The following is a 53308-nucleotide window of genomic DNA, read 5'->3' as shown; positions in this document are numbered from 1 at the left end:
AAGTCACTCAACAAGATATTCGCAATTGGTTTGCTCATTGTTGCTACTGTACCTCATGAGTCCGGGAACCGCTATAATAGTTTTCTTAGCTCTCTAGTTGGTTCGCCAAGGGTCTTTTCATAAAAATAGAGACTTCTCCATAGAATTCACCTGCTAAACCTTCTAAAGTATGACTAATATCTTCCCAATCACCACACTTACTGGTCCACTGGCCTGTTGTTAATTGACGAGCCATGTGAGTTGGCTCCCCGTCTTCATCAACATAGATTGCGACCTTTTCAAGATTGGGTTCTAAATCGCTGTTGGAGCAAATTTCGTATCCTAATTGCTCAAACGCCTTAATAAAAGATTGTAAAGATTTAATTCGGGGTTCTAAAGGCCAATAATATGGCTTTTGATCTATCGGCCACCAAGGACGATCTGTAACCCCTGCAGCCCAAGCAATGCAGTTGTATGCTGGAGTAGGCTGGCTCGTGATTTCATATCCGGTTTTTCTCAGATTAGGCCAGGTCAATTCGAGCTTGATAGAACTCATCGAGACGTTATTGAATATATCCTTGACTTCTACCCCAATTCAACCAAGCCTCAACCGCTTGCTCAAAATTATCATCTGCAGTCACTGGATCGACTTTGGTGATCGCGCTCAGAGCAGAGAACCAGTGGCTGGGTTCTTTCTGGAGTTCTTCAAGGATCCAGGGCAACACTTTGTCTCCCATCCCGATGATCTCTTGATAAGCAGGATGTTTGATTTTTTTGGTAATTGAAGAGAGCATTTCTGTGGCTTCTTTCCACTCTAATTTCAGCCTTTCAAATGTTTCTCGATCAGAAACTTGAGCCGGTTGCTTAACCTTAAAACCAGTCGATACGGTCACCACTGGCCAAGATGTAGATGATTTTTGAGTGACTTGAGTTAAACTTGGCGGAGTTACTGGGCCACCAACATAATCTTGTACCAGTTGACTTAATTGGGATATTGCCATCTCCAGCACTTCAGGAGGTAAAGTATTTAGCAAAAAGAACAAATTTAAAAAAACTAAGTTTTTTTGGTACACCTCCTCGGTTTTAAAATTGATAGTCATTGAGGTATAATATTGCTCTTTTTGTGGTCTATTTTCTACCTCAAAATGCCGTTTAACCGCCAGACGGGTTGGAACTCGTCCATAGTCAGGAAGCGTTGTGGTCAATCGGTTGGGGAGCCATTGCGTCATGAAGTTTTTTCGTGATACTCCAACGGAATATTCTTCCTGATAGTGCATTGTATTGGTCGAGACGTTTCCAGACATCATTTCCCTTCTGTATATTATTCGGTAGAGTAAAGAATTCCGTTTCTATTAAGTAGCCTTCCTCTTCAATATTTTTTTCTTCATTCTCCAGGTGGACTAAGCCATGCTTTAATACAATTTCTCCTTGGTCTTGCATTCGTAATTTTATAATATTTATGAAGTCAATAATTGATCCCTTAAATTCTTGAATTTGTAATTCATTAGCCAGGTGGGGTTGGATTAATTCCGTCCATTCTTCGTTAATATTTAATTCAGACTGAATAATTAAATCTACATATTTTAATCTGGCTTGAGAATAAAAATTTGGGCTATAAATTTCCTCAAATATACCTATCAAATTTTTCAACCTATTTTTGAAATTTTCATATCTGCTGTATTTTCTAGTAGCTAACCCTATAAAATCTTTATGTAAAAAAACTCTCCAAGTTAAGTCTTCAGATGTGAATTGATAAATCAAGTCACTCGTAAGCGGATTACTAAACCTTATTAACAAGTTTTGAAGTTCCGGAGATAAATCAAGATTTTGAACAATTTCATAAATTGGATATTGGGAGCGAATCCTGTCTTGAAATTCAGCAGGCTCTTGAGTACCTATTTTTAAGATAGTGGGAAAACTTAATTGGCAGCTCACTTCTGCCAGAGGATTCAATTGATAAATGACTCTAGGTGATTCTGGTATATTCATAGAAAGGTATAAAGTTTTTTAATTTTTAAAAAGAATACAAATTGGGAAACAATGTCCCTAGCTTACACCAAAACAAGTCTTCTAGCGGCTCTATTTTAACAGAATTTAACATTAGAGGTGAATAACACTAGATGCGCTCAAGTTTGAGGGGATAAACACTAGATATAGCGTAGGCATTTGGATACTGGGACCCTACTCCCTAATTTAATGGACCCTCGGCTTTCGTTAGAAATGATTTCCACTGGCAGCAGATCGCTTTGAGATTCCCTGCTAACGCAGAAAATACTCATCCGTGGGGTCCCTCTCAGGAAGATGCGATCGCCTTTTCCGTTCGGTCAGTTATTGATTGCAATGGGAAACGGGAAAACCACTTGCACCGGATCTCAAGTTTACGCCCTGCTGGAAGCCAAGGACGCTCAATCGCTTACAATACGACTGAGGTGAATGATTTGTTCAGAGTGGGAGTGCCAGAACCTTTCTCAATTTGAAACCAGCCTCAAACCAGCAAACGGCGATCGGGCGCTTGATACGGAATCCGGTTGTGATAGACTCCCGCAAGCTGAACCCTGGGGCTACACGGACAAAGCCCGGGCACGCGGGCTCAAGAGAAAACCGATTTTTACCAACCGGATTTGGTATGAGATAGTGCAGGAGGGGAATCTGTTTTCACCCAACCCTCTGCGACAATCCTGGGAACGTCGCTCAGATATAGATTGAATGGGAAGGGAGATAATGTCAGAATATTTTAATGTTAATGGAGTTCAAGGAAGATGACTTTTTATAAAAAGTCGATTACGATTGATGAATCAAGACAGGTAATTTTGTCTGATTTGCCCTTTTCAGCTAGACAAAAACTCCAGGTAATTATTGTTGTCGATGAGTCAGAGGGTAGTTTGGATGAAAATGCCACAATCGAGGCGGTGATGCAACAATATCGTCAGCAAGGTAAGTTGCGCCCCTGTGGGCTATGTGCCAGGGAATTTATTGTGCCTGATGATTTTAATAAGCCTTTACCCGATGAAGTTATTGATTTATTTTATCCCCAATGAAATTACTGCTAGACACTCATCTATTCCTCTGGTTTATCAATTAGGATCATCCCTTGAGCCAGAAGTTTAGGGAGCCTATTGAAAATTCTGAGTAGGAAATTTTTGTGAGTGTCGTTTAGTTGATGCTTGGCAATAATATTGGGAACATCAGACACAGAGAATGTCTGGAACAACCCATTATCTATTCAATCAACCGAAAAAAAGCGGGCAGCGAGAATCGAACTCGCATCAATAGCTTGGAAGGCTATGGTTTTACCACTAAACTATGCCCGCAGTTGGCAGCGTTAGCTACATGATCCAATATAGCATGACTTTCTCAGATTGCAACATATTTTTTTAATAAAGGCTGAGATTTCCTCGGGGAGAGGGTTTCGGGTGTGGCGATCGGGTGGATAGCTTCAGAAAACCCTGACTCGATGCGGTGAGGTTGCTCCACAGTGGAGTGAGGAGCGTGTCACTATAGAGGGGTAAGCATTCAGGATTATTCCAGGATCATGGATACGGATCCTCTTTATACGCGCTTTCCTAAAGTTGAGATCCCTCGACGGGGGGCTGCTTTTGTGATTGATTATTGGATTGTGTGGTTGTTGAGTTCCCTGGGGGCCGATCGCACGGTGGAGGGGATGTCATGGGGTCAATCTTTCTGGTTCCTCCTCCTGTGGGTGCTCCTGCGGGTGTTCCTTCCCGGGCGCAATCACGGCCAAAGTGTGGGACGCTGGGCGCTCGATATTACCCTGGTTGGGTTGCGATTTGGGCGCACCCCGTTATTGCTGGATTTATTTAAGCGGGAGGCAGTCGCCGGTGTCGGTGCCGTGTTAGTGGCGATCGGGTTGAGTCACCTGAACCCCGGGCATGGTATGGGGATGCTCTTACTCGTTCCCTTGGCGATCGACTGTAGCGCGGTTTCCTCGGACCCCTTTCGCCGCCAAGCGTTTCACGATCGCATTGCCAATACGATGATTATCGGGACCCTGCGGGGATTTTCCCTCGATATCAAATTAAAACGGGCCTATCGCAAACTCCGACGAGCCTACCAAGAATTTAAGCAAAATCGCAGCAGTCGCTCGTTTGAGGACACTCGCCAATATCGAGGCGATCGCGATGAAGTTCAAGACACTCGCCCATATCGAGGCGATCGCGATAACTTTGATGACTTTCAGGATTAGATTTAGCCGGACTGGGGAGAGCAAATCCCCGTGGGTTAACGATTGTTAACCGGGATTGGGATTGATAAGAAAACTTAATTTAGGGAAAATCGCCGAAATAGACAATTCTATGAGATAATCATAAATCGTGTCTAAATCTGTCCTTATTGGGAGCGGGGAGACCTAATGGCTAAAGGTGTCCGAATCATTATTACCTTGGAATGTACCGAGTGCCGGACTAATCCGGACAAGCGCTCTGCTGGAGTGTCTCGGTACACCACTCAGAAAAACCGTCGAAATACTACCGCACGCTTAGAACTTAAAAAATTCTGCCGGTACTGTAACAAACCGACGGTCCATAAAGAAATCAAATAGATGAGGCGTTGATCCTCAAGGCAACAACTGGGGCTTTGAGGTGGCGTCTCAAAATTTGTTAAGAGTCCCTGACTTGTCCATTCAAAAAACTGTACAGAGATTGAACTGCTATGGCATACTACCGTCGGCGTGTTTCGCCAATTAAACCGGATGAACCCATCGACTACAAAAATGTAGAACTGCTGCAAAAATTCATCACCGAGCGCGGAAAGATTCTGCCTCGGCGGATTACAGGCTTAACCGCCAAGCAGCAGCGGGAACTCACTCAAGCAATTAAGCGCGCCAGAATTGTCGCCTTGTTGCCATTTGTGAACCAAGAAGGATAAAAATAGTGGCACTGAAGGCTTTTAGATTTTAGGTGCGATCTGATATCTAAAGTCTAAAACCTAAACGCTGGGGTATCGATCGTGGAAAAGGGAACGCTGCTCGAATATCGGCTGAACGGGGACCGACGTCTAGCCGTAGCCGACCGTCCGGATGGCAAAAAGAACTGGGTTGTGGTGGATGAACATGGTCAAGCCAATAGCATTCCACCCAGACAAATCGCCTACGAAATCGGTGGAGGTTCCTATAAACCCTCCGATATCCCGAACTTCCGCAAGGAAGTAGAGAAATATCTCGACCCGGATAGTTTAGAGGTGGCGTGGGAAATCCTGGTTGAGGAAAACCGGGGGGTTGACCCCGGGGAAATGGCGATGTTGCTCTTTTCAGAAAATGAGCCGCCTAATCGCTATGCCTCTTACTTATTGCTGTCTGAGGATAAACTCTATTTCAAGCAAAAAGGGGACCGTTATGAGCCGCGATCGGCCACGCAGGTTGCGGAACTCAAACACCAACAGGAAGTAGAAACCCAACGACAGCAAGAGTGGGGCAATTTTGTAGCACGGGTGCAGCAACGACTCGCCGGGAATCTGGTGGAGTGGGAGAATAGCGATCGCATCCGCATCGAAGCCCTAGAAAAATATGCAGCCTTGGCAGAAGAAGCGCGAGAACGCAATCAAGCCAAGGAAACTCTCTCATCTCTAGGCCGGACCGACACGCCCCAAGCTGCCTTTAAGCTTTTGGTAGAGTTAAAGGTATGGTCTGAACACGAAAATCTGTTTTTACGGCGAACTCAGATCCCAACTCATTTTTCTACCAAGGTACTGGAAGTGGCCCAACGGTGTTTGAATTTTCCGCCTCCTGATCTGGATGCGAACAACCGCCTAGATTTGACCCATCTCAAGGTCTATACCATCGATGATGAAAGCACCCTAGAAATCGATGACGGGGTGAGTTTGGAATACCTGGAAGATGGCCGTCAACGGCTATGGATTCATATTGCGGACCCGACACGCTTGCTGTCTCCGGGAGATGAATTGGATTTAGAGGCCCGTCGGCGCAGCACTACGGTTTATCTGCCGACGGGGATGGTGCCCATGTTTCCTCATGAACTGGCAACGGGTCCCATGAGTTTGGTGCAGTCGCAACTCTGCGCGGCCCTGAGTTTTGCGGTGATTTTAGAGGAGAGTGGCGCGGTAGCGGAATATAGCATCCATGTCTCGACGATTAAGCCGACTTATCGGTTGACTTACGATGATGTGGATGAGATGTTGCAATTGGGGTTGCAAGCGGAACCGGAAATTAGCGCGATCGCCGCTTGGTCCAAACGTCGCCATGCTTGGCGGGTCTCCCAAGGGGCCATTACTATTTCCATGCCGGATTCCTCCATCAAGGTAGATGAAAATGAGGAAATCACCGTTCAACTCCTGGAAGATTGTCCGTCTCGGCAATTGGTGGCGGAAATGATGATTTTGGCCGGGGAATTGGGTGCACGCTACGCCCAAACCCACAATATTCCGGTCCCATTTCGCGGTCAACCTCAGCCGGAATTGCCTCCAGAAGAGGAATTGCTGAGTTTACCTCCGGGTCCGGTGCGATCGAGTGCGATTCGGCGTTGTATGCCAAAAAGCGAGATGGCAACGACTCCCTCCCGTCATGCCAGTTTAGGGTTGGATGCTTATATCCAAGTCACCTCTCCAATTCGTCGCTATAGCGATTTATTGGCCCATTTCCAGATTAAAGCGCACCTGCGGGGGGACCCGCTGCCTTTGGCGGTGTTAGAGGTGCAGGAAATTGTCCAGAGTATCGGGATGGCAGTGCGCGAGGCATCGTTGGTAGAACGCCAAACCAATCGTTATTGGATTTTGGAATATCTGCGTCGTCACTCCGGAGAAGTTTGGCAGGCGGTGGTGTTGCGCTGGTTGCGTGAGGATGAAAATCTCGGGTTGATTCTGTTGGAAGATATTGGCATCGAGTTGGCATGGCGTTTCCCTCGGGCGGTTTCCCTGGGCGATCGGCTGGATCTGCAAGTTGCTTATGCAGACCCCCGTGAGGATCAGATCCATTTCCAAGAGATGGTCTATCAAACGGCGCAATTGTAACAACTTTCTCTCTGAATCCATATCCAATGGGTTCAGGGTGTTTTAGGTGATTGTTGCTGATTGTTAACTGATGATTTAAGCAATACTAGAGTTAAATGAGGTGAGGATGAACCCTTCTAATTTTCAATCCGCCTATCCGTTGCCTCCGACAAAGGAGGAAGTTAAATTAGCGCAGGAAAGTAGCCGACTTTTGGCAGGTTACACCGATGCAGAGAAACCGCAAATTATCATTCAGACTGATGAAATGAATAGTCAGGCGATCGCAATTCCTAAGTCTGCTTTTCTGATGTTAGTTGAAATTTTAGAACAGATGGCTCAGGGGAAAGCCGTTAGCCTAGTTTCCTTACCCGCAGAACTCACGACTCAAGAAGCTGCCAATATTTTAGAGGTGTCCCATCCTTATTTGGTGGAATTACTCGAATCGGGAGAAATACCCTCCCAAATAGTGGAAACAAAGCAACAGGTGCGTTACGAAGATGTGTTGCACTACAAAAGCAAGATTGATGAGAAACGGCGGCAAACTTTGGATGAGTAAGCGTTAAATATTGGCTATGAGTAAATGGCCTCAAATTCTTGGAGTGTCAAGTTTTACGGCAGTTTATAATGCCAATGTCCTTATATCCAGCACCCCAATGAAAATCTGAGTCTGCCGATTCAGTCATGGCTGGATTGTAGCAAAACTCATATCCAAAATCATCCAGCCTCCCGTGCCATTATTCATGACATGGCTTCAACTATGCTATGAATAATGGGAATTTTAATTATTCTAACCTTAAAATATTTTGAGAATAATCTGCGACTAGCCGTTTAATCTGGAGCCATTTCACCCCTAACAGAATGTCTGGAATTTCATCTCCCCCCAACGCTCTAATTATTAATTCCTCTCTATCAAAAAGAATGATACCTTGATAAATTCTAAAAGTTATAATTCCTCCTGCCGTTTGCATTCGCTTTTGACTCCGGGTTTGCACCCAACCCAAATCCAGAGCCATTTCATTATTGAGTAATAACCAATCGGTGAATCCTGTATCTAACAGTGCTGGCACGGAGATTAACGCTTCATCTGCCGTAATTAATCCAATTTCAAAAATCAACTCCCCCTTGCGGTTGAATCTCCCATCAATCATGCTCGTCCACAAGCTCCGGTCTCATTAATGCAGAGAATCAGGCAGTCTGCCTCGGGATGTTTTTCCCGAGCTTTTCTCTCTGCCTCTATCTCATCAGCATCAATGAAATAGTCCTCACTTTCTGGCTCAATGACCATAAACCAATTGTAATAATCCTCACTCAAAACGGGTTTCAATTTTTCAAAGATGGCTTGGCATTTGGCCTCAAATTTGGCCCTCGATTCTGCAAGTTTAGATTGGTCGTCTATGTTGAGAGGATGTTTGCGCAATAGCCGATTGGGACTGGTATTATTCCCTTCTGAGCGGGGGTTGATCATGGGTTGGGTTCAGCAGAATGATGAAATAATTATAGCCAGTCTTACGTGCCGTTTGACACTGGACCCTCACCCCTCTCCCTTTGGCCTGCCAACGGGAGAGGGGAAGGGGGTGAGGGTCACATTCCTGCAAGAACCGCTATATAACAATTACTGATGACAAGGCACAGGTGATGGGTAACCACTTAAGAAGATGGGACAAAAGTCAAGTCTGGAAAAGCCGAGAGGTCTAGATCTGGAGAACCCTTGGTGTTGCAGAAAGTTTGGTCAACCAGATTGGCACTCTGGCTAAAAGTTTTCTGGTCCTGATAGTGGGGGTTGTGACAGTTTATGAATTTGGCTCTAGGCGATCGCCTAATTGAGAAAAGATGGCGCATAATCTTGATAAGCGCTATGAGGGCCTACCCATGTCTGCTGACTTTGAGCTACCGATCGAACTTGAAGTAAAACTCCGACTCCGTGAACCCGGTCTCTTGGCAAAGCTCGATGCTTTAGTGAGTTTGGGTTTGGTCTCTGATGCACAGGTAAAAGTTTTGTGCCGAACCTATCTGAGCGAACCGTTACCGGAACCCCAGGTGATTGCATCACCGATCGCTCAGAAGGTGGAGGAGGATGAGCGGGAGCCTAAGCCTCTACTCCCTCCAGTATTATCTCCTGTATCCCCGACTAACGCCACGACTCCGGCTCAATTGCCTCCGGTATTATCTCCTGTTGCCGCGACGAAAACCCCAACTCCGCGTCAACCTCAATGGATTCAGTCTCTGATGGCGGAACTGAGTGTCCGCTGGTTACTGTTCCTTGGAGTATTTATGGTGGTGCTCTCCTCTGGGGTCCTGGCAGCAACCCAATGGGAGCGATTTCCCCCCGCCGGTCAGTATTTGGTCTTATTTGCCTATACGATGATTTTTTGGGGGGTGAGTGTTTGGGCGCAACGGCAGTCTCAATTACGGCTGACGGCTCAAACCTTGCAATGGGTGAGTCTGTTGCTGCTGCCGGTGAATTTCTGGACGATGGATGGGTTTGGTTTGTGGGAGTCGCCCTTGGGATGGGTGACGATCGCCGTTGCTACACCCGTCCTCAGTTTCATCGCTTGGCAGGTGCTTCCCCGGGTATTGGGCACTGCGCGCCCATCGCGACGGACTCTGTTTCACCTGGCAGTTTACCCCGTCCTCTGTTATCTCCATTGGGGATGGTCATTCCCGGGATTGCCGACGATCGCCGTTTATCTAGGAACCATCGCCACCGCTTTAGCAACCGTGTATCCCGGGACGAAAAAATCAGGGGTTAACTCCGAATCCCCCTCACCCTCTACTCTTCAGCCTTTTAATTCTTTTAAAATTCTCCTGTTTTCTTATGCCTTAGCCATTCTCTTTGGACGGGCAATTTTTGGAGTCGGGGTGCCGATCGCTCAGTTAGGATTGGCGATCGCCATTGGGGGTTGGATCATCTTGGAATCCGATCTCACAAAAGACTCTACCCCCGTTAGAGAACCTCTATCCCCGGTATCCCCTCAACCCGGAGTGGTAATTCTCCCCACTCCAGTAAGTGCGAATCCCCCTCAACTCTTCGGTTATCTGGGGGGATGGTTGATGTTTGCCGGTTGGTTGGTGTCTGTGGGACAGCAACCCTGGCAGGCGATCGCCATTAGTGGTCTAGCCTTATGGTGGCTGGGTCGTCGTCTCCCCCGATTTTTCCACTTGTTTGATACGATTGCTATTTTTACAATCACCTTACAAGGCTATTGGTTAATTCGCGATATTATTCCCCCGGCAGTTCGCACCAGCGCGATCGCCACGGGGACTCAACTAGCTCAGGCACAACAGAGTCCCTGGGCATTGCTGGGCTTAACCTTCTTTCCCTATCTACTCTTTGTTGTCTGGCTAACCGACTGGTTGTATCGTCGCACACCGGCTCAATTAGAGCAAGGAGCCAAAGTTTCAGCCCAAGCCGGGGATATTTGGGCATTGGGATTTGGGGTACTTCTCACGCTGTTGAGTGTGCCTGCCTCTTCCATGCGATCGCTGAATTTATTAGCTTCTACCCTCACTCTGGCCGTGGTAACCGATCGCCGTTTAAACTGGCGAACTCATGGCCCAACTTCGTCTCGCGCCATCCGTCCGGGAGAGTTTGGGCCGTTTGATTTTTTAGTTTATTTAAGTCATGTGAGTGGATTGCTGGCACTCTTTTCCTGTGTCCATTGGGGATTTCCCCGTTTACCTATCTTCGTTTGGGGGTTCCTTTTATTAGCCCTCGCCCTGGCAGAATGGGCAGTTTCTCTCACCTTAGAATTAAGGCCGGATTTGGCTTTGAATCTGCGGATTTCGGCTTGGCTTGAAAGTTGTTGGCCCGTTGGGTTAGGACTGGCTAGTTTAAGTTATGTATTCTGGGTGGGAAATTATGATGGGTTATCCACCATTGATGCCGCACACTGGGGAATTCTCTGGTTTGCGACTCCCTTGGCATTGACAGCGATCGCCCATTTTTCCCCCGATCGCCGCAGGGTTGCAACGGGATTGAGTATCACTACGTTAATTTTGGCTCAGGTATTAGTGTTGTTGACCCCAGCAACGTTGTTATTGGGATTGGGAATCGGCACCTTGTTGATGGTGGTGAATACCAGGCTATTGAGATATACCGCTGTGGCGGCGATCGCCATTGGGTTTGCATTATCTTTTGTGGTTCACTTATTAAACATGGGGGTATTTGGATTACTGCCCATTTCCCCAGAGGGGTGGTTTGTTGTGAGTGCGATCGCTGTCGTCACCTTGTGCATCAGTTATGCCGTGACGAGACAACGGTCCAGTTCCCTGGCTCAAATTTATACGAAAGCCTATCAAGGATGGGGGATTGGTCTGGGGGGTCTCACATTAGCGGTGATTTCTACTCATGCCTCTAATCTGTATTTCGGGGCATTTATGGAATCCTCAGTGCCGATTTTAATCGCGACCATTTTGATAGCTGGAACCCTCACTTATCGGATGTGGTTATCTCCGGCGGCTTGGACATTTTATGCCTTGGGTTGGAGTGTTGAATTAATCGCCGCTGAAACGTTGATATTTTTCGGGCGATCGCTGATCAGTTTGGCGATCGCCAACCTCATCCTCGGACTGGTTGCTGCCTTAGCCGGTGAGTGGTGGATTCGTCGCACTGGCAGACCCCTTCGCACCAGTTGGAAAGTGATTCCGTTAATTTATGGGGTATTGGGACAGGCATTACGCTGGGGAACTTTGACCAGTTGGAGTGGATTTACCACCTTGGCATTAGTAGTAATTGCCTTGACCATTGGACGGCGCAGCCGGGAAGCGAAACCCCTGGTTTATTTAGCCTTAATTGGCATTTCTGTTTCCGCTTATGAGTTTCTCTATTATCAAATTTCTGGGTTACCCGATCCTGCTAAATTCATTGCCATTGCTACTTTGGGTGCGGCGATTGTTTATAACTATCGATGGCTGGAACCTTGGTTAACGGATTACCTGAATTTGACCAAACAGGAAGTCGAATTTTTTGCCCACACTCATTGGGGTTTGAGTAGTTTTATCTGGTTGAGTGCCGTGGTGGTGTTCTCCCAAAGTGCGACGGCTGCCAGTTCCCTGGGGTCAATCGACCTGATTTGCGTGGGAACGGGGGTGTTTTTAACCAATTATGCCCTGCTTCAGGGCCGGTTTCCAGAATTCAAGGAGGGTGAACCCGATCCTCGCGATCGCCCCGAAGCGCTTCAAACCGCTGAAACTTGGGTGTATATCAGTATGGCTGAATCCGCAGCAGTGGGCTTTTATGTGTTTGGATATCTTCCCAGCAATTTACAGGGAATGTTCATTATCTGGGGAGGTGCGATCGCCTGTGTTGCGGCTTACTTCTTAGATGTTTTCCCCTGGGACCGTTGGGGATGGCCCCTGAGACCCTGGCGGTTGATGGCGAGACTCCTCCCCGGATTCGCGATTATCACCACGGGAATGAGGTTTTTGGGGGACAGCACTCAAGAATGGTCTGTTTCTGCACTCATCGTTGCTGCTTTTTATGTATTCCTGAGCTATTTCCATAATCAAATTCGGTTGACTTATTGGAGTGCTATCCTACTCAATTGGGTGATTCTGCGGGGCCTTTTGGATGCAATGGTCACTGAGCCGATCGCTTATATTATTCCTATGGCTGCCGCTATCTTATACTTTGCCCAGGTTGAACCCAGCCTCCAACCCCGCGATCGCAAAGGAATCCGTCACGGGATCAGGGTATTGGCGATCGCCAGTATTAGCTTGATCTCCTTAATGACCAATCACTGGCTCATTTCAGGCATCATCAATTTCTTGATTGCTGTGGCTGGGTTAAGCTTGAGAATCCGTGCTTTTCTTTATGTGGGAACTGTCACCTTGTTACTCAATGCCACCTATCAGCTAATCATTCTCAACGCCCTCTATCCATTTTTGCGCTGGGTAATTGGATTATTCGTGGGAATTGGTTGTATTTGGATTGCCGCAACGGTGGAAACTCGTCGAGAACAACTGGTTACCCTCCTCCAAAATTGGCGGGTAGAGTTAGAGTCTTGGGATTAATACCCAATCCGGTGTTCTTCGCTAAACCCGCACCCTCAAGGGTGGGTCTATACGGACAAAGCCCGCCTGTGCGGGCTAATACCGACTCATTTTCAGCCCTGATTGATCTCCCGATTTTAATGATTGTTGATTGTTGCTAACCTCATGATTAAATCCATTGATGGCGCTCACCCGCCTTTAGAATTTATTCCCCCCAATTTTAATCCGGTGATGTTGCAGGTGGCGAAATTCGTAATGCCTTTATGGAGAAAATTTCGGACTCCGATTACGCAGATTCAAACGGAAAATGTCGAGCAGTTGCTGGAACTGTATCAGCAGTTCCAAGGGGAAAAAGTCCGCTTTATGATGGCTTTTCGCCATCCGAGTACATACGACCCATTTCCCATTGCTCACTTAATTTGGCAGGAAGTTCCGCAAGTGGCGCGGTCCAAAAATATTGCCCTCGCTTCTCCGATGCATTTTCATTTTATGTACGATCGCGGCATTCCATTATGGGCGGGAAAATGGTTAGAATATCTCTTACCCAAACTAGGAGGCACTCCCATTGTCCGAGGAAAAATAGACCGCCAGGGGTTGCGATCGGCGCGGGAACTATTTGCTAAAGGGCAATTTCCTCTGGCTGCTTCTCCGGAAGGGGGGACGAACGGACATAATGAAATTATTAGTCCGTTGGAACCGGGGATTGCTCAGTTAGCATTCTGGTGTATGGAGGATGTACAAAAAGAAAATCGAGGCGATCGCGTGGCAATTTTACCGATTGGGATTCGCTACAAATATGAAAAAGAAGAATGGGATGCAGTGGCAGCCTTACTGACTCAAATGGAGTTAGATTGTGGCTTATCTTCCCTCCCCATTCCTGGAGAACCTGCGGGTAATATTTCTCCCCCCTCTCTCTCCTCACTTTACCCGCGTTTAATTCGATTGGGACAACATTTATTATCGTTAATGGAAGATTTTTATCGCCGCTTTTACCATCGCACCTTACCCGATACCGCAGGAGATCCCCAGGATTTAACCACTCGCCTTCCTGCCTTGCTGGATATGGCATTACAGGTAGCTGAGGAGTATTTTAAACTGCCGTCTAAGGGAACGGTCATTGACCGCTGTAGACGGTTAGAACAAGCGGGATGGGATCGGATTTATCGAGAAGATATAGAGAATATTGAGGCGTTGTCTCCTTTGGAACGCGGACTCGCCGATCGCGTGGCGGAAGAAGCCAATTTGCGAATGTGGCACATGAGATTGGTGGAATGTTTCGTGGCAGTCACGGGACAGTATGTGCGAGAAAAACCCACCTTTGAGCGGTTTGCAGAAACGACCCTCTTGGTGTGGGATACCATTGCGCGGATTAAAGGAGAACGTCCCTCTTCTCGTCCGGAATTAGGCAAACAGTCGGTCCAGCTAACAATCGGTGAACCGATTTGGGTGAGCGATCGCTGGGATGCCTACAAAACCAGTCGGCGATCGGCGATCGCGGACTTAACCCAAGATTTGCGATCGGCTTTAGAACAAACCATTGCCGGTTGAGTAAAAACCCGACACTCTGCATCGAGTGTCGGGTTTTTGCAGACCTAATTATACCAAATTTGGTCGCCAAAAGTCAATCTTCTGTTGCAGCCTGGGACGGCAGGCTTTGTCCGTATAGACCCACCCTTGAGGGTGTGGATTTTTACAGTGAAAAATTACCGGCGAATCAGATGTTCCCGAGGGGCAATGCCCGGATTGATCATACAGGATAACTCTTCTTTTGATAATTGGCTGATTTCATGGTTCAATTCTTCATCGGTGAAGCTATAGCCTCGTTCTTGAGCCAATTTTCTGATAGCTTCTGGATTTTTAGCCGCTTGCATTTGTTGTTGAAGTGCTAAATCTTCTTTAACTGCTTTGAAAAGGGCTGCTGCGTTTTTCTGTGTCATAAATCTAAACTCCTGGTAAATCAATTCTTAAAAGGTTGTCGCCCGGGAAAGCATCTATTCCCTGAAATCAGGGTGGGTAAAAGAGGGTAGAAAAGACCTATACATTCAGATAGGTATGTTTACCCTCCTGACTTTAGATGTCGGCTGAACGACTGATGTAGTGACAGCATAGACGATTTAAACTAAAAATTCATGATTCCTTGACAAAAATTAAAGATTTTCGAGAGAATTTAACATAACTTAAATATTGGCTGTGATAAAATACCAAATTTTTTGAAACCCTCCCCGGATTCTGACTCATCCTGAGCACAACTGCTGATAGACTCCCAGGACCCACCAGGGATGAGTAGGAAAACCGGGATCAACCCTGTTAAGAGGGAGACCAAAGAATTTATAGTGGAGGGGCAGAAAATCATAAAAATTAAGATTGTGAAAGCGATTACTCTCCTCGGATCCACTGGTTCAATCGGGACTCAGACATTAGATATCGTGGAACACCACCCCGATCGGTTTCGGATTGTCGGGTTAGCAGCTAGGGGGAATGTGGAACTGTTGGCGCAGCAAATTCGCCAGTTTCGCCCGGAAATCGTCGCCATCTGTCAGGAAGACAAGCTGCCGGAACTACTCGCGGCGATCGCCGACTTGGACCCGAAGCCGATGATCCTGGCAGGAGAACAGGGTGTGGTGGAAGTGGCGCGTTACGGGGATGCGGAAGCAGTTGTTACAGGAATTGTCGGCTGTGCGGGGTTACTGCCGACGATCGCCGCGATCGAAGCGGGTAAAGATATCGCCTTGGCGAACAAGGAAACCTTGATTGCTGGGGGACCTGTGGTCAATCCCCTGATTGAAAAGCATGGGGTGAAGTTACTCCCGGCAGACTCGGAACATTCGGCAATTTTTCAATGTTTGCAAGGGGTCCCGCCTGGGGGGTTACGTCGGATTATTTTAACGGCTTCCGGAGGGGCCTTCCGGGATTGGCCGGTGGAGAAATTAGCCACGGTGAAAGTGGCGGATGCGCTGAAGCATCCCAACTGGTCAATGGGTCGCAAAATTACCGTTGATTCAGCTACCTTAATGAACAAAGGATTAGAAGTCATTGAGGCGCACTACTTATTTGGAATGGATTATGATGATATTGATATTGTGATTCATCCTCAGAGTATTATTCACTCTTTAATTGAGTTACAGGATACTTCGGTTTTAGCGCAATTGGGGTGGCCCGATATGCGTCTGCCATTGCTTTATGCCTTGTCTTGGCCGGAGCGAATTTATACGGAGTGGGAACGGTTAGATTTAGTGAAAGCCGGAGATTTGACCTTCCGATCACCCGATCATGACAAGTATCCCTGTATGCAATTAGCTTATGCTGCCGGTCGTTCTGGGGGTTCTATGCCTGCGGTTTTAAATGCAGCCAATGAGCAGGCAGTGGAGTTATTTTTAGAGGAAAAAATTGAGTTTTTGGATATTCCCCGGGTGATTGAACGGGTCTGCGATCGCCATCAGGCGGATAACTGTGCCCAACCCGGTTTAGAAGAGATTCTCGCTGCCGATCGCTGGGCTAGACAAGCGGTTTTAGAGGCAAGTGCTACCCTGAAAGGTGAGGCTAAATCCTTTACCCCAGGGATTAAGCCCTTGGGGAGTGCAACTCCGGCAACCGCTGGATAGTCCCGTCTCCACCGGAAAAAGCCCCACCCGGTCCGGGTGAGGGCTGGATTTTCAATCCGGTAAAGGATAAAAGAGCGAGTAAACTCATAACTTATGCGTAGCCATTTTTTTCTGGAATCCAAGTAAACCATGAAGAACCTTTATCCGAACATTACTCTGTTAGGACTCCTCGCGGTTTTAGGGGGAATTTCTCCGGTTTTGGGGACAACCTTACCCCAAGGAATAATCGCCCAAAATAATGCTCAGAATTGGCTGAGTTCCGCGCAGCAAAAAGCCAGTCAGGGGGATTTCCAGGGGGCGCTTCAGGATTATGCTCAGGCGATCGCCCTGAATCCCAATAGTCCAGAAGCCTATATTAGGCGGGGGAATTTGCTGTCGCGCACAGGAGATCAAGCCGGGGCGATCGCAGATTATACCCAAGTGTTACGGTTAAATGGCAATAACATTGATGCCTATATTGGACGTGCCAGTGCCCATTCCATGATGCAAAATTATGATGCAGCCCTGGAGGATTATAATGCGGCCTTGGGGTTAAATCCCAATTATGGTGAGGCTTATATTGGTCGCGGTGGGGTGTATGCCTTCCGGGAAGAGTATAAAAAAGCGATGGATGATTTTAATCAAGCCTTGCGGCTGAATCCCGCTGAAGCCGCTGCTTATTATAATCGCGGGGGAGTTCAGTTATTGCAGCAAAACAACCAAGAGGCGATCGCGGATTTTCAACAAGCCGCTGAACTGTTTCGCTCTCAAGGTAACATGGCTTTAGCCCAGCGTTCAGAAGCCATTGCCCGTCAAATTCAACAAGGTAATTAACCTCTCACAATTTTCAGTTAATGTCAACTGATTTACTGATTCTTATTGCGGCAGTCGTTGTTTCCTGGCTAATTTTTACTTGGCTGGTCACTGTCCTCAAAGCCACGGTCAAAACTGCTATTTTAATGGCCCTGTTAGTGTTAGGATTGCAGGTCATTTTTGGCATCGGCATGACTGATTTATGGGGTCCGGTTCAAGGCTTTCTCTCTCCAATCTGGGAAAAAGGAGAAAAACTGTTAGCCCCCTTTTTCGGAAAATAAAATCTGGGGGGTTTACACCCTTACCCGGTTCTCCGGTTGAGAGGGATAATCAGGGGGCGGTATTAATGACAACTCTACCACTTCAGTGATTCCCTCTCCCGCTTATTTCTACAGGGTAAGATCCACAGAGTGACGAGAGTCATTTCCCGGTAAAGCCTGGGGTTACCCCACAATTTGAAGATGATCCGGTTCCACTCTCATGACGAGGGTAACATCATTTAACTCCCTTCGTCGCTTCCTTCCCTCTCATTCAGGGCAAGCATCTACAGGTCATCCTGTCCGACTCCTTCCGGATTTAATTTTCCCCTATTGACGCCTTTAATTGTTATGATTAATTTAGTTTGTCCTACACTTGATCTATTTATTTATCATCTCCAGGAAGGAGGGGTTGGGGCTGCAACTTACCCCCAAGACTTTAGGGCAAATATTGTAGAACAAGGTAGTGGAACTGACCCCAAAGCTATTAAATTTTTAGAAGTTACCCATTTCGATAAATCTGCTGTTGAATTTGAGGGGCAGTTAAAAACCGACAACCGGATCAAGGGTTCCGTTGGTCGATTTGCCCTGGATGAAAATTACGGATTAGCTTTAAATATATCCGTTGATGGCAAGTTTAATGGTCAGGAAGTAGTCCAATGCCTGGAGGTGATGTTGACCCTGATTCCAGAACAGGGTCACCTACCGGGTAAATTAGGTCAAACTTGGATGGTATCTGGTTGGGTGGAAAATCCAGAGAAGGACGATCGCGAGATTTTAGCCAATGATGTTTACCAAACCTTAATAGAGGAAGGATGGCAATATCAAGAAAAAGGTCAATTTTTAGGGGGGACAGTCTTTGAATTTTGGCGTTCTTCCCCGCAACGTTGGGAAAAAATGGAAGCCGCGAGTCATCTGATCCTGATTCTATATCCCAATCAAAAAGCAATGGAAACTGGGGCGGACTTTCATCAGGATTGGAAAGGCTTATTTTGCTACCGGAATAAAATCCTTTGGGCTTACGGTCAAAGCCGGGAATTGAAGGAACAAATGGTCGAGGAATTTAATGAGATGTCTGCGTCCATTAAAGGATTATATAATTTAGACCTCTGTGAACTAAAGTTAGCTTTGCAAAATAATTCCTTAGCCTTATCAAACTTTGTTAACAATATTAATAGTATTGAAGTCAGACAGCATGAAATTGACCTAAACTTACATCAATATGAAAAATCCGTTCAATCCATTGCTAAAAAAGCAGGAAACGTTTTTCAGGTAAGTAACGATTTCAAGTTTTTACAAGAGTTTAGTGCCATTGTCAAGGCTAAATATCAAAAGCAACTTGAACAAGATTATGCCAGTTTGCGCCCCTATTTGAATATCCTAGAACATCTGCGTGGGACGATCGCCTCCATTGTGGAGATTTCCCAAGCGCAAAGCGATCGCGATTTCCAAACTTTTGCTTGTCTGGTGGGGACGGGAATTGGGACGGCGGGCGTGGTTGCTTCCTCCTCCCCCTCTTGGGTGATTCCCCTCAAACAGTCGGCCCTGATCGCTGCGACGGTGGATCACTTACAAGTTCCGGAACCCTGGACCAATTTTAGCCTCGCTTTGTCCTTGAGTGCGATCGCCGGATTACTGGGATGTCTCCTGGCATCGGTTTGCATCACTTGGTTTTGTCCCAAACGCCTCTCGAATAAAAGCGATCGCCTGCGGTAAGTTGGGCTAATTCCTCTCATCGCCAAACTCGCATTTACCCTCGTATTTACCAATCATCCCGTCTGCGGCGATCGACTTGCCAATCGTCCTCCAGTTCCTCTCCTAAATAACGAACCAACGGTGCTCGTTCTGGAGAGTCTTGCCGATCGCGAGTTACGGGAATTTTATCATAATCCCGGTCATCATTTCGGCCATAATCCGGTTCATACCCTTCTGGATCATCCTCATAATGGTCATCATCCTCGGACTCAAATGCCTCTTTTAAGGGGTCAACCACCCTCGCGATCGCATCTTTGACAAAAACCTTGACAAACTCCTCCTTTTTCGTCAATTGAAATTGTCGCTGCACCACTTCCGTGATTCCGCCATCCCCCCAATCTTGATCCTGACGGAAATATTCAATAAAACTTTTTCCGGCAATTCGGGTTAAATAAGCCGCCGTTACCCCTTGAATAGCTTTCCCCACCACAAATGTCCCTAAATTTAACTGTAAGGCTGCCGTTACTAACTTAATCGCCCCTTCCACAATCCCTAAACTCGCCAGAGTTTTGCCCAAAGATAAGGCTAATTCCCGTCCCCGATCCAGATTAATTTCACAGCCGTATATTTTGCCAATTTCTACCACCATTTGGGCATTGACAGCGGCAGTTGCCAGCACATCAATCACCGGAACAGGAGTACAAGCAATCACCCCAGCGCCAATCCATTGAAAGCGATCGACCACTTTTTCGGCTTGGCGGCGACGCTGAGAATCAATTAACCGTCGCGCTTCTTCCCCAAGGCGTTGAGATTGTAATAAAATATTATCCGCTACTAAATCCTCCCCTTCTGCCCGCAAAATTGCCGCCATCCGACGAATTAAGGGCATGATATCCGGGTCTGCTTGGAAAACGCCACCATTGTCTAAGGGAACAGCTTTGGGATTAGCGGCGATCGCCACCACATCCATTGCTGAGATAAATCCCGTCACTCGTTCCCGAAGTTTAGCTAAAATATATTCTCGTTCTTCGTCGGGATAGAGGTCTATTTTATTTAAAACCACAATGGACCGTTTGCCAATTTGGGCTAAAACTTCCAAGGGTTGATGTTCCGATCGCGTTAAATCATTATCAACCACGAATAATAATAAATCCGCTTCCGTTGCCAGCGATCGCGCCAATTTTTCCCGTTCAGTTCCGGCAACTCCTGCCTCTAAAATTCCGGGAGTATCCGTAATCACAATTTCCCGTTCCAGTCCTTGCAGTTGCAACCGATAGGTTTCTCCCACCTCCGTTGTCCCCATTGGTGCATCCACTCGTCCCACCATCCGCCCTAACAAGGCATTAATCAGAGAAGTTTTCCCCGAGGATCCGGTGCCAAAAATCACCACCTGAATGTTCCCTCGGGAGAGATTTTGTTCCAACTCACGCGATCGCTGCAATAAGGCTTTTTTGGTAACTTCATCCTGGATGCGATCGACCTGTTGCCGGACTACCTGTAGGGTTTGTCCTGCCGCATCTGACTTTCGTTCTGGGATTTTGACCCGACGTTTCCCCCGACCCCGACGGGACGAAGAACCCCCGGCAAACAGTTGCAGATAGTAAATAAACGCCCCAATCAGGACGATCAGGAGGGCGATCACCAGCAACAGCAGCAAGGTAGCCAGCAGAGGGGCTGTAAAGCTAATCTGCACATAAAGCTGGTAAATGGAACTCACCAGCCATAGGACCATCCCCAAGATGAGGATGATTCCGGCGAATAGGGTTAACAGACGGGTTAAACGCATGAGAGTTTGTGATGGGATGGAGTCTGCTTCGATCTTAATGCGTGGCTTGGTGGATGTGGCGGCTTCGGGGAGATCCAGTGGGGCGATCGACCCTGGGGTCTTGAGGGCAGGATTAGGAGTGATTCTCGGAGTGTTCGGGGTTATCCAGGAGACTTTCGGCCTCTTTTTGGTGACAGCGATCGAGGTAAATTTGGGCGACAGTATCTCCGGGGTGGATACTCAGACAGCGTTCAAACAGAACTTGTGCTTCCCGAAAATGATTCAAATAAAAGCATAAAATCCCTTGTTCAAAATCCGGTCTTGTTTTCAACTTTCCTTCGCGACTTTCTGGCAAGTCGGCATCAAAGACTTCATAGACAGTAACTTCTTGGGATTTACCTTTAACGGTGACCCGATCAATCAAGCGAATGTGATAATCATTGGGATTTTCTAAGCCCAAAAAGGTTTCTTGGGTGATTAATAACGAAACTCCATAAGCTTTCGTGAGGGTTTCAATGCGGGAGGCTAAATTTACCGCATCCCCAATCACCGTCCCATCAATTCGGTTTTGTCCGCCTACGGTTCCTAACATTAAAGAGCCGGTATTGATGCCAATCCCTATTTTAATGGTAGGGCGTCCCGGTCTACCTCGGGTGCTGTTATATTCGGTTAATTTTTCTAACATGGATATCCCGGCTTTGACGGCATTATCAGGTTCTCCCCCAAATAAGGCCATAATTGCATCGCCAATATATTTATCAATAAACCCATTATTTTCAATAATGGAGGGTTCCAGGCGGGACAGGACTCCATTGATAAATTTAAAGTTTTCCTCCGGGGTCATGCTCTCGGAGAGGGTGGTAAAGTTGCGAATATCGGAAAATAAGACGGACATTTCTTGTTCTACGGCATCACCCACTTTGACTTCCACAAGGCTTTCATAGCCTAAGAAGGAGAGGAATTGATTGGGGACAAAGCGTTCGGCAACTTCGGTTAAGCGTTCTTCTGCATCTAGGGAGCGTTCTAAATCTTCATTGAGTTCACAGAGTTTTTGAACGAAGGCTTGCCGTTCGGATTCGGCTTGTTTGCGATCGCTAATATTTTGAAAAGCCACAATGGCAAACGCTACATTGCCTTCTTCGTCATAAATTGGGGTTCCCCAAGCTTCAATGGGAATGATTTTATCCCCTTGATGGATTTCAATATCATTCGCCGTGGTATATTCCCCTTTTAAGGCGCGATTCACGGGTAAATTCGCTAAGGGATAGAGGTTATCTGTCCCGGCTTCATAGTTGTACTCAAGGGGTTTTTTGCCATTATTTTGTTCCGCTGCAATCACCCCTGGGCCTAGGATTTCTGTAGCTTTTTTATTGATAAAATAGGTTTGGCCTCGGGCATCAACGATGGAAATACCCACTGGCACTGCTTCTAAAAATTCAGTGAGTTTCCGATCGCGATCGCGAAGCAATTTTCGACTGTGATACTCTGTTACCACAATGGCGGACCCAACTAAGGCGACCAGGGGAGTCACAACCGGAATCCACCAACTGTACAAAAAAGCCACGAATCCAAAAGCGACTGTACTGAATCCCCCGAACAAAACATTAACGATCAGCAGCGGGGACCAAATTCTCTTTTGTTCAGCCGCACTACTCCCACGCCACCGCCATGCGATCGCCGCACCGACGCTGGACCACACCATAACCCATAAAACCTCAACCCGATTTGACCAAACCTGTAAAAAAGGTCGTCCTTCTAAGGCTCCACTGAGCATTTGAGAGATTGTATTCGCATGGATCACAATTCCCGGGGTCCGTTCGGAGTTGATTAACAGATTGCGGTTCCGATGAAACCCGCTGATATAAGGGGTAAAGAAAAAATCATTCAGACTGGGTGCTGTGGCCCCAATCAGCACAATTCGATCGCGCATCAGATCCGGTGGAATCCGGTTTTCTAAAACATCCGTCATGGAAATCTGTCCGAACTGTTCCAGGGGCCCTCGGTAGTTGAGCAACATCTGATACCCTCCGGCATTGGCGCGAACATATCCCCCATCATTGCGACTAAAAGGGACAAATACGGCTTTTCCCAATCCTAAATGCATTCGCTCAGGATTGAGCATTTCTAAGTGGATATCTTGTTTTTCCAAATAAAGCAAGCTCAGGATTGCGGGAAAACTCAGCTGGGTTTCGTCGGATTTATTTTTGTGAGACAATAAAGTTCGGCGGATTTTGCCATCCTCATCTAAGACCACATCCGCAATCCCCACTTGCTCTAACTTTTTTAAGGTAGGTTGCGCTGCGACACTAGCACCAATCACTTTCTCCACTCCGATTAGGTTATCGGTGGACTCTATCACCTGTACCAGTTCGTGATGTCCCGGTTCCACGGGAAGATCTCGATACAGATCCAACCCAATAGCAGCAGGTTCTTGGGCTTTGATGGTTTGAATTAAGTGGGCTAAGTCGCGATCGGGCATGGGCCATTGTCCCACATGGCGGATGTCCGACTCATCAATGGTGACGATGACAATGCGTTCCTCGGGTGCTTCTTTCGGACGCCACCGAAAAAAGCGATCGAGCATTCCCAACTCCTGAGTCTCAAGCCATCCGAGGGAGTTGATAGCGATCGCGATCCCGGCTACCACAGGTGCAGTAATCAATGGAGCACGCCATTGCCATACTTTTCGTTTTAAGCTCACTCTGAGCTTGTGGCACATAGATTTCGCTGAACCCAGAATTGATTTCGATCGCCAACAGAAAAGAGGTCCTCATCTCTAGGTATCATGCCCTAGTTCCTCCCCCACTTTACATTCTAAGGATAACCCAAGGTTTTCCCTGTCCTCATCTATCTCTATCTTCTCGATATCTTTCCTGGTTCCCCAAATTGTGGTATTCCAGGCACTCAAGTCGGTTTAGGAACACATAAATCCCCAGTAGGTGAAATTCTCGGGTGCTATCTGAACTTTCTGAAGGGATGGAAAAACCCGGTTTTTTACAAAACCGGGTTTCTATGGAACTCATTATTACAGTAAGAGTGTTGTGGGATTTTGGGGCTCCCTTCGGAGTGTTAAGGTTCCAAAATCGGCTCGTTAGCAACGTTTTCCAGTCCTACGGAGCTTAAAAAGTCTACCCACTCTTGATTGTAGGTTTGGGGCTGCGATCGCCGTAGATCCGCTAAGGTACTCACCGCATCATACCAAATCCCCTCGGCTCCGTAGGAAGTGGCCGCTTCAATCGAGTCCACGCCTTCATAACTATTCAGCTTTGCCGTAGGTTCCACTCGCTGTAACCAACCCTCAACCCGGGGACTATCTGCTCGCACCGGAGGTTCGCAGGCGACTACAAAGGACCACTGATAGGTTGTCCCAATTTCTAGGGCCGGAGCATTTTCCGGAAGGGTGAGGCGGACGATACCTCCTTCCTGGGGAATGCTGACCTGGGTTTGGTAATAATACTCCTCAGTTTGGTCTTTTAGGATAAAATAGCCATTCTCTGCCTTGGTTTCGGGAACATAGACAAACAACGTGGGGCGCTCTGATACCGTTAACCCTTCCTTACTATCGGGCAGAATGGGCATCAACGAAGGACCTTCCACCATCCCATCCTGGGGGCAGAATCCTCCTTGACGAGAGGCTCCTCCGGCGGAATCGTTCAGACGTTCCCGGGTAGGGGGTTCAAAGGTCACTCTGGCTAGGATTTGAGGACCGGACAAGGGGGACGAGACTTGCGCTCGACTCGGTAAAGCGGCCAGAAAAGCTAAGTTGAGAGATAGGGCGATAGAACAGAGTGCCCAGGAACCCTGGTAATTTTTACGGGCCATGATTTTGCTACCTTTTAATGATTCGATGGGGGGACTCAGGGTCAGCGCCTCTCTAAGATTTCTAATTTTAGGGATCAAGGTTGCCCATTAGGAACGAACCGCTCTCTAAAATAATTTGGCTTAATCTGCACTGGATGTTCTCAGGGAGTGAGAAATTCTGCTGATTGACTCGATTGGCTTGCCCTGTCTAGTTATCTACAAATTACCACCATGAAGTGGCTGAATGAATCCCGACGGATTCGGCTCCCAAATTTAGCACCCGATAGGCTTTTATACGTTTACTATAACAAGCTAAATTACCTCTGTCTATAGGCGATCGCCCCCTTTGCAAAATTTTTGATTAAACTCGGCGTCAAAACGGTACTACAGAGGTCCGGGACAATCCGACTCCACAGCTTGAAGGCAAGATCGGACACGGAAAAGAGGCCTTTTATGGCTCAGTGCGCCCCCTTCCTTAATTCCGGTTTCTAGTTCATCAAAATTTTACAATCCCAGGGAGTAAATTCTCTCGGCCAGAGAATTACAAAACTTAAGCAAATTTTCTGATTTCACCATCCAGATCAGCGCAATTTAGGAATTGCTTTAACTCCATTCTGTAGCGAGTCTTGCAACAGTCTGACCCTAAAATTCAGGAGTGGGAGCCTCTTGCTCCCTTGCTACAGTAAGCACCAAGCTACTCCCACCCCTTTGCTATCGAATTCCTACAAGACTCGCAATAGATCCCAGTGCTGTGCCAGTTCAGACTTCAATCAATCCCCTTGATCCGGGGTGTATGATATTGCTCACCCGTGATCATTTCCCCCAGTCAGCAGGCCCATTTTTCCCTTAATTTCAATTATTTACCCTCTTGTTCTCCTCCCCTTCTGTGTGATGACAAACGTCACCGGATTGTCACCCTTTAGAGCCAATTTCCAACCAGTACAAAGGGTGCCCAATAAAAGGGATGCTCATATTTCGGGTCTTGTAATAAGGTTAACTGACTCTGACGCAGGGCTTGAGCTTTACTCATGGGCAATTGTCCAGATTGGGGGATTCCGTCGGTCGTTGCCACGCCCACCAAATTGCGGTAAAATTCCGTGACTAACAGGGCGGTAGATTGGTCATTCACCGCCCACAGGGTGGCTAAGGTAGACCTTGCACCAGAGCGCACCGCGACCCCCGCCAAGCCTAAACCAGCCTGTTTATCTCCGGCAGCGGTTTGACAGGCACTCAGCACCAGTAATTCAATGGGATTTGCTAACCCCGATTCCCGAGTCTGTAGCAGTTCTTCAAACTCAGTAACGCGAATTTTATCATCCCAAGTCAGAATAAAGGTTTGCTCAGAATCGGAGCTAAATTGACCGTGAGTAGCTAAATGAATCACGGGGAAATCCACCGCAGCGATCGCAGTCGCCAGGTTTAATTCGGTAAATTCGCGATCGAGCAAAATTTTGGCATTCGGGACCGAATCTCCAATCTGCTCTAATTCAATTTGCACCCCCGGTAATGCACTGAAACCCTGCCTTGCATCGGTAATTCCCGCACTGAGGACTTGAATTGTTTCCCCCGTTAAGGGTCGCGGGGCGAGGAGTTGTAAGCCCGGAGTTAGAGCAATATTATAGCGCTCAATGACATAGCGATCGCCATCATGGAGGGCTGACATGGGTAGATTTCTCAAGAACCCATCCAGGACAAAAACTAAGGTTTCTACGCCATTTTCAGCTAATGAGGCTTCCGCCGGTCTAATTAACCAATCATAGAGTGTTTGGGACAATTGTAACCGCTGCCGGTTAGAAAAAGCCGGGTTAAGAAATTGCTGGAATTGCTCTAGGGTGTTCTCAATTTCGGCAGCAGGTTGGAGGGTTTCATACTGGAGGAGGGGTTGTCCAGAAATGGAGACAATCATCGCCAAGCGATCGGGCAAAATCATGGGATAAAGTGTAGCCGCTGTTGGGTCTACTTCATCAATTTGCTCCGGTTGCACATCCAAACAGGCATCTTTAAAATAGTTATCCAGTTCTGCCAGTTGCAGGGATTCAATGGTGGCCCGAGCTTGTTTGAGATAGTCTTGGGCGGGTTGAGGTTCGACTTCTTTGGCGCGATCGAGCAATAAACTCACCAGTTGTCGATAGAGAGGTTCGACGCGATCGCGGAAAGAAAACTGCACCTGACGATCAATCGCCACCAAATCACTGCGGAGAGATTGCAAGCTATTTACCGCTTCACTATAAGCCGCGATCGCCCCGGGTTTATCTCCACTCTGAATCCGCAGTCTTCCTAATTGCCATTGCCACTGATAGGCTATATCCGAGGCTTGAATGGTTTGAGCAATATTTAAGGCAGTTTCACTATACTCTCGGGCTCTCTTCACCTCGCCCATTTCTTCATAAATTCTCCCTAAATTTCCCAAACCATAAGACTCAGCCCGTTGATCCGTAATCTCCCGCGCGGCGATGACTGCCTTTTCTAATAAAAGAATCGTTCCCCCAAACTGAAATTTTCCCGGAATGGGATTTTCTTCTTCCTGTCCGAGGCAGTTCGCTTTTTGCTGTTCTAGGCAAATCAGATTTGTGGCAAAATTCACTTGCGCATAAATTCCCGGTCGAGAGGCCGATAACAGGGAAAGGGGTTCAGAAATTTCCCCACTCAGTGGGCGGGCTTTTTCCCAATTTTCGGTTTCAATTAATAAACTGAGTTGATTTAATTGCGCTTGCAGTTTGATTTGAGGAAATTGACTCGCCGTTTCCGCCGCAGTTTGATAGAGGCGAATCGCTTCCTCTGAATTATTTAAGGCCCGTAAGGTATTGCCCAAACTTAATAAAATTGCCCCGCTTTGTTCCGTAGAGGCCCGGTTGTTTTGTAAAGTTAAGGCTTGGCGCAACAGTCGTTCCGACTCCTCAAATGCTCCACTTGCTCGCCGGACCTCTCCCAGGTTTAATAATCCTACCGCTTGAATCGAGCGATCGGACTGGTTTTGTAATCGTTCTTCCACCTGTTCTAATAGGGTGGTAGCACGGCGATAGAGTCCTAGTCCTTGCATCGCCCGGGCTTGATTAATTTGGCTGAGAATTTCCCCCGTCGGGTCTTGCGCTTGGCGATAAGCATCGGTGGCTTCTTGCCAGGTAGTTAAGGCTGCTTCTGCATTTCCCCGGAAGAATTGTAAACGACCTTCTGCATTGAGAATTTGGGCGCGGACGGTTTCGCGATCGCCTTGATCGCCTTTAGAAACTTGGGCAATAGCCTCTTGTGCGGAGGCGATCGCCTCGCTGGCTTTGGGATACTCTCCTAAACTCTGATACCCTAACGACAAAAAGCTCAATGCCTGGGCTTGACCCAATAAATTCCCTTCTTCTGAAAAGGCGATCGCCGCCTGTTCCCAAAACTGCACTGCCTCAGAAAACTGTCCCGCTTCATAGCGACTTTTTCCTTGAGTTAATAATTCCGTAACCGCTTGGGCATTCAAACTTAAGGAGGATGATCCATCAGGACTCAACCCCCAAGCTACCCGAACACTCAGGCTTAAACTAAAACCCAACAAGGCAACAATAATAAATCTAAATTTCTGCATTTTTGGATGTCCTTTGGGAATGAATCGTGATTATTTCTTGAACCTCTGACAATAAAATAAATCCTCTGTATAATTCCTCAAGATACCCCCTAACCTCCTTACAAGTTCAGGTTTGTGACAAATTCTAAAAGGAGAGGGAGGGAAAGGGGTTGGGGGGTTAGCTCTCCCCTCCCCCAGACACAGACAAGAGCTATTGCACCCTAAAAATAGACTTCCCTAAGCGATTTAATCCCCTCCTTCCCTACACTCCACTCATTCTCCCTCTCCTCTGAAAAGAGGGCGAATGAGGGAGAATTAAGAATAAATATCCTTACCTTTCCTCACCTTTCCTCATTGCCGACAATCCACCCCAGCCCTCAACCAGGAACTGTGAGGGCTGACTCGGGGGGTTTCAGTGACCAGAACCACCGTCCCCCCTGGATTGACCCGCCAGCCTTGGGCTTCCACCAGGGACGGGTTCTGGGGTTCTTTGCTCCCAGGGAGGACCTCTTCTGACCCCGCTTGACCCTGAACCCGCGTTCCTGCCGTAGGAACGAGGCGCAAATCATTTAAAATGACTGACGGATTGAGGGTTTCCGTGGGAGAGGCGGGTAAACCCCCTCGTCCCGTAATGGTAAAGCGGCTCCCTTGACCCTTGGCACAGAAGTTTTGGGCAATCAGTTGAGCAGCATCTACAAAATTTTCTTGCAATGACACAATTCCTAAACTCGAATCCGTATCTGGGGTATTCAGTTCGACGGAACCGCTAAACTCCGGTCCCAGTTCAGAGGTGGCGGTAATGTCACTACTGGTAGTGGGGGTCTGTCGAAAGTCGGTCCCGAAGATGCCTTCGGCATTAATACTAACTCGTCCACCCCGTCCCGCTAGGGCATTAGCAGTAATGTCACTATTTCCCAAGGCGCTCAAAACTCGGGTCTGGAGGGTAATATTTCCGCCGTTGGTATTCCCGGCGTTGGTGGTGATATTACTGCCATTAAAGAGTAATATATCCGGCGATCGCAGTTCAATATTACCCCCTGCACCAGAAACGGTGGTGGCATTGAGACTCCCTCCCGTATCCAACTGGACCGACTCCGCCATAATTTCTAGAGTACCCGCATTACCCGATCCCAAGCTCCTCACATCAATATTTGCCCCATCCCGAACCCGCAACTGTCCGGTGTTAATGCGCAGGTCCCCGGCAGATCCGCTAATCTCCTGATTCTCGAAATCCGCACGTCCTGACGAGGAATCTAAACCCGTCGGCAGTCCCGTAATCGGCGATTTCCCAGAAAGGTGCATCCCTTGCGTAGCATTCACCGTCAGGGTTCCACCACTCCCGGAACCAAAGGTCCCGGTGGAAACGATTCCCCCCTCCGTTAGGGTTAACTGCCCCGTAGATATAGTGAGATTACCAGATGGGGGATTCCCAAAGGTACTGGTAGCAATACTACTGGTTACTGCTCCATCGGAAGAGACTCCCACAATTTCTATCGACTCCCTCGCCTCTATTTGAATATTGCCCCCGGGTCCCCCGGCAGCTAGGGAACCGACGTTGGGACCTGTTCCGGTACTGGTGACAATTAATGCTCCCTCACGAATGCTCAACTGTCCCGTGGTAATTTTAATATCTCCCCCGGTCCCCGACCCAAACACGGTGTTATTTAGAATGCCTGTGGGCAGGAGGTTCTCGGGTATGGTACGGGAGATTTCCACCCTCTGGGAGGCATTAATGGTAATATCTCCACCCGGTCCAGTTCCCAAGGTGGAACTAGAAATGATGCTCCCGTCTTGAATCCTCAAATGAGGTGTTTCAATCTCAATATTTCCCGCTGATCCGGCACTGCCGAGGGCAGTATTGGAAAAAATTCCACTGGCGATCGCCTCGATGCGATGGTTTGCCCGCATCTGAATTTCCCCGCTGGATTCTGTACCAAAGGTGGGACTAAAGACGATCGCCCCATTATACAATCCAATCCCATTCCCTGCCTCTAAGGTGATATTCCCCGCTGGGGCCACGCCGACGGTTCCGGCAAACAATCCGCCAATGCGATCGCCCGGTTGCAGTTGTCCCGTTAATGCAGCTCCCAGCACCAGTTCTAAGGGTCCAAATCCTACCCCCATCAGGGTGATGGAATCGGCGGCATTGATGTTGAGATTTCCCCCAGCACCGGATCCAAAGCTACTGGCGGATAAAAAGGCTGTGCCTTGGAGTAAAAATTGTCCCGTTGCGATCGTCAAGTCTCCCCCGGTCCCTACTCCCTGACTGTCACTCACAATTGCACTAAAATTCTCGGGATCCGCGCCAGTGAGTGCGACTAACTCCGTAGCTTTTATATTCACAGGTCCCCCAGGTTGGGAACCCATATTCAGAGCCAATATCTGAGAGCCTTCTGAAATCGCGATTTGCCGCCCTTGCAGGTGAATTGTTCCTCCCCCCTCTCCACTGGTATTGATCCGACTCTGTTGGGTGAGTTGAATGTCTTGAAAACCCTCTACAGTATCATATCCCCCTTGAATTCCCCGTTCCGTGGGGCTTAGACTGATCCGGCTATTGCCTCCCACGCTACCTATCTCAATCCGTCCTCCAGGCGATCGCACTTGTCCCCCCTCCAGCAACACATTTCCCCCAAATAATCCCAAGGTTTGCCCCGGTGACCCTTGCAATCCTCCGGTTTCTCTATCTATCCCTTGAGATTGCACCACAATAGTCCCTGGGTTGGGTCCAAATTGTAACCCGACTGGCACGTTTACCCTCAGCAATGGGGATGATTCTTGGTCGATCACACTAAATAGAGTCCCATCTCCTAAAACTATACTCTCGGCGGTACTCGCCCAAAATGAACCACCAATCTTTAACTCAGCATTGGGACCAAAAACAATCCCGTTAGGATTGATTAAATAGAGATTTGCACTGCCATTGGCGCGGATAATGCCATCAATGGTGGAAAGATTTTCCCCTGTAATTCGGGTCAGGATATTTTCTACCCTCCCTGAATTTTCAAACCAGGCCGTATTACCCATTCTCAGAGAAAATTCCTGAAAGCTATGGAATAAATTTCCGTCAATTTCTGTGCCTCCGGTAATTCGATAAATCGTGCCATCGGGGGTAACAAGGCTGGGTTGATTCAGGCTGGCATCGGGCATGATTTGCGCCTCGGCTTTGCCAGCGCATCTCAATGATCCACTCCACAGGATTAACACTCCTGAAAGCGTGATGACATGGCGGGGCTTTAGACCGAATGACTTAGAAAATAATCGGATAAATTCGTGAGAATGGACTCGGCTGAAATGAAGCATTCATTTTAACCTGTTTAAAAGGAAAAGAGTGGGCGATTTTTCCTCTAATGGTTTCTTCGCGAACCCCACCAGGGTTGTAGCACAAAATGAGCGATCGCCCCAACTATTTCCAACCTCTCCCCTGACCCCCCTACCAATTGATTTCCCTTTTAATCTCCACAATTCTGTTGCTTAAGCCAAGAACTGAGCGGGGTAACCTGGGGGGCTTGGGCCACTAAAACCACGGTCCCCTCTGGGCTAACACTCCAGCCTTGCGCTTCTACCAGGGGAGTCGGTTGAGCCATTTTCTCTCCCGTGATCTCCCCACCTGGATTGGATTGACCCTGGACTGCTGTTCCCTCACTCTGCACCAGGCGCAAATCATCTAAAATCACCGTAGAATTCAGCAGTTCCGTGGGAGAGTCGGGCAGTCCTCCTCGTCCCGTCACCGTAAAGCTACTCACTTCTCCTGTGGCACAGAAGTTCTGAGCAATCAGTTGATCTGCATTTACAAAATTATCTTGTAGCTGCACAACTCCCAAGCTGGAATCTGCATCGGGGGTGTTCAGTTCCACAGTACCGCTAAACTCTGGTCCCAGGTCCGAGGTGGCGGTAATATCACTGCGCGGGGTGTCTGCTTCGCGAAATTCGGTACCAAAGATACCCTCGGCACTGATGCTGACTCGTCCCCCTCGTCCTGCTAAGGCATTGGCTGTAATATCACTATTATCAAAAGCGGTTAAAATTTGGGTATCGATCGCAATGTTCCCTCCATCGGTATTCCCGGCATTAGTAGTGATATTGCCCCCGCGCTGTAACAGCAGGGTGGGCGATCGCAGTTGAATGTTACCCCCGGCACCGGAAACTGTTGCCGCATTCAAACTCCCCCCAGTATCTACCCGCACGGCGTCGGCGACAATTTCTAAAGTCCCGGCATTCCCTGCCCCAAAACTCCTCACATCTAAAGTTGCTCCATCCCGAACCACTAATTCTCCGGTGCTCACGCGCAAGTTTCCCCCAGATCCGGTGACTTCCAAATCCGGAATATCTGCCCGTCCGGAAGAGGAAACTAAGGTACTCGGTAATCCGGTAATCGGCGACTGTCCGGAAATATCAATCCCTTCTGAAGCATTCACCGTCAGGGTTCCCCCATCCCCACTATTAAACGTCGCTGAGGACACGATCGCCCCCTCACTAATAGTTAACTTCCCAGTGGAAATCGTTAAATTTCCCGCCGGATTCTCACTAAATGTCGTTGTCCCCGGACCACTGGTGACTTTCCCATCCGGGGACACGCCGGAAATCTCCACTGACTCACTCGCTTCAATGGTAATATTCCCTCCCACTCCCCCAAATGGCACCACTCCAATGCTAATATTTCCCCCACCACTATTGGTCGTAATCAATCCACCCCCGCGATTAATTAACCGGGCAGTTTTAATCGTCACGTCACCCCCAGTCCCAGTCCCAAATAAGGTGTTATTTAAAATTCCCGTCGGTAGGATATTTCCTGGTACGGTTCCGCTAATTTCCACCATCTCTGAGGCATTGACGGTAATATTCCCCCCGGGACCATTCCCCAGGGTGCCGTTGGAAATCACAGTGCCATCGGTGATAATCAGGTTGCGAGTTTCAATGGTAACATCCCCGGCAGAACCGCCACTCCCAAAGGCAGTATTGGATAACACCCCAGCGGCGATCGCTTCTATCTTATTTCCCGCCCTCATCAGCAGGTTACCCCCTGCCGCATCCCCAAAGGTCGGTCTATAAATTAATGCGCCATTATACAACCCAATCGCATTCCCCGCTTCTAAGGTCATATTCCCCGTGGGTGCTTCTCCCACGGTTCCCATTACCAAACCCCCGATGCGATCTTCCGGTTGCAGTTGTCCGCTTAATGCTCCCCCAATCAATAATTGTAATGGCTCCAATCCAGCCCCAATCACGGTAATCGAATCGGCGGCTTTTATGATAAGATTTCCCCCGGCCCCTTGTCCAAAGGTGCTGGCAGAGACCAATCCGGTCCCCTGGACTAAAAATTGTCCCGTTTCAATATTCAAGTCTCCCCCGGTCCCCACTCCCCGAGTATCGCTGAAAACTGCGGTAAAATTCTCCGGGTCAGCGCCGGTAATGGCGACGGCTTCAGAGGCTTTGATATTGAGAGATCCCCCCGGAAGTGACCCGACATTGACTGCCAGGACCTGAGACCCTTCCCCTACGGCGATTCGCCGTCCTTGCAGGTGAATGGTTCCTCCCCCATCCCCACTGGTGTTGATCCCACTCTGTTGCGTCAGTTGAATATCCTGGAAGCTTTCGACCCCTTCATATCCCGCCTTCATCCCCCGGTCCGTCGGTGTTAGACTAATCCGGCTATTGCCGCCTACGCTACCCACTTCTATCCGTCCTCCGGGCGATCGCACTTGTCCCCCATCTAGGAGCACGTTCCCCCCAAATAGTCCCAGAGTTTGTCCCGGCAACACTTGCAATCCCACGGGTTCTCCGCTACTGTTTACCCCTTGCGACTGAACCCCAATGTTCCCCGGATTGGCCCCAAATTGTAACCCCACCGGCACGTTGAGGGTCAGCAATGGGGGTGCTTCTGGGGCGATCGCACTAAATAAAGTTCCATCTCCTAGGACTATACTCTCGGCGGTACTGGCAAAAAATGAACCTCCGATGTTGAGTTGAGCATTCGGACCGAAAACAATGCCGTTGGGATTGATTAAATACAGATTTGCACTGCCATTGGCGCGGATGATTCCATCAATGAGGGAACTGTTTACTCCTGTAATTCGAGTTAGGATATTTTCTACGGTTAATGAATTTTCAAACAAGGCGGTATTGCCGGTCATCAAAGAAAATTCCTGGAAGCTATGGAAGAGGCTTTCTCCCATTTCTGTCCCTCCCGTAATCCTCTGAATTGTCCCTTCATTTGTTACCACGCTTGGACTGGGAAGTGTTCCATCAGGAAAGATTTGTGCCTGGGCTGGACTGCTAAGAGGATAGAAAAAACTTCCAAAGGCGATCGCAACCAAAATTCTCAATCCATTTCGCCTATTTAGCCAAAATTTACTCATCCAAATATCCGCAACTTCTTTAGGATTTACTTGCTTTGAGAGATAATTCATAGTTCTTCCGCATAGTGATTGCCTACAATGTAACACTGGGAATGGGAGCTGGGGAATTCCCTGCGCTCTTTTCCCCTGGGTGGCGATCGCGCCTTTGACTGAGCACCCTAGTGTGGTCTACCTTCCTTTATTCGGGACACCCCAAGGTTTTCAACGGCCCTTTTTCCTCGGCCAGCCAATCTGCCTGATTTCGACTATCGTAATAGTAGAGTGACCTACCTGGCGGCTTGCTGCCATTGGTTTCTCGATTTTTTGTTCAACTCTTTTGGAGTCACAATTCATGGAACTATTTAACCAAATCGTGAGTGCGATCAGTAATCCTAACCAAGAAGCCAGTACCAATCAACTTGGCGGTGTGATCAATGCAGTCCAACAACTGAGTCAGACTTACCATACCGACCCCGGAACGACTCAATCTATGCTATCAATTGTCAGCCATTTTGTCCGGTCTTCTTTACAGGAAAAACGGGCAACTGGCGGGGATAATTCGGTCCAGGCTTTGGTTAATCAGTTTAGTGGAACGAGTGCTAATTCGGCTGCGATCGCTGCCTTGTTTTCAATCCCTCAACTCAATGCCATGATTTCTGCGATCGCCTCCCGCACGGGCTTAGATCCCCAACAAATCCAATCCATGCTCCCTCTGTTAATCCCGGTTGTTCTCCAATTGCTACAAACCGGGGCCAGTTCTGAAAATCCTCAAACGGGTTCTAATCCTGTTCTCAATCAATTTTTAGATGCCAATAATGATGGGGATGTGAATATCGGTGATGCTATTCAATTAGCCAGTCGGTTTTTAACGAATCCTTGATCCTCTATTATCTTGAGGGGGCTTCCATTCGGTAAACTCCTTCTCCTAATTTAAAACAAAAATTTTAAAGTTGCCATTTGAAATTTTGGCGACTTTTTTTTCAAATGTCTTGCGCTTTTTCTTGACTTTTGTTAAAATTCTATTATAATGGGAATATTGGCGATTTTAAAATTTTAGTCACTATTCCCATTATAGTCTATAATAACACAAAAATAAATATTTTCCTTAACAGAGAAAAATATTTAGGCGGCCTCATTGTTCAATCTCAGGTCAACCTAAACTCCCCAAAACTTTGACAGATTAAGGAACGATTTGACGCATATAATCCCGCCATAGCTGGGCCGCTTGAGCGCTACTTCCGGAAGTGGGAGTATTATCATCATTTCCCAACCAAACTCCAGTCACTAATTCGGACGAGGGGACATAACCCACAAACCACAGGTCTACATTATCGTTAGTCGTCCCTGTTTTCCCAGCTTCATCCAACCCGAGGGAAGCATTGCTGCCGGTCCCGCCGCGAATCACCCCTTGTAATAAAACAGTGAGAGTATCCGAGACTTCTCCAGAGAGAACATCTTGATTAGCAGTGCGATCGCTTTGATAATCGTAAATCACCCGGCAGGTACTCAAGTCATCGCGATCGCTGCAATCACTGGTATCAAAAATCCGCTGAATCGCATGAGGACGGTTGCGAACTCCCCGATTAGCGATCGCCCCAAAAGCGCCGGTCAACTCCAGGACCGTCACCTCACTTTGACCGAGTACCAACCCCGGAACCGCCTTAAGTTCCGACTGAATCCCCAGACGACGGGCCATTTGTACCACCTGCTCTAACCCCGCATCTCGGGCAATTCGCAAAGCAACGGAATTTTCCGATTGCGCCATGCCTTGATACATATCAATGGAACCGCTACTGCGTTCGCACCCACTATAAGTTTGCCCCGACCAACTGAAAGGTTCACAGGAAAAAGTCTGACCTGGGGAGATTCCGCGATCGAGGGCCGCACCATAAGCAAACACCTTAAAGGTCGAACCCGGTTGACGTAACGCTTGAGTAGCGCGATTAAACTGACTTTCGCGATAATCGACCCCCCCAGTCAGGGCTAAAATTTCCCCACTGCTGGAATCCAGGGTGACGACTGCGCCTTGGGAGAAGCCAAATTGCGCACCGTTCGTCTGCACCGTATTTTGTAACGCCTTTTCTGACTCGGTTTGAATCGCTGGGTCTAGGGAAGTTTCCACAATAAAATTCCCTTCTCGCGCCAGTTGTTCCCCTAATAATTCTTCGAGTTCGGCAAAAACATGACTGTAGAAATAGGGGGCGATCGTACTGCCGAGAATTTCCACGGCGCGGGGGTTAATTTCAATGCGCGATCGCCTTGCGCGATCGGCCTCTTCCTGAGTCACCATCCCTAACCGCCGCATCCGATAAATTACCCCATCGCGGTATTTCACCGCGAGTTGATAATTTTGCACCGGATTAAAGGCATTCGGTGCAGGCAAAATCCCCACCAAAGTTGCCGCTTCCGATAACGTCAAATCCGCAGCAGACTTAGCAAAATAAAACCGGGCGGCATCTTCAAACCCATAGAGGTCAATGCCTAAATAAACGCGGTTTAAGTAAGTTAACAGCAGCTCATTTTTGTTATAAAAGGTTTCTAATTTTAAAGAGACGATCGCCTCGCGAATCTTGCGACCCGCCGAGTCTTCCGTTCCCACATAATCCCGAAACAAACTGCGGGCGAGTTGTTGGGTGAGGGTGCTGCCCCCTTGGAGACTGCCTCCGCGTAAATTCACACTCAAAGCCCGCAGGGTCCCAATTGGATCAACCCCAAAATGCCAATAATAACGACTATCTTCTGAAGCAACGAGGGCATTAGATAGGTAGGGAGAAAATTCGGATAACTGCTTCAGTTCCCGGTGAGCGTTATTAAAGGGCGGACGTAGGGGAGTGGATCCGTCCCGGGCATAGACAACCACGGGACCCTGCATAGAAATGGGGAAAGGGCGCACCTGAAATTTTTGCCATTCCACCCCGAGAAATACTGCAACTAACCCCGCCACTCCACTACTGGTATAAAAGCTCCATCGTGCAGCGCGGACATACCAGGGGGGCGGGTCAATGTACTGGACCTGAACGCAATCGGCGAGTTCCGGGGGGCCGAGGGTAAAGGTTTGACCGTGACGGATGGGGGTGGCGGTAATGCGACGCTTACCGCGATAGATGCCGTTGGTGGAGTTTTCGTCTTTGAGATAGAAGGGAGTATTGCGACGATTGGTATCCCGGGAGAGGGAGGCATGAATTTGACTCACCACGGGATTGCGGACCACAATATCGCTAGTTTTGGACGATCGCCCAATGATATAGCGATCGCCCAACAGGGGATAAACCTCGGGTTTTGGGATACCCGCATCTTGAACCCAAAGTTCTGGCACTCTGGCATTCGGTTTGAGGGCCACTCGGGAAAAATGAACCTTTGCCAAAACCGTCTGGGTCACTTGGGTAATCGTACCTAAGAGAGTTTTGGGCTGTTGGGGGGGCTGCGGTGGACTCATTATGCTATAGTTGCGCGCTTAATCGATAACCAAGGACAATATTGAATCAAACATAGAACTGTTACCGGGTTTCTCTAGTTAATTTGTTGCCAAGCAAACATAGATTGTGTAAAGAAAGCCCGGTTGTCTGACCGTTACTGTACCTACGGCTTAGAGAAGGTGAAGGCAACAACAACTCAGGCACGGGCTTTTCCCGAACCTTGGGGGCGATCGGCCCCAAGGGTGCGAGTTCCCAGTTAGACCCCTGTTTGGGACAAATCATCTTTTTTCTATTTTAGGTTTTCTGTGCCGGATCGGAGGTCCATCACCCTTCCCTTCCCCTTAATCCCTCACTCAAGGGTTTTTAGGCCCCTCATTCCGAGGTGGAGAGGGTCGGAACATCACAATCAACAGGCAAATAATCCCAATATTAATTGAGACATCCGCTACATTAAAAACCGGAAAATTAATTAAGCGAAAATCCAAAAAATCAGTCACTTCACCTAACATAAATCGGTCAATCCCATTCCCGACGGCACCGCCTAAAATCAAGCCAAATCCCACCTCTTCCCATCGGTTCATCCTCGGACCAAACCAGGCTAATGCCATTAAACCCAGACTGACGGCCAAGGAAAGCCAGCGCAACCAGGCTCCATTATTGCTAAACAAACTAAAGGCTGCTCCCGTATTGGTCACATAAGTAAAATGAAAGACCCCTTCCCATAGGGGCCAAGATTCTCGGAACTCAAAATTTTGTACGACCCAATATTTAGTCAGTTGGTCGAAAATTACACTAATAGCACCAGCAATCCAGAATAGCGAGTTGTTTTTGAATTTCATTACCAACAGTGGAGAGTCAATAGGACAAGCGTTACCGATCTTCTGTGCTTTCTGCTAAAAGTCAGGGACAGCTAACAACTGACCGTTCAATAAAACATGAGTCTTCGCAGGATGAACGCCAAGACAGTGACGGCACAAACCACCGCTAATTGTCCGGGTAAGGGATAAACGGAATATTTGAACACTCCATCGATTAGGGTTTGAGCATCCGAGAGTAAGTTAATCGCCAGGTAAATCAGGCCGATCGCATGAACGCTGAGTAAACCACAAACACAGCTAAAGGCTAAACTTTCTAGCCGTAGGGCCATTTTAAAGGCCAGCCAACCACAAACCCAGGCCCCAGGAATGAACCCCAGTAAATAGCCAAAAGTCGGCTGTTTGATGTAGTCCAGTCCACCGCCTTCGGTAAACACCGGCAGCCACATCAATCCCAGAGCCAGATATGCAATTTGAGACAAGGCACCGGCATTTTTCCCCCCCAGACATCCCACCAGGAGAACAGCTCCGATTTGATAGGTGACTCCCAGGGAATGGATCGGGATACCCGCCTGGATTCCATTCCAGGAAGGACTAGCAATTGAGGCTTCTAAAAAAGTGCCACCAATGGTAAGCAATAGGCCAATCAAAGCCCATATCAGTTCAAGTGGAGCAGACACGGTGGTCATTGGTCATTGGTCATTGGTCATTGGTCGTTGGATGGGGGAGATGGGGGAGACCGCCATCGAGATGGGGGAGATGGGGGAGGTGGGGGAGATAGGGGAGGTGGGGGAGGAAACGACTGAAGTCATGACTACAAAATTGCGTATCCTCCCCATCCTCCCCATCCTCCCCATCCTCCCCATCTTCCCCATCCTCCCCATCCTCCCCATCCTCCCCATCCTCCCCATCCTCCCTAATCGTCAGTCTTTCCCTTGGGGACTGGGGCTTCATTGCCTTGTAGTCCCAATTCTTCGAGCATGGCACGGTCTTGGTCGGGGGGTTGGCCCAGGGTGGTCAGGTAGTGACCGATTAACATGGCGTTGATGCCTGCTTTGAGTCCTAAATGTTGGAGTTCGCCCATGACCGATTCTCGTCCTCCAGCATAACGAATAATTTGCTCGGGGAGGATGAGGCGGAAGATGGCGATCGCTTTTAAGGCTTCGTAGGGATCAAGTTTGGGTAGATTGCCTAAAGGCGTATCGGACCGGGGATTGAGCAAGTTGAGGGGGACAGATTCCACTTCCAATTCCCGCGCCGCTAAGGCTAAATCAATCCGGTCTTCCCAGCTTTCTCCCATGCCAATAATCCCTCCACTACAGGCTTGGATGCCTGCGGCTTTGAGATTTTTGATAGTGGCGACGCGATCGCCCCAAGTATGGGTTGTGACAATTTCTGGGTAAAAGTTTTCCGAGGATTCTAAGTTATGGTTATAGCGCGTCACCCCAGCTTCGGCTAAGGCTTTAGCTTGTTCTGGCGTCACTTCACCCAAGGCACAGCAGGGTTTGACGTTGGTCTCCTCAATAATCTGGCGGACCGTTGCCAGGATCTCTTCAAATTCTTTTGATTTGGGACTGCTGTATTTGGGTCCTCTGCCTTGGGACACGAGGCAAAACCGGCTGGCGCCAGCGGATTCTGCGGCTTTGGCTTGGGCGAGAATTTCGTCCCGGGGTTTGAGTCCATAAACAGGCGAATCGGTGCCGGGATGATGCACGGATTGGGAGCAAAAGCCACAGTTCTCCGAGCAATTGCCGGATTTGACGTTAATAATGCTACATAAATCAACGGTATTACCGCAGCAGGCTTGACGGACGGCATCTGCGGCTTCGCACAGCAGCAGGATGGAGTCTTGACCTTCAATTTGAGTCAGGGCGATCGCTTCTTCTCGGGTGAGGCGATGCCCAGCAATAATGCGATCGGCCAATTGCTTGAGCGACTCGCCCAGGGTTTCGGTTGTCCCTCTGGCGGCGTCATTCTCGGCCACTGCTGCGGATGGATGGGAAATTTTGGATACGGGTGCTTGAACCACTTTCAGCCCTTCTATGACAGTTCCTGAAGTTCTGGCATTTTACCATCGGGGCTTTACCGTTTTCGAGTGGATTTTGGCAATTATGGGTTAAGGCACTATTTTTAGGCGTGACCAATTAATGATTAGGGTGGTCACCATAACCTCTGACAAATTAAGGTAAATTACGGCCAGGGGACAAGCGGTGTGGAAGAAAAAATAATGAAGTGCAACCTCACCTCCCTAGGGAAACTCTCAAGGTTTAATAATTAACTGGAAGATATTCTGTTGAATTTGGCGATCACCCGGGTGTTGCCGGTAAAATGACAGGTGAATTAGGCCCTGAAAGAGTCAGAACCTTGGTAAAAAGGGGACTTTCCCCGCTGATGCTCTGCACTACGCTGACTTTTTGAGCAGGTATTTGAACATATTGTCCTTGACCATATTTTGCCGCAGGACTTCGAGTAAATATTCCTGGGCTTGCTCTTGAGTTAGGCCCCGGACTTGTTCTTTCAAGAGTTGGAGTTTAAATTCTTGTTCCAAGCTCAAATTTGTTGGCATATCCATTGGTTTGCTCCTGGTGGTTTCGTTGGTTATTTTTATTTACTACCGGAATAGACGGGTGATCCGTTTGGTTTGGTCCCGCTAATTGTAAAGTATCATTAAGTTTGCTTGACAAAATGTCCAAAACGTACATTTTGAGATTAATTTCTGCTACAAAAGTTTATCAAAGCCCTGTAAGCCTTATTATAGAAGGGAAAAAGCGCCGAAACATCAGCCAACGGAGATAAGCCTAATGGACGCAATGGAGTTTTTTCGCCGGAGTGCAGGGAAGTGGCGATCGCAGCGCACGACCCATCACCTTGCTTTTCGACGAGCCGAACTAGGAGATTCAGAAATCCGGGTGGAAACCTTAGATAAAGATCATCCCCAAGTTGTAGAAATCTGCGAGTTACATCAAATCGATCCGCAACGTGCAGTCGGTGGAGCCTTTGTCACCTGGGCGGGTTCAATGGAATGGGACCAGAATGATGAAAATCACTCGGGTTCCACCGTCTTTGCCTTGGTCCCGGAAGAGGATAACCCCAAAGCTGGAAAACTCCTCAGAGAGCGGGGTTATGCCGAGATAGTACCCGTAGCGGGTCTATATGAAATGGATGACGAAGAAGGTCTGATTCTAGTGACGGAATATGAAACCATGAGTGTTGTCGAACGGTTCTGGTTTGCCAGCCCGGACCTGCGACTGCGGACGAGTACCGTCACCCGGTTTGGGGGGTTCAGTACGGCTTCATTCTGTAGCGAAAGCCGGATCCAGGTCGAATCCAACTCAGGTACCAGTGATTCCCCCTCTGACTCTGACAAGAATGCCCGAACCACCCCCCAATTCCAATCCGCCTTCGGCTGGTAATCAAAAGGAAGACCCAGGGAGTCTTGAAGGCTCCCCCATCCCCCCTATCCCCCCTATCCCCCCCACCTCCCCCATCCCCCCCATCATGTCCGACCCCCTAGTCCGGGGGTCTGATTATCTCAATGCGGTGCGTCAGATTGCGATCGACCCGAGTACCATTTGGTCCGGTGAGGATATTATCCAGCGGATCCAAGTTTGTAGCTGGATTGGAGAGCATATCGAAACGATTAACCAACAACTGGGGGAGTATTTGGAAGCCTGCCATCAGTGTTTTCCCGCTTCTGAACGGCGAAAGATAGTCATTTTTGCCGCGCCGATCGCCCCGGAATACGGGATAGATGCCCTCTGCAATATCCTGGTGGATCCGGTGGCGATCGTCATTGATGTGGGTCGGACTGCACCCCAAGACTGGTTAAGCATTGTCGTCCATGAATATGCTCATGCCTATTTGAGCTGCCCTGGACATGACGCCCGACTCCTGGAGGTCCTAACCCATCTGTGTTTGGGACTGGGACTCGAACCCCCCAATGCTACGGGAATGGATGAGAGGGCAATGGATCAGATGTTAAGAAATTGGCCACACTGTAACGCTACCGCTGAACCCCTAGCCTTTTGGCGAGGTAACGGATAATACTTTTTGTGGCGAAATATTACAGATTGTTGCGTTCGGTGAGAAAAATGAAACTGATCTGACCGTCATCCCGTAATCTGAAGGATGTCTATTTATTGAAATCGGCAGTCAGTCGGTAGCAGTGACCGTTGAGCGCTACGGGTTCAAGCCATCTCTAGAACAGACCATATCGGTTTTTCTAGGGGGTTCCCATACCTTAAGGGCCAATTCGCTGCATCTGCCACTGAAAGCAGAAGTTAAAATTTGAACTTACGGAGATTCTGACGTGGCATTACCTTTGTTACAGTACGCTCCTAAGAGCCAAAACCAGCGGGTTGCTGGATATGAAGTGGGAAGCGATGAGCAACCCAAAATCTATACCACCGAAAACCTCCCCTCTCCTACCGAGATGGATGAGGTAATTTGGGCCAGCTACCGCCAAGTGTTCAGCGAACACCAAATCCTCAAGAGCAACCGCCAAACCTTCGCGGAATCTCAACTGAGATATGGTCAAATCACAGTTCGTGATTTCATTCGCGCTTTGGCTACCTCGGATGCCTTCATTCGGCTCAACTACGAGACCAACAGCAACTACCGTTTCGCCGAAATTTGCGTCCAACGCATTTTAGGACGCGACGTTTACAACGAACGCGAAAAAATTGCATGGTCTATCGTGATCGCGACTAAGGGTGTCCAAGGCTTTATCGATGCCGTACTCGATAGCGAAGAATACCTGAACAGCTTTGGTTACAACACGGTTCCTTATCAGCGTCGCCGGATTCTACCCCAACAGGCTAAAGGTGAAACTCCCTTTAACCTGAAGACCCCCCGTTATGGCGAATACCATCGCGCTCAGTTGGGCTTCCCACAAATCATCTGGCAAAGCCAAGTGCGTCGCTACGTTCCCCAAGACAAGGTGGCTCGCGCAGGGGATCCGTCCCTCTATATGGATATGGCTCGTAACCTGAACAACGGGAAAGGTAACCCCCCGACCCGCGTTTCTACGTTCAATATGAATTACGAAGCGTTGGTTCCCCGTAAGAAGTAATTACATTTTGCTCTCTTTAGCAATGTAGTTGCCTCAACCCTGAAGTTAGGGGCTAGAGTCTGGGAAGTTGTGGTAAGCCCTATTGATGCGAACCCATAGTTCTTAGTCTTTGGCCCCTAACTGTTTTAGGGCTGAGGAGACCCGTTTCAGGGCTTTATCCTTTCTTCACATTTCACTTGAGGCAGTTGTTTGGGTTACTGGTTTGTAAAGTCTTTACCCTGTCTCGATTTTCTACAATATCTCATTTAAACACTACTTTTTATAAGTGTATTCACTCCGCTTATTTTTATTAAAACTTATTAATTTATCTCTTGACAATTGCAGTTTGAAGAGAGTAAGACAGAAGCATAAAACAGTTTGCATTAATCTTATTTAAACTGTCCCGAAGACTCAGATCTCAAGCTGAAAATAACCATCAGGTCGGCATCTAGCCCCTAACCCCCATCAGGCGGGTTTTATCCCTCATTAACAGGGCCAGCATTATGATGGTTGATTTAAAGCAATTCTTTGATGCTACAAATCCGAGTAAGACTCTGTTTGTCGAAGATTCGGAACTGGATCAGCAATATTATATTGATTTTTCCTCCGTGCGCGGGGGCCAAATTATTGAGGATTTAAGGGATAATATTACCCTCTGGTCCCCAGAAGAACCCACCTGCCAATTGTTCACAGGACATATCGGCTGCGGGAAGTCCACGGAGTTATTGCGTCTCAAGGCGGAGTTAGAACGGGAGGGCTTTCACGTGGTCTATTTCGAGTCGTCTAAAGACTTGGAAATGGGCGACGTGGATGTGGGGGATATTTTGTTGGCGATCGCCAAACGAGTCAGTGAAAGTCTCGATCGCCTCACCCTAGAAGAACCCAAACGCCTGAAAAGCATCCTCCAAGGGGCGGCGAAACTGTTACAAACAGAAATTAAATTAGATGAAGTAGGCGGCACGATAGGTCCAGCTCAAATCACCGCCAATCAGGAAGGGGTGACGGTTGTCGCAATGGGGATTGCCAAAATTACTGCTAAGGTGAAAGCCAGTCCCGATCTGCGCAGTAAATTAAGAGGATATCTGGAACCCCAAACCAATGGGATTATTGAGGCGATTAATAAAGAATTGCTCGAACCGGCGATCGCCAAGCTGAAGCAGCAGGGCAAAAAAGGACTGGTGGCGATCGTCGATAATCTGGACAAGGTGGATAGTTCCCCCAAACCTTGGGGACGCCCCCAACAAGAATACCTATTTGTCGATCGCGGTGAACAGTTGCGAGCGCTCCACTGCCACCTGGTTTATACGATTCCCCTCGCCTTACGATTCTCCAATGACTTCGGGACCCTGATTGAGCGCTTTATCGTTGAACCCCATGTTCTGCCGATGGTGCCAGTCCAATCCCGAGATGGCAGTGAACATACGGAAGGCATGAACCTCCTGCGCCAAATGCTCCTCGCCCGAGCTTTTCCGGATCTCACCCCCGAACAGCGCCTGGAAAAAATGACCGTCATTTTTGAGAACCACCAGACCCTTGATCGTTTATGCCGAGTCAGTGGGGGTCATGTACGGAATGTGCTGCGAATGCTCAACGATGGGATTAAAAAACAACGGCAATTGCCCCTGACTGGCAAAACCCTAGAGGATGTAATTTCCCTCTATCGCAATGCCCGGATTTTAGCGGTAACCGATGCGGAGTGGAAATTATTGCGGCGGGTGAGAGAGGAGAAAAAGGTGGCCGGTGATGATGGATATCAGACCTTAATTCGCAGTATGTTCGTTTACGAGTATCGAGATGCGTCCGAGTCTTGGTTTGATGTTAATCCCCTGTTGGCAGAAGCGAAGGAGTTGCTTTCATGAGTGAAACTATCATCGTTGAGGGGGATGCCATCAATCAAAATCAGCAGGCGTTGGCCGAACTGATCTGGGCGGTGGAAATGTCCCGAGGGCAATTTAAGCTGATGTTGGTCCGGTGTAATTATGGGACGTTGCGTGATGTCCTGGTGCAACAACTGCGAGAACAATGTACCTTAAATATCCGGGAGATTGTCCTAGAACCGACGGTAAAACAAGTATATTCCAGTTTGAGAGAGCGCCTCGGTGATGAAATTCCGGATGCTGTGATGATTTTTGGTTTGGAATCAGCGGCTGCCTTAGATGTGGTGCTGACTTCTCTCAACCAGGTGAGAGAGGAATTTAGAAAAAACTGCCCCTTTCCCGTCATTTTTTGGATCAATGATGAGGTATCAGTTCAGTTGACGCGGTTAGCCCCGGATTTTGAAAGTTGGGCGAGTTTGAGTGAATTTGCGATCGCACCAGAGGATTTGTTAGCCGCGCTGACAGAAGAGACCGATCGCCTGTTTGTGGAGGTATTTGCTGCGGGCAATCAACGTTTTGTGGCCAATAAGGAGATTTTTCGCAAGCGCTATCCGTTTGAGATGACCTTAGCTTTGCAGGATTTGGAAAAAGCTCGTCAGCCCTTGAATCCTACCTTAGCCGCGACTTTGCCGTTCGTCTGGGGGCGCGAGGCTTATACGTGCGATCGCATAGATGAGGCGTTAAATTACTATCAGCACAGTTTGCAATTGTGGCAACAACAAGATGCCAAAGGGGCTCAGGAACGGGCCGCAGCAGTTCTTTATCATATCGGATTGTGTTACGCTCGCACGGCAGAACTGGATCGAGGCAATAGTGAGCTCTGCTGGAAGCAAGCACAGTCGGTGTTTCAACAGTGCCTAGATTCCTTCGATGCAGCAGGAAGACCGGACTTAGTAGCCCAATTTATCGGTCAGCTTGGGGAAACCTTCCGGCAGTTGAATGATTATGCCAGTTTGCAAAAACTGGCGCAAAGTGCGATAAAATTACACCAAACATCAGGGAATACCGTGCAGTTGGCGCGAGATTATGGATTTTTAGCACAAGTTGCCCTACATCAGCAGAACTGGGACCATGCGAAAGAACTCGCCGAAAAGGCCCTAGAAATTTTAGTCACCAACACCCAACAAGGACAACAGCACCAGGGATTATATTTGCTGCTGTTGGCGCGAAGTTTGCGGCAGTTAGGGGAAGAAGAGGAGGCCCACGATCGTTTGGAAGAGGCGGTAAAGGGTGACCCGGCGGATAATCCACATTTATATATTGAAATTTTGGAGGAGTTACGATCGCTATATTACAAGCAATCGCAGTATGTGTCCGCATTTGATCGCAAGCAAGAACGACTCTCAATTGAGCAGCAATTTGGGTTGCGGGCGTTCATTGGTGCAGGACGGTTGGAACCGCAACGACAAGCGCGATCGCAACCGATGCCAATGGAGTCTCCCGGAAGTGTAGCCCGAGAAATTCTCGCCTCGGGACGACAAAAGGATCTAGAACGGTTAATCCAACGGATCGGCAGTACCCAATACAAATTAACGGTGATTCACGGTCCTTCGGGGGTGGGGAAAAGTTCTCTGGTGCAAGCGGGATTGCTGCCAGCATTGAAACAAACTGGGATTGGCGATCGGGATATATTACCCGTTTCCCAACGCCTATACACGGATTGGGTGAAAACCTTGGGTCAATTACTGCGTGAGGCCCTGGCACAACGAGGGATGCAGATTGACGCCATTCCTGATACGGTGGATAGGGTCCTGGAACAGTTGCGTCAAAATGAATCGAATCACCTGCTAACCGTACTGATTTTCGATCAATTTGAAGAGTTTTTCTTTGTTTGTAAGGAATCCGAAAAGCGCCAGAAATTCTTTGAGTTTTTGGCGAGTTGTTTTCAGATTCCTTTTGTTAAGGTGGTACTCTCTCTCCGAGAGGATTATATTCATTATTTGTTGCACTATAATTCCCAACCTGGATTTGAGGCAATCAACTCGGATATCCTGAGTAAGAATACGCTATATGCCGTCGGAAATTTTTTACCGGCAGATGCGGTGGACATTATTCGCAGTTTGAGCGATCGGGCGCATTTCCCTTTAGAAGGCCGATTAATCGAGGCAGTTGTCACAGATTTAGCTAATAAGTTAAAAGCAGTCCGTCCCATTGAGTTGCAGATTGTCGGTGCACAACTACAAAGCGATAATATGACAACCTTGGCAGAATATCGGCAACTTGCACCTAACCCGAAAGAACAACTGGTCCACCGATATTTAGAAGAAGTGGTCCGAGATTGTGGCAAGGAAAATAAAGAGTTTGCTGAACTGATTTTATATTTGCTCACCGATGAAAATTATACTCGTCCTCTCAAAACTCGGGCCGACTTGGAAACGGACTTGAAAGGATTAACGACTAATTTGCTGGATGAACCTGAGCGGTTGAATTTAATACTTTATGTATTTGTTAAGTCAGGTCTGGTATTTATGTTACCTGAATCTCCGGCGAATCGATATCAATTAGTTCATGACTATTTGGTGTCTTTTGTGCGTGCGAAAAATGAGGAAAACATCGCTAAACTTAAGGAGGATTTGAAAAAGGCTCAAGCTGAAAAGGAACAAAGCGATCGCCAGTTAAATTTAGTATTAAAACGGCAGCTTAAAGCCACCTTTGCCGCTGGCATCGGTTTAGCTATTTTAGCTGGTGGTGCAGTGGTTTTAGCCGTTCAATCTCGTCAATTAGCTGCGGATTTAAAAACCCAACAGGATGAGAGAGAACAAGTTAATCAACAACTCGAAGCTCAAAAAAATCAAGCGGTAGAAAATGCACAACGCTTAGAAGAGTTGACCATTAAATTAGAAGCTGAAAAAAGAACAGTTATCACTTTTGCTCGGAATCGCGATCCGGTAAGCGTCCGTCGAGTCTTGTCTACTTTAATTGCAGACTCCCAAACCCCCTTTGACTATAGTATTCTCCAGGAACATTTAGCAAACAGGGAATGGGAAAAAGCGGATAAGGAGACTTATGAATTACTCCTTTCGATAGCAGGTCCCGAATCTGAAAAGCAAGGATATTTCAATCCTGATGAGTATAAACAGTTCTCTTGTCAAGAATTAACACTCATTGATGATTTGTGGGTTGCTGCGAGTGGGGGGACCTTGGGAGTGAGTGTTCAGAACAAAATTTATCAAGAAACCGGAAAAAATTGGGAAACCATGTATGATCGCGTCGGATGGAAACAGTTAAATTCTAAATGGTTAGTTGAAGAACGATTTAATGATACAACAAATCGCTGGTTCTATCTGGGTTATGCTAGACCCAATTTTGAGAATCCGCCCTTGGGTCATCTCCCTATTTTTCACGGATTAGCCGTATTTGAAACGCCGCCACAAGACAGTAAAGGACGCAAATTGCAAATTCAGGAGTTACTGGATCGCTGTTGGCCGGAAAATCCGTAATCTGGGATGAGGGGAAGAGGGCTTAATCGCCCTCCTCACCCCTTTGTTTTCTCCTACGTCAAAATCGCCCCGCCTAACAACTTCTCATACCGCTTATCTAACTCACTTTTTAACACCGGCCATCTTTCCAAGATTGGGTCTTTCTTAATAACTTTTTCTGCTGCATCCCTCGCTAAAATTAATATTTCTTTATCCTCAACTAAACTCGCTAAGACAAAATCAGGGAGTCCCGATTGTTTCGTTCCCATGACTTCTCCGGGTCCGCGCAATCTCATATCCATTTCAGCGATGAAAAACCCATCTTGTGATTGTTCCATGACGTTGAGGCGATCGCGCGCATCGGTAGTGGCTTTGGGATGGGTCATTAAGATACAATAGGATTTCTCTGCACCCCGTCCAACTCTTCCTCGCAATTGGTGCAATTGTGATAATCCAAATCGTTCGGCATTTTCGATGAGCATGACGGTGGCATTAGGAACGTCTACCCCCACCTCAACTACGGTGGTAGAGACTAAGATTTGGGTATATCCATCGCGAAATAGTCCGATCGCCTCTTCTTTTTCTGCTGAACTCATCCTGCCATGCAGCAATCCCACTTTAAATTCTGGGAAAATCACCTCTTGCAGTCTTTGATATTCTTCTATTGCCGATTTTAAATCTAATTTCTCCGATTCTTCCACTAATGGCAACACCACATAAACTTGCCGTCCTTGCACCACTTCCCGCTTGATTAAATCATAAGCATGGGTGCGTTCTTTCCCCGAGAAAATCGTGGTTTGAATCGCTTGTCTTCCCGGTGGCAATTCATCGATTTGACTGACATCTAAATCCCCATGTAAGGTAAGTGCCAGGGTTCGGGGAATGGGAGTGGCGGTCATGGTTAAAACATGAGGATCTTCCCCTTTTTGTTGCAGTTTCGCCCGTTGTCCTACTCCAAATCGATGCTGTTCATCGATGACGATTAGTCCCAGTTTGTGGAAGTTTACCGGGTCTTGAATTAAGGCATGGGTCCCGACTAAAACGGGTAATTCTCCGGTTTCTAATTGGGGGAGAATTTGTTTGCGTTTGGCCGTTTTTGTGGACCCGGTGAGGAGTTCGACGGGGAGATGCAGGAGGTTAAACCAACTGACTAATTTTTTATAATGTTGTTCGGCTAATACTTCCGTGGGTGCCATGAATGCGGCTTGATATCCGGCTTGAATGGCGGCTAAGATGGCAACGACGGCAACGACGGTTTTACCGGCACCGACATCCCCTTGGACGAGGCGGTTCATGGGTTTGGGTTTTTGCAAGTCTTCGAGAATTTCGGCAATGACTCGCTGTTGAGCATGGGTGAGTTTAAAGGGGAGGAGTTTATAAAATTTATTGATTAATTTGCCTTTCCCGGATAAGATTGCGCCGGTTTGGGTGTCTCGAAGCCCTTGGCGACGATGGAGGAGTCCGAGTTGCAGGTAGAAGAATTCATCGAAGACGAGGCGGCGACGCGCTTCTTCGAGGATGTCCCGATCGCGCGGAAAGTGGATTTGAGAAACAGCATCCTGCAATCCCATGAGTTGATAGCGCGATCGCAGGCTATCCGGCAGAGGGTCACCCAGTAAACCCACATGGGATATCACACTCTGTACCCCTTTTCTCACAACATCGGCGGTAATCCCTTCGGTTAATGCATAAACGGGGACAACTCGTCCAACGTTAAGGGATTCAATAGTGCCGCTTTCATCCAGCACTTCAATTTGGGGATTATCCAGGGAGACGCCATATTTACTGCTTTTGACTAACCCCGATGCGGCAACCACTGCACCTGTCGGATACGTTCGCTTTTGAATTTCTTGCCACCCGCGATTGCTTTGCCTTCCGGCAAAAAAGCGACTGAGTTTAATTTGCCCGGTACTATCTTTAATAACCAGATTTAAAATAGTTAATTTCGGATTGCGCGGACTGCTAAAGCAATCACATCGTTTGACTGTCCCAATAATAGTGACTGTTTCTCCAGCTTCCAGTTCTTTGATATTCACCTGGCGGGCATAATCAATATGGTCCCGAGGGAAGTTGTATAGGAGATCGTAGATAGTATAAAGCCCTAATTTGGCTAACTTGTCGGCGTTGCGTGTTCCAATGCCGCTAACTTGACTTAAGGCTTGGTTGAGGGAGACTGGGGAAGTGGAACGGGTGGTATTATAGGGGGTGGTTGAGAGGGTTTCTGCGGGGGAGAGGCTGCGCGATCGCAGCGGTGAGGTGGGAGGTTGTTCTACAAGTCGGTTTTGTTGGGCAGTGCCATTCTGGGGAAGTGGAGTTTTGCTACAAATTCGTTCCATATCCAGAAGAAACCTGCGGGTATCTGACACTAAGGCTTGTCGCTTTTCGAGGTTCAGTTCTGGATATCGACCAAATTCTGCGGCTATGCTTTGCCAGCGGCGAAGATCTGCCGAGACGAGATTGGCAGGGGAGTCTTTTAAACTAATTTGAAGAAATTCGCTAAAGCGATATTGACTGCCGACAACATCAGTAAATCCGCGTTGTGCTTCGACAGACAAGGCTTTTTGCAATCGACCCCAATCTAGTGATTCTGCGTTCACGGTTTCCCCCCTACCTGATTAGTCTTCAAACCAGCTTGAACGCCATGCAGCTTCTGCTTGGGCGATCGCTCGTTCTCGTTGTTTTTGATGATAGTCTCGTTTGAGTGAATTTAGCCGTCCCGAGAGGCTGCGAATTTGTCCTCGGGATGCACTCAGCCGGGAGTCGGCAAATTCTAGATCGGTTAATCTTAAATGAACGGCCATGATATGAACCGGCCCTTTGAGTAGGGAGGCTAAACCGGGCATTTGGGGTAACTCGTCGGTCCCTTGCGCTTCTAGGGTCAGGGTGACTAGATTCGGTGGCCCTCCGATCGCCTCACTATTGGGCAGTTTTTCGGCGGCTTCTAGCAACATGGCAGGAACGTTTTTGGACCCAATTCCAGCAGCGCGCAGGACCTGGTTGGTTTCATGGGAGACTTGTTGCAACAGTTGGACAATTCCCGATTCTATCCGATCTTGCCAATTGGATAAATTTTCGGGGTCGGCAATTTCTTCCAGGGGAGTGAGTTCCTGTTCCTCTTCAACGAGGGTAATGTCCTCGGGAGGGGTTCCCTGTTCGGAAAGACCTTCGACGATCAGGACAACTGGGCTATCTTCGGGGTTGGGGTCTTCAACGAGGGCGATCGCCTCAGCTTCTGCTTTCTTGACGATCAACCTCAGTTGGGATTGCAGTTGTTGCTTCTGGGATAAGGATAAGTCCAGAAAATGCTCGGGATATCCTTGGGTGCAAATATGATAGCCCGCTAAGACCAGTTGCTGTCGCACTGCTTGTCCCAAGGTCGTTAAATAATGCCTGTAGGTCTTCTGAAATTGTCCCGCTAGGTCTTGCGCTGCCTGTTCTAGCTCTGCAATGTCCTGGTCAATGAGTTCGAGGGGTCTTGCCATAGCCTGTGATTTGGATCCGATAGCAATAATAAGGTCTTTTCTAACGATAGCGGCTAGAAAAACAGAAGGCAGGTCATGCTATGGTTTGACCTGCCTGATACATTTACGCGACATTTTCCCGGGTTTTCCCGGACAATGCTACGACAGCACTATTACCCGTTAAGGTAACAGAGGCGGTATCCCGCAAAGTGCTTAGAGTTTCTCTAAGCACACGAACAGAGTTGTATTGGATGCTTCACCTGGAGCTTTAAAGCCTCATTTTTTGCCGACCTCGGCAACCAAGAAAGGAAGTCTCAAAGGCAAGCAGAAAGGCTCCAAACTGGAATGGATGATTACTGCATCCGACTCTAGTCGCTTTATTTTACCGTATTACCCAGAAATGTTCAACGAATCTGCGATTAAATTCTACTCTGGTTCTAGCAGTCTTTTCCAACTCTAGGACGCCGCCTATCCCTCTTTTGTCACTCTAGGCAGAGGAAAATAAGAAATGTCCATCAGCCGAAGGAGGGAAGAGCGCGAAGCAAG

The 53308-nt window shown here is 48.0% G+C and carries 40 protein-coding genes, 1 tRNA gene and 1 pseudogene; 19 read left to right on the top strand and 23 right to left on the bottom strand.

The window, feature by feature from the left end:
- Window positions 1–85: 85 nt before the first annotated feature.
- Genes NG792_RS24025 through NG792_RS24015 form a run of 3 tightly spaced genes read right to left on the bottom strand, consistent with a single transcriptional unit; the run spans window position 86 to window position 1968 of the window.
- Window positions 86–535, bottom strand: a complete 450-nt coding sequence (locus NG792_RS24025) for a DUF7689 domain-containing protein (RefSeq protein ID WP_261237062.1) — start codon at window positions 533–535, stop codon at window positions 86–88.
- Window positions 536–542: 7 nt separating this feature from the next.
- On the bottom strand, window positions 543–1208 hold the full coding sequence (locus tag NG792_RS24020) for a hypothetical protein (RefSeq protein WP_261237061.1): 666 nt from the start codon (window positions 1206–1208) through the stop codon (window positions 543–545).
- Window positions 1165–1968 carry a TIGR04255 family protein gene (locus NG792_RS24015; protein WP_261237060.1) on the bottom strand — a complete coding sequence of 268 codons (804 nt, stop codon included), beginning with the start codon at window positions 1966–1968 and terminating at the stop codon, window positions 1165–1167. The genes NG792_RS24020 and NG792_RS24015 overlap by 44 nt, the downstream gene beginning before the upstream one ends.
- A 444-nt stretch (window positions 1969–2412) precedes the next feature.
- Here NG792_RS24015 and NG792_RS24010 point away from each other — a divergent pair, with 444 nt between their 5' ends.
- Together NG792_RS24010 and NG792_RS24005 are read left to right on the top strand one after the other, a co-directional pair.
- Window positions 2413–2685 (top strand): hypothetical protein, encoded by a 273-nt coding sequence (locus NG792_RS24010; protein ID WP_261237059.1) that lies wholly within the window; start codon window positions 2413–2415, stop codon window positions 2683–2685.
- 53 nt (window positions 2686–2738) lie between these two features.
- Window positions 2739–3017 (top strand): hypothetical protein, encoded by a 279-nt coding sequence (locus NG792_RS24005; protein ID WP_261237058.1) that lies wholly within the window; start codon window positions 2739–2741, stop codon window positions 3015–3017.
- 202 nt (window positions 3018–3219) lie between these two features.
- Here NG792_RS24005 and NG792_RS24000 read toward each other — a convergent pair.
- A tRNA-Gly gene (locus NG792_RS24000) sits at window positions 3220–3290 on the bottom strand.
- 221 nt (window positions 3291–3511) lie between these two features.
- Between NG792_RS24000 and NG792_RS23995 the strand changes: the two genes are divergently transcribed.
- The 5 genes from NG792_RS23995 to NG792_RS23975 all read left to right on the top strand — a co-directional run bounded on the left by NG792_RS23995 (window position 3512) and on the right by NG792_RS23975 (window position 7495).
- Window positions 3512–4183 (top strand): RDD family protein, encoded by a 672-nt coding sequence (locus NG792_RS23995; RefSeq protein ID WP_261237057.1) that lies wholly within the window; start codon window positions 3512–3514, stop codon window positions 4181–4183.
- A gap of 165 nt (window positions 4184–4348) precedes the next feature.
- Window positions 4349–4537, top strand: coding sequence for a 50S ribosomal protein L33 (rpmG, locus tag NG792_RS23990; protein WP_015147530.1), 189 nt, complete (start codon window positions 4349–4351; stop codon window positions 4535–4537).
- Window positions 4538–4647: 110 nt separating this feature from the next.
- Window positions 4648–4863 carry a 30S ribosomal protein S18 gene (gene rpsR / locus NG792_RS23985; protein ID WP_015147529.1) on the top strand — a complete coding sequence of 72 codons (216 nt, stop codon included), beginning with the start codon at window positions 4648–4650 and terminating at the stop codon, window positions 4861–4863.
- Window positions 4864–4944: 81 nt separating this feature from the next.
- Window positions 4945–6960: a ribonuclease catalytic domain-containing protein gene (locus NG792_RS23980; RefSeq protein WP_261237056.1), complete on the top strand. Its 2016-nt coding sequence runs from the start codon at window positions 4945–4947 to the stop codon at window positions 6958–6960.
- Window positions 6961–7066: 106 nt separating this feature from the next.
- A complete protein-coding gene (locus tag NG792_RS23975) occupies window positions 7067–7495 on the top strand; it encodes an excisionase family DNA-binding protein (protein WP_261237055.1) in 429 nt (142 codons plus the stop codon).
- Between the two features lie 226 nt (window positions 7496–7721).
- Here NG792_RS23975 and NG792_RS23970 read toward each other — a convergent pair whose 3' ends face one another.
- Window positions 7722–8099 (bottom strand): aspartyl protease, encoded by a 378-nt coding sequence (locus NG792_RS23970; protein WP_261237054.1) that lies wholly within the window; start codon window positions 8097–8099, stop codon window positions 7722–7724.
- Window positions 8084–8404 carry a hypothetical protein gene (locus tag NG792_RS23965; protein ID WP_261198519.1) on the bottom strand — a complete coding sequence of 107 codons (321 nt, stop codon included), beginning with the start codon at window positions 8402–8404 and terminating at the stop codon, window positions 8084–8086. Before NG792_RS23965 ends, NG792_RS23970 begins: the two co-directional genes overlap by 16 nt.
- Before the next feature lie 365 nt (window positions 8405–8769).
- Here NG792_RS23965 and NG792_RS23960 point away from each other — a divergent pair, with 365 nt between their 5' ends.
- Both NG792_RS23960 and NG792_RS23955 read left to right on the top strand, forming a co-directional pair.
- Window positions 8770–12951 carry a DUF2157 domain-containing protein gene (locus NG792_RS23960; RefSeq protein WP_261237053.1) on the top strand — a complete coding sequence of 1394 codons (4182 nt, stop codon included), beginning with the start codon at window positions 8770–8772 and terminating at the stop codon, window positions 12949–12951.
- A gap of 144 nt (window positions 12952–13095) precedes the next feature.
- Window positions 13096–14478 (top strand): lysophospholipid acyltransferase family protein, encoded by a 1383-nt coding sequence (locus tag NG792_RS23955; protein ID WP_261237052.1) that lies wholly within the window; start codon window positions 13096–13098, stop codon window positions 14476–14478.
- A gap of 155 nt (window positions 14479–14633) precedes the next feature.
- Here the strand turns inward: NG792_RS23955 and NG792_RS23950 are convergent, their stop codons facing one another.
- Window positions 14634–14867 (bottom strand): Nif11-like leader peptide family natural product precursor, encoded by a 234-nt coding sequence (locus NG792_RS23950; RefSeq protein WP_261198522.1) that lies wholly within the window; start codon window positions 14865–14867, stop codon window positions 14634–14636.
- A 429-nt stretch (window positions 14868–15296) separates the two neighbouring features.
- On the opposite strand from NG792_RS23950, the gene dxr reads away from it, so the two are divergent.
- The 4 genes from dxr to NG792_RS23930 all read left to right on the top strand — a co-directional run bounded on the left by dxr (window position 15297) and on the right by NG792_RS23930 (window position 19297).
- Window positions 15297–16532: a 1-deoxy-D-xylulose-5-phosphate reductoisomerase gene (gene dxr / locus NG792_RS23945; protein WP_261198523.1), complete on the top strand. Its 1236-nt coding sequence runs from the start codon at window positions 15297–15299 to the stop codon at window positions 16530–16532.
- A gap of 129 nt (window positions 16533–16661) precedes the next feature.
- Complete coding sequence (locus tag NG792_RS23940) at window positions 16662–17345, top strand: tetratricopeptide repeat protein (protein ID WP_261198524.1); 684 nt, start codon at window positions 16662–16664, stop codon at window positions 17343–17345.
- A 20-nt stretch (window positions 17346–17365) separates the two neighbouring features.
- Window positions 17366–17605 (top strand): hypothetical protein, encoded by a 240-nt coding sequence (locus NG792_RS23935; RefSeq protein ID WP_261198525.1) that lies wholly within the window; start codon window positions 17366–17368, stop codon window positions 17603–17605.
- A gap of 327 nt (window positions 17606–17932) precedes the next feature.
- On the top strand, window positions 17933–19297 hold the full coding sequence (locus tag NG792_RS23930) for a hypothetical protein (protein ID WP_261198526.1): 1365 nt from the start codon (window positions 17933–17935) through the stop codon (window positions 19295–19297).
- Window positions 19298–19343: 46 nt separating this feature from the next.
- On the opposite strand, the gene NG792_RS23925 is transcribed toward NG792_RS23930, so the two are convergent.
- The 7 genes from NG792_RS23925 to NG792_RS23895 form a co-directional block, all read right to left on the bottom strand.
- Window positions 19344–21062 (bottom strand): YcjF family protein, encoded by a 1719-nt coding sequence (locus NG792_RS23925; protein ID WP_261198527.1) that lies wholly within the window; start codon window positions 21060–21062, stop codon window positions 19344–19346.
- Between the two features lie 112 nt (window positions 21063–21174).
- Window positions 21175–23688 carry a CHASE2 domain-containing protein gene (locus NG792_RS23920; RefSeq protein WP_261237051.1) on the bottom strand — a complete coding sequence of 838 codons (2514 nt, stop codon included), beginning with the start codon at window positions 23686–23688 and terminating at the stop codon, window positions 21175–21177.
- Window positions 23642–23815, bottom strand: a complete 174-nt coding sequence (locus NG792_RS23915) for a hypothetical protein (protein ID WP_261237050.1) — start codon at window positions 23813–23815, stop codon at window positions 23642–23644. Before NG792_RS23915 ends, NG792_RS23920 begins: the two co-directional genes overlap by 47 nt.
- Window positions 23816–24110: 295 nt before the next feature.
- A complete protein-coding gene (locus NG792_RS23910) occupies window positions 24111–24863 on the bottom strand; it encodes a DUF928 domain-containing protein (protein ID WP_261198529.1) in 753 nt (250 codons plus the stop codon).
- Between the two features lie 898 nt (window positions 24864–25761).
- Window positions 25762–28410: a CHAT domain-containing protein gene (locus NG792_RS23905; RefSeq protein WP_261237049.1), complete on the bottom strand. Its 2649-nt coding sequence runs from the start codon at window positions 28408–28410 to the stop codon at window positions 25762–25764.
- 330 nt (window positions 28411–28740) lie between these two features.
- Window positions 28741–31689: an S-layer family protein gene (locus tag NG792_RS23900; protein WP_261237048.1), complete on the bottom strand. Its 2949-nt coding sequence runs from the start codon at window positions 31687–31689 to the stop codon at window positions 28741–28743.
- 149 nt (window positions 31690–31838) lie between these two features.
- Window positions 31839–34796, bottom strand: a complete 2958-nt coding sequence (locus NG792_RS23895) for an S-layer family protein (protein ID WP_261237047.1) — start codon at window positions 34794–34796, stop codon at window positions 31839–31841.
- Between the two features lie 280 nt (window positions 34797–35076).
- Here NG792_RS23895 and NG792_RS23890 point away from each other — a divergent pair, with 280 nt between their 5' ends.
- Window positions 35077–35604 carry a DUF937 domain-containing protein gene (locus tag NG792_RS23890; RefSeq protein ID WP_261198533.1) on the top strand — a complete coding sequence of 176 codons (528 nt, stop codon included), beginning with the start codon at window positions 35077–35079 and terminating at the stop codon, window positions 35602–35604.
- A gap of 300 nt (window positions 35605–35904) precedes the next feature.
- Here the strand turns inward: NG792_RS23890 and NG792_RS23885 are convergent, their stop codons facing one another.
- The 6 genes from NG792_RS23885 to NG792_RS23860 all read right to left on the bottom strand — a co-directional run bounded on the left by NG792_RS23885 (window position 35905) and on the right by NG792_RS23860 (window position 41527).
- Window positions 35905–38160, bottom strand: a complete 2256-nt coding sequence (locus NG792_RS23885) for a transglycosylase domain-containing protein (RefSeq protein WP_261237046.1) — start codon at window positions 38158–38160, stop codon at window positions 35905–35907.
- Between the two features lie 333 nt (window positions 38161–38493).
- Complete coding sequence (lspA, locus tag NG792_RS23880; RefSeq protein ID WP_261237045.1) at window positions 38494–38979, bottom strand: signal peptidase II; 486 nt, start codon at window positions 38977–38979, stop codon at window positions 38494–38496.
- An 86-nt stretch (window positions 38980–39065) separates the two neighbouring features.
- On the bottom strand, window positions 39066–39635 hold the full coding sequence (locus tag NG792_RS23875) for a biotin transporter BioY (protein ID WP_261237064.1): 570 nt from the start codon (window positions 39633–39635) through the stop codon (window positions 39066–39068).
- A 19-nt stretch (window positions 39636–39654) separates the two neighbouring features.
- Window positions 39655–39909, bottom strand: coding sequence for a hypothetical protein (locus tag NG792_RS23870; protein WP_261237044.1), 255 nt, complete (start codon window positions 39907–39909; stop codon window positions 39655–39657).
- On the bottom strand, window positions 39872–40939 hold the full coding sequence (gene bioB, locus NG792_RS23865) for a biotin synthase BioB (RefSeq protein WP_261237063.1): 1068 nt from the start codon (window positions 40937–40939) through the stop codon (window positions 39872–39874). The genes NG792_RS23870 and bioB overlap by 38 nt, the downstream gene beginning before the upstream one ends.
- Window positions 40940–41356: 417 nt before the next feature.
- Window positions 41357–41527, bottom strand: coding sequence for an NblA/ycf18 family protein (locus tag NG792_RS23860; protein ID WP_015147507.1), 171 nt, complete (start codon window positions 41525–41527; stop codon window positions 41357–41359).
- A gap of 229 nt (window positions 41528–41756) precedes the next feature.
- Between NG792_RS23860 and NG792_RS23855 the strand changes: the two genes are divergently transcribed.
- The 5 genes from NG792_RS23855 to NG792_RS23835 all read left to right on the top strand — a co-directional run bounded on the left by NG792_RS23855 (window position 41757) and on the right by NG792_RS23835 (window position 49322).
- On the top strand, window positions 41757–42368 hold the full coding sequence (locus NG792_RS23855; RefSeq protein WP_261237043.1) for a phycobiliprotein lyase: 612 nt from the start codon (window positions 41757–41759) through the stop codon (window positions 42366–42368).
- Between the two features lie 85 nt (window positions 42369–42453).
- The gene (locus NG792_RS23850) at window positions 42454–42999 is read left to right on the top strand and encodes a hypothetical protein (RefSeq protein ID WP_261237042.1); all 546 of its coding nucleotides are present in this window, start codon (window positions 42454–42456) and stop codon (window positions 42997–42999) included.
- Window positions 43000–43264: 265 nt separating this feature from the next.
- A complete protein-coding gene (locus NG792_RS23845; protein WP_261237041.1) occupies window positions 43265–44026 on the top strand; it encodes a phycobilisome rod-core linker polypeptide in 762 nt (253 codons plus the stop codon).
- Between the two features lie 482 nt (window positions 44027–44508).
- On the top strand, window positions 44509–45864 hold the full coding sequence (locus tag NG792_RS23840; protein ID WP_261237040.1) for an ATP-binding protein: 1356 nt from the start codon (window positions 44509–44511) through the stop codon (window positions 45862–45864).
- Window positions 45861–49322: an nSTAND1 domain-containing NTPase gene (locus NG792_RS23835; RefSeq protein ID WP_261237039.1), complete on the top strand. Its 3462-nt coding sequence runs from the start codon at window positions 45861–45863 to the stop codon at window positions 49320–49322. The genes NG792_RS23840 and NG792_RS23835 overlap by 4 nt, the downstream gene beginning before the upstream one ends.
- Before the next feature lie 53 nt (window positions 49323–49375).
- On the opposite strand, the gene recG is transcribed toward NG792_RS23835, so the two are convergent.
- The 3 genes and pseudogenes from recG to NG792_RS29015 all read right to left on the bottom strand — a co-directional run.
- Window positions 49376–51898 carry an ATP-dependent DNA helicase RecG gene (recG, locus tag NG792_RS23830; protein WP_261237038.1) on the bottom strand — a complete coding sequence of 841 codons (2523 nt, stop codon included), beginning with the start codon at window positions 51896–51898 and terminating at the stop codon, window positions 49376–49378.
- 18 nt (window positions 51899–51916) lie between these two features.
- Window positions 51917–52783, bottom strand: a complete 867-nt coding sequence (locus NG792_RS23825; protein WP_261198544.1) for a hypothetical protein — start codon at window positions 52781–52783, stop codon at window positions 51917–51919.
- A 103-nt stretch (window positions 52784–52886) separates the two neighbouring features.
- Window positions 52887–52979, bottom strand: a pseudogene (locus tag NG792_RS29015) (RNA-guided endonuclease TnpB family protein); the annotation flags it as partial.
- Window positions 52980–53308 lie beyond the last annotated feature (329 nt).

It is taken from the genome of Laspinema olomoucense D3b, assembly GCF_025370785.1.
Taxonomy (GTDB): Bacteria; Cyanobacteriota; Cyanobacteriia; order Cyanobacteriales; family Laspinemataceae; genus Laspinema; species Laspinema olomoucense.
The sequence above is the reverse complement of the archived record's forward strand: the minus strand, read 5'-3'. Positions and strand labels throughout refer to the sequence as shown.

What these genes read in the sequence shown, in the direction of transcription:
- NG792_RS24025 (WP_261237062.1), bottom strand. Translation starts at nt 535, where the DNA reads ATGAGTTCTATCAAGCTCGAATTGACCTGGCCTAATCTGAGAAAAACC.
- NG792_RS24020 (WP_261237061.1), bottom strand. Translation starts at nt 1,208, where the DNA reads ATGACGCAATGGCTCCCCAACCGATTGACCACAACGCTTCCTGACTAT.
- NG792_RS24015 (WP_261237060.1), bottom strand. Translation starts at nt 1,968, where the DNA reads ATGAATATACCAGAATCACCTAGAGTCATTTATCAATTGAATCCTCTG.
- NG792_RS24010 (WP_261237059.1), top strand. Translation starts at nt 2,413, where the DNA reads ATGATTTGTTCAGAGTGGGAGTGCCAGAACCTTTCTCAATTTGAAACC.
- NG792_RS24005 (WP_261237058.1), top strand. Translation starts at nt 2,739, where the DNA reads ATGACTTTTTATAAAAAGTCGATTACGATTGATGAATCAAGACAGGTA.
- NG792_RS23995 (WP_261237057.1), top strand. Translation starts at nt 3,512, where the DNA reads ATGGATACGGATCCTCTTTATACGCGCTTTCCTAAAGTTGAGATCCCT.
- rpmG (WP_015147530.1), top strand. Translation starts at nt 4,349, where the DNA reads ATGGCTAAAGGTGTCCGAATCATTATTACCTTGGAATGTACCGAGTGC.
- rpsR (WP_015147529.1), top strand. Translation starts at nt 4,648, where the DNA reads ATGGCATACTACCGTCGGCGTGTTTCGCCAATTAAACCGGATGAACCC.
- NG792_RS23975 (WP_261237055.1), top strand. Translation starts at nt 7,067, where the DNA reads ATGAACCCTTCTAATTTTCAATCCGCCTATCCGTTGCCTCCGACAAAG.
- NG792_RS23965 (WP_261198519.1), bottom strand. Translation starts at nt 8,404, where the DNA reads ATGATCAACCCCCGCTCAGAAGGGAATAATACCAGTCCCAATCGGCTA.
- NG792_RS23960 (WP_261237053.1), top strand. Translation starts at nt 8,770, where the DNA reads ATGGCGCATAATCTTGATAAGCGCTATGAGGGCCTACCCATGTCTGCT.
- NG792_RS23955 (WP_261237052.1), top strand. Translation starts at nt 13,096, where the DNA reads ATGATTAAATCCATTGATGGCGCTCACCCGCCTTTAGAATTTATTCCC.
- NG792_RS23950 (WP_261198522.1), bottom strand. Translation starts at nt 14,867, where the DNA reads ATGACACAGAAAAACGCAGCAGCCCTTTTCAAAGCAGTTAAAGAAGAT.
- NG792_RS23940 (WP_261198524.1), top strand. Translation starts at nt 16,662, where the DNA reads ATGAAGAACCTTTATCCGAACATTACTCTGTTAGGACTCCTCGCGGTT.
- NG792_RS23935 (WP_261198525.1), top strand. Translation starts at nt 17,366, where the DNA reads ATGTCAACTGATTTACTGATTCTTATTGCGGCAGTCGTTGTTTCCTGG.
- NG792_RS23930 (WP_261198526.1), top strand. Translation starts at nt 17,933, where the DNA reads ATGATTAATTTAGTTTGTCCTACACTTGATCTATTTATTTATCATCTC.
- NG792_RS23925 (WP_261198527.1), bottom strand. Translation starts at nt 21,062, where the DNA reads ATGCGTTTAACCCGTCTGTTAACCCTATTCGCCGGAATCATCCTCATC.
- NG792_RS23915 (WP_261237050.1), bottom strand. Translation starts at nt 23,815, where the DNA reads ATGAGGACCTCTTTTCTGTTGGCGATCGAAATCAATTCTGGGTTCAGC.
- NG792_RS23910 (WP_261198529.1), bottom strand. Translation starts at nt 24,863, where the DNA reads ATGGCCCGTAAAAATTACCAGGGTTCCTGGGCACTCTGTTCTATCGCC.
- NG792_RS23905 (WP_261237049.1), bottom strand. Translation starts at nt 28,410, where the DNA reads ATGCAGAAATTTAGATTTATTATTGTTGCCTTGTTGGGTTTTAGTTTA.
- NG792_RS23900 (WP_261237048.1), bottom strand. Translation starts at nt 31,689, where the DNA reads ATGCTTCATTTCAGCCGAGTCCATTCTCACGAATTTATCCGATTATTT.
- NG792_RS23895 (WP_261237047.1), bottom strand. Translation starts at nt 34,796, where the DNA reads ATGAATTATCTCTCAAAGCAAGTAAATCCTAAAGAAGTTGCGGATATT.
- NG792_RS23890 (WP_261198533.1), top strand. Translation starts at nt 35,077, where the DNA reads ATGGAACTATTTAACCAAATCGTGAGTGCGATCAGTAATCCTAACCAA.
- NG792_RS23885 (WP_261237046.1), bottom strand. Translation starts at nt 38,160, where the DNA reads ATGAGTCCACCGCAGCCCCCCCAACAGCCCAAAACTCTCTTAGGTACG.
- lspA (WP_261237045.1), bottom strand. Translation starts at nt 38,979, where the DNA reads ATGAAATTCAAAAACAACTCGCTATTCTGGATTGCTGGTGCTATTAGT.
- NG792_RS23870 (WP_261237044.1), bottom strand. Translation starts at nt 39,909, where the DNA reads ATGAAGCCCCAGTCCCCAAGGGAAAGACTGACGATTAGGGAGGATGGG.
- NG792_RS23860 (WP_015147507.1), bottom strand. Translation starts at nt 41,527, where the DNA reads ATGGATATGCCAACAAATTTGAGCTTGGAACAAGAATTTAAACTCCAA.
- NG792_RS23855 (WP_261237043.1), top strand. Translation starts at nt 41,757, where the DNA reads ATGGACGCAATGGAGTTTTTTCGCCGGAGTGCAGGGAAGTGGCGATCG.
- NG792_RS23850 (WP_261237042.1), top strand. Translation starts at nt 42,454, where the DNA reads ATGTCCGACCCCCTAGTCCGGGGGTCTGATTATCTCAATGCGGTGCGT.
- NG792_RS23840 (WP_261237040.1), top strand. Translation starts at nt 44,509, where the DNA reads ATGATGGTTGATTTAAAGCAATTCTTTGATGCTACAAATCCGAGTAAG.
- NG792_RS23835 (WP_261237039.1), top strand. Translation starts at nt 45,861, where the DNA reads ATGAGTGAAACTATCATCGTTGAGGGGGATGCCATCAATCAAAATCAG.
- NG792_RS23825 (WP_261198544.1), bottom strand. Translation starts at nt 52,783, where the DNA reads ATGGCAAGACCCCTCGAACTCATTGACCAGGACATTGCAGAGCTAGAA.